Here is a 57671-nt window from a genome sequence, read left to right on the forward strand (position 1 = left end):
TTCACCTTCGCCCTCGCCCTCGCCCTCGCCTTCGCCTTCACCTTCACCTTCACCTTCACCCTCGCCTTCGCCTTCGCCTTCGCCTTCACCCTCGCCCTCGCCCTCGCCTTCGCCTTCACCTTCACCTTCGGCGGGAGCATTTACATGAACCAGGCGAACAACTCGGACTGCCGGGTTGCCCGCATCGTCCGACGCGTCATAGGTCACTTCGTAATCTCCCACAACGGCGGTGTTCACCGATGCGTTGTCCGTGGTTACGGGGACGCTTGCGTCCAGATTATCCGAAGCTGTTGCTCCCTCTTCTGAGTACGAGTCGACCCCGACTGTCAGACTTAACTCCGCCGCACCATTCAGCGTAATGACGGGCGCGGTTAAATCGATGGTCAATTCGTCGGTGGAGGTGTCCACGCCCGTGTTGCCAGCCGGGTCCTCGGCGGATGCGGCAATGTCGTGTGTACCCTCGGGAATTGCGGCAAGCGCTCCGGCGTCGAGGCTCCAGCTTCCATCCCCGTGGTTCAGAGCCGTAAGCGGCCCCTGACCCGACACGTTAATCGCCACCGATGCCTGCGGATCGTCCACCGTGCCGGACAGTGCAGGGGTCGGGTTATTGGTTATGTTTGTGCCGGTCGTAATCTCCGGGGATGTATTGTCAATCACAATCTGAGCCGGGCTTACTCCCGTGTCGAGGTCATTGCCGACGAGGTCGGCGAGATCCGTTGTGGTGAGCACCTCAATGTTGACGGTGCCGTCACCCGATACGCCGGAGAGGGTGATGGTGTATTCCGATCCGGCGCCTGAGAGGTCGATCTGTGTGACCGCGGCGGTATCCGTGGTCGTTATTTCCAAATCAGTCGTATCGAAGTTCGTCACGGCCTCAGCAAAGATCACATTGAGGTTGAGGGCGTCCGAGTTCGTCGGCCCAGCGTCTTCCGGTGTGATCGAGGAGAGACCGGGGTTCTCCCGGTCGATGGTGTAGCTTTCGTCACCGGCATGGGTAGCGCTCATGGTGTTCCCGGCGGCGTCCGAAATAGAGCCCAGGCTCTGGTCGAGCGACAAGCCCAGGGCTCCATTTCCCGCGACTGTTGTCACCGCTATGTCCCAAGAAGTGCCGCTTCCGGTTACGGATTCGATGGTCGCACCGCTCTGATCGTCTGAGCCGGTGAGGGAAAAATTGCCCGTGGCAACACCACTGACGGCCTCATCGAATTCGGCGGTAAACAATACCTGCGTTGCATTCGTCAATTCGTCGGAGGGCGTCTTGCGGCGCAGAGACGAGCAGCGGGGAGCCAGCCGGTCCACACTGTAACTCTCGTCTCCCGCGCGACCGTTTGGCAGACTGTTGCCCGCCACATCGACAACGTCGGTGAGATGGGTGTCAAGATTGACCTGAATCGTTCCCACCCCGATGCTCGTGCTCATTGTCACCGTCCAGCTATCGCCGGAACCGCCTACGGCCGTTACGGTGGTGCCCACCTGTTCCTCCGCGCCATTCGGGGTGAAATTATCCGTATCCAGACCGGTCACCGATTCGCTGAAGCCCACGGCGAACGTGACTTGTTCCGCGTTGGTCAGCGCCTCGGCCGGTGTGAGTCGAGTGATCGAAATTACCTCGGGGGCCTGACGGTCCACCGTGTACGATTCGTCTCCGCTTCGTCCCGTGGAGAGGGTATTCCCCGCGACGTCGGCAATATCCGAGAGGCTTTGGTCGAGTGCAACGGAGAGGTCACCCGTGCCGGATACCGTGGTGACCGTGACCGTCCACGTGTCGTCGGATCCGGTCACACGATCTATCGTCGCGGACGCCTGGTCATCCGTGCCGGAGACCGTGAAATTCGCGCTGCTCACGCCCGTGACCGGCTCGCTCAGGGCGATGGTAAAGTCCACCTCTTCGTCATTGGACAGGGCGTCCGCCGAGTTTGCTCGGTTTATGCTCTGCACGGTCGGCGCCACCCGATCAATCGTATAACTCTCGTCCCCCGTGCGCCCGGCAGTCAGCGTGTTGCCGCTCCCGTCTTCCACACTGCTGAGATTCTGACTCAAGTTCAGTCCCAGCGTGCCCGCGCCGGCCGCCGTGTTCACCGCCACGCTCCAGCTTTGGCCTGATCCCGACACACTGTCGATAGTTGCGCCGCTCTGGTCCTCGGTCGTGCTCAGGGAGAAGTTCCCAGTGGCCACGCCCGTCACGTCCTCACTGAACGTCACGGTAAAGGTCACCTGCGTGGCATTGGTCAGTTCCGAAGAGGGGGTTAGTCGTGAAATTTCCGTAACCTCGGGTGCCTCCGTATCAGACTGAACGGCGGCCAGCGCGTTGATAAGGCCGTAGCCGGCATTATTGTCCGGCGAGGCGCTGTTGGCTGCGGTAGCAAACAACGCATTCTTGACATCGGCCGGCGTGAAAGTTGGATTCGCCTCCAGGATGAGCGCTCCGACCCCTGCGGCGAAAGGGCAGGCCATGCTGGTGCCTGTCTTGACGTAGTAATTCGCAGGGCCGCTGCCGTTGAGGTTCAGGCCGTCGTTGTCCACGATGAGCGAGTCCACCGCGGCAAGTCCCGCAACCGAGTCGCGTGCGGATATCATCGCTGCCCCCGGCGAAGCAATGTCGGGTTTCATGGCGCCGTCAATTCGGGGTCCAAGACTGCTGAAGGGGGCCAGGGTGTTCACCGTCAGGTTGGAGAATTGGAACCCGGAATTCTGATAGTTGGTCCAGCTCTTGCGCTGGGTCCACGCACCAACCGCGATGGCGGTGTCGGCCAGCGCGGGAATCGTGATGGTGGAGGCGGTATCCGGGCTATCAAAGGCGCCCTTGCCCGACGTACGGTAGAGGTGCGCCGTAACGTCGCCACCGGAAGCCGCGCTGTTCGTGACTGAGAAGGTGTAGGTCTTGGAGGTGCCCCCGGCCACATTGGGCACGAGCACGAAGCGCTTGCCTTCCGTGCCCCGAATGCTGAAGCCGTTAAAGGCCTGGGTCAGTGACTCGCCACCGCCCAGATTGGTGCAATTCAGGGTCATGTTTCCATCGCCCGTAGTACCATCGATCCAGATAATGCGAATATGCTCCTGCGCGGTATAGGCGCTGCCGCTCGCGGTATTGTTGATAGTGAAGGAAAAGGTGCCCGAGGTGGTCGAGGCCGGCACCGTAACGGAATCGTGGTCTTTGTCATCCTGGGAATTGCCTGCGGAAATGAAGCAGGTCATGCCCGCCGCCGTGGCCGCGTCGATCGCCTGGCTCATGGCGTCGGAGCCGTCCTGGAAAACACCGAAGCCGCCGTAGCTCATGGAAAAAATGTCACAACCAACGGTGAGTGCCCGATCCAGCGCCTCGATTTCATCCGCCTCCGTGGCGTCGGCGCTCACATCGTTGCCAATCTTGTAAAAGTAAAAGTCCGCACCGGGCGCCGAACCCGCATATTTGCCCCCAGACAGCGCGCCGCTGCCCACGATGGATCCAGACACATGGGTGCCGTGGTCGGAAACGGTATTCGACACATCTGTGCCCCAGTTGGCCAAGCCGTCGCCATCGGTCAGGTCAAAGGCCTCCACAGGCGTGGGAATGTCGCCATGGGTGAGGTCCACGCCCGAGTCGGCCACGGCGATTTTGACGCCCGCACCGGTGCGCGCGGTGACACCTGTGCCCGAATGCACGTCATCCACACCGGTGAAGTTCGCCGCCTCATCATTGAGCGGTTCGGATCGAAGTTCGGCTGTTTCGAGGCGTACGATGCGCAAATCCGCCTCGACCACTTGCAGACTGGCGTAGGCTACCGTGGCGAGGTAGAAGCCATGGGGGTGGCGACCGGGCACCGGCGGAACGTAGACCTCGTGCACATCGATACCCCGGGTCGCAAGGTCATTGATTTCGACGGTTGAAAGGGGGCGCGTCACGTAGAGCGCGCACACTTCCGCGTCAAAGCCGACGGCGGGTGGCCCCACCGACTCCAAGGCCCTCGCCTGGGCCGGACCGGAGAGCGTGCGTGCCAATTCCTTTTCCATCTGTCGCGCGAGAATTTCGCCCGATATTTTTGGCAGGCCGGGAGGGAGGGGCTGGGCTACGCCCGAGCCCGGTGTCATTGACAGCGCGGCCAGCAAGAACAACGGCAAACGAATGCGACGAAAAGCGAACATCGAAACTTCCCCGATTGGATTTGCAACGGGCGGTAGGCACTGCACCAGTCTCGCCCTGCCGCTTCATAGCATAGCCCAAAGGGGGCAATAGCGCAATCGTGATATGCTGTCCGTTGTCCTCCAGAAAGAAGGCGGCCCCCCGCGGTAATCGCGCGGAGGGCCGAAATCGGACGGCGTCTCTGGATCAGGGGGCTTCGATATGTCCCACATAACGGCCAAGCCAGTAGGGAAGCAGCCAGAACACGCCGCTGCTCTCCATCAAACCCTCTTCATGGGGGAAGTCGCCGGAAATATACTCCCAGGGATTCTTGTCCCAGCGCATCACGCCCCGTTCGCTCGGCGGGAGCATACGGCTGGTCTGGAGGCTGTCCTGCATGGGTTTGCGCACCAGGTCGATATCCTCGCGCACGCTGTTGTCCACGATCCACTGGCGCAGGTCCAGCGGCTGATCGCGCAGAAAGGCGACGCTCTCATCCAGTCGCGTGTCGGCCCCGCCAACCTGGGCCATGGAAAAATTGAACAGGGGGCTCTGGTCATCCGCCACCGTGCTGTAAACCCACGTGAGCCCTTCGAGCAACAGCGTCTTCAGCTCGGGGTCGGTTTCGAGTTCATAAAGCACCGGCCCCAGTTCATAGATCATGCTGTCATCGATCCGACTCTGCTCCGAGATCCGGTGGGCTTTCGGGCGGCGCAGGAATTCCTTGTACCCGTGCTCCTTGATGAAGCGGTCATGCTCATTGAGGTACTTCTTGTCGCCCGACATGTAGTACGCGATGCGCAAATACGCAAGCACTTCAAAGCGGTTGATGAAGCTTTCCACCCACCAGTCATCGTTGTTCCGGAGCCGGTCTTCGTTCCACATGCCCCAGCGGGTGTAAACGCCCGTTTCGGGGTCCACCAGCGTGTAGTCATTCGCGATGATATAGTCGGTCAGTGTCGTGATGCGCTTCGCCGCCTTCGCTTTCTGCGCGTCATCCGCGACCAGTTTGTGGTAATAATAAAAGCCCATGTAGTGGCCGTTCACTTCGTCCGAGCTGGTATCCCCTTTCCAAAGCCACTTGCCGTCGGCGGAGGGCCTCCAGCGACGCTCCACATAGCGCCAGCGGGGATCGCGCACGCGTTGCGCCGCCACTTCTTCCGGCGTAAACGCCTGATTCTTGTCGTGGACTTCCGTCCATGTCGATGGCACCACCGTGCGGGCGAAGAAGCCTTTCCCGCCCGTCACCTCATGCAGATAGGAAAGGGCCTCAAACCCGCGTGTGGCATTGGCGCGGGCTTCCTCGCTGCCGGTTACGGCATAGCGAATCGATTCCATGGTCGTGTACAGGGAGGTGTACTCGCCGTCGTTGTCGTCGTCCACACCGTCCCATTCCGTCAGGTCATTCGGCCGTTTGAATTTGCACTTTTCAACAAAGCCCGGCGGGCGCACGTGACGCTCTTCCAAAATCGCCTGATAGTAGTCGGCCTTCTCCGCCAGCGTCATCATGCGCCGCTTGATTGCGCTGACGCCCTTCGCCGTGGCGATCCAGGCGGTGCCTTCGGCGTCAAAGTCGATATCCCGCACTTCGTCGTCCAGCAGCCAGCGCTTGCTGTGGCGAAGGGACCAGGGGCTGCCGTTGTTCTGCGCCACCCAGTCCGGTCGCTCGCTGTAGCGCGCCACACCCTCCGCCGTCCCGGCCCAGAGGGTGCCGTCGGGCGCAAAGGCCATGGAGCGCACGTCCCACCAGGGCAGTCCATCCGCCGTAGTGATCTTGCGGACGCAGGCGCCATTTTCCAGCACCGTGATGCCGCCCCAGCACCCGACCCAGAGCTGGCCGTTGGGGGCAAACGCGATACCGTTCACCGCGCCGGAGGTAATCTCCCAGGGCTCGAAATAGCGTCGTACGCCCGTCGGTCCATTGTGGTAGAGGCCGAGCCAGGTTGCGATCCAAAGGGAACCATCGGGGGCGGTGGTCAGGTCGCGCAGGTTGAGCGACCAGTCGGTGCTCAAGGGCGTCCAAGCGCTGCCGTCATAAGTCCAGGCCCCGTCCGGCCCCATGGCCGTAAGGCCCGAAGGGGAATCTGAAATCACGCTGATCGGGTGGCTGAGATCGCCGACTTTGGTGGCGCTGCCCTCGGCAATGCGGTAAACGCCATCCCAGGCGGCAATCCAGACGGCCCCGTCGGCCGTAAGCAGATCGAAGGTTTCCCCCGCGGCGGCACCCGCCTGTTTCACCCAGTTCCGCCCATCCAGGCGATAGGTCCCCTTGGGGGTGGCGGCGAAGACCGTTCCTTCGGGGCTCACGGCAACGGCCCGCACATCGTTCTCGGGTCCGTCGGCGACGATGGGGAAGGCTTCGTGATATTCCTGGACGAAGGGCGTGTCTTTCATGGGTTCAACGGCCGAAGCCTGGGGTAGTAAAACCCCGCCCGCCAAAGAGAAGCCTACGAGGGCCCAACCCGCGGCCAAAGAACGAAAACAGTTAAACATGCGCTTAAACTCCGGTTGTCCCCGACGACATTGACAGCGCGGGAACAGTAGCACAGGGCGGTACCGGATTTCGAAGGCGGGAGCAGAAGCGCAGACAAAAAAAGGGCGCCGGGCCCGAGGGCCCGGCGCGTCTCAACTTCAGTTATTCAGGAGGGATTACTCACCAATCGGTTCGCTGGAGGCGTCGGCGTCGGCACCGTCGGCGTAGCGAATCACGCCGCTGGAGTCCGTGAAGAAGCCCTTGCCGCCCGTCGTGCCATACACGGCCGCGTTTGCGTTGGCCGTAAAGTTATTGGCGTCGCCGCCGAGCACGTAGTTATATCCGCTCTTCGTGCCGGCCCAGTTACCGTCCAGGAACGAGGGGGTAGCGCCGGTGAGATCCGCGAAGTCTGCCGTATACTCATAGTTCGCGGCATGGTAGGCCACTTCAGCGCCCACGATGGTGCGCAGGTTGCCGATGGCGCTCGATTCGTTGGACTGCATGCGCGAGCGGAGCAGGTTTGGAATAGCGATAGCGGCAATGATGGCGATAATGGCGACCACGATCATCAATTCAATCAGCGTGAAACCTTTGTTCGAGTTTTTCATGGGCATTTCCTCCTGTTGTGTAACGTTGGCTCTTACATTCTCTTGTGGTTAGAACCTTCTCGGGTCCTTCTCCACGTTGTTTTCAACTGTTGTCCTTCATAAAGCAATGGCGATGCCAAGTTGGCAGTTTCAGGCCATTGAGATTGTAAGCTGCTCATGATAAACATGTTGCACCTCGTGTGGACGCGCGGGGAAAACCCGTAACGGGGTATATGGGCCACATTTTTTTGCTCCATGTGACAAAATTTGTCAAGAATCGTCCGTTTGCCGTCGATACCTTGGGTTGAACCCCGGCGCGGTCCCATGGGATGATCCCGAGCAGCCACTCGCCCACCGTTAAAACTGGGACTCAACGCCCCGCCTTGGAAACTTTGTGAAAATCGAAATCCCCTACGGTGACATCACGATGGCGGCCGAGGCCGACTGGATTCGCCCGCTGGGTACGTTGGATGTGGCCGACGCCATCAACCTGGATGATGTTCCCGCCGCAGTGCTGGACGGGCTCGCCCATCCCCTGGGCGGTCCGCCACTTCACGAGCGGCTGCGCGTTGGCGGCTCCGTTGTTATCGTGGTGTCCGATAGCTTTCGCAAGACCTGCGTCGACCAAATACTTCCGACCCTTCTGATCTGGCTTGGGGAGCGCGGCGTGGGGGACGAGCACATTACGTTTCTCGTCGCAACCGGTTCCCATCGGGGGCCGACGGGTGGCGAGCTTGACACGATCCTCGGGCGGGAGATTCACCATCGCTTCGCCGGGCGCATCCACGCCCACGATCCCGTGGATCGGGAGAATCTGGTGTATCTGGGCACGACCTCCCGGGGGACGCCGGTATCCCTGAACAAAATTGCCGCGAAGGCCGACACGTTGATAGTCACCGGCACCGTGGTGCTCCACTACTTTGGCGGCTTCGGCGGTGGCCGCAAGTCCATCGTGCCGGGGCTCGCGGGCCTGGAAACCATCGCGGCGAATCACGCGCTGAATCTGGATCCGCTGGAGGACGCGCTGAATCCGGCCGTGGCTATCGGCCGCATGGCCGGCAATCCGGTGGCGGAGGACATGCTCGAAGGCGCGCTGCTTGGACCGGACGCTTTTCTCATCAATACGGTTCTGGATCGAAAGGGCAAGATTGCGCGGATCTTCCTGGGAGACCTCGTGGCGGCCCATGCGGCGGCCTGCGACTTCTCCGCATCGCTCTATGCCGTCCCCATTCGGGAGCAGGCGGATCTCGTCATTGCCTCGGCGGGATCGGCGAAGAATTTCATCCAGAGCCACAAGTCGCTCTACAACGCCTGCCAGGCGGCCAAGCCCGGCGGCCTGATCCTCCTGGCCACCCCGGCGGAAGAGGGCTACGGGGGAAATAAATTCGCCGAGTGGCTCGCCCTGGGAAGTCGGGAAGCGATCATCACCGCGCTCCGCCGTAATGCCGAAATCAACGGTCAGACGGCCCTTTCAACCCTGGAAAAGGCGCGCAGAACCGTCTTCCTGACGCGGATGGCGCCGGAGCTCGTCACGGCCATGGGGGGGAGGCGGGTGGAGCGTCTGGCGGATGGGCTCGAAATGCTACGCCGGGACTTCGTCAGGTTTGGGATCGAGCGCCCCACCGGTCTGGTCATGCCCTCCGCATCGGTCACCGTGCCCATGTTCCAGCCCCGCTGAGCAACCCGCTCGGCATCGGAAGGCGGCGTAAGTGTTTGACTGGACAGGCGCTTGTTTGGTAGACTTCGTCGTTTCTGCGCCTTAGGGAAGGTAGTTGCGTCGTGTCGAGTCTTGAAATCCAGTTAATTTTCGTCACGGAACGCGGTTTTCGCCTCGACGTCACGTTGGACGTGAACAGTCTGCGGCCCGAAGGTGTGGAAGCCCTCCCCATGGGCGAGGTCACCGTTCGCGGGACTTTGACGCCCATGATAGGGCAGTATCTCTTTCAAGGTACGGTGGAAGGCGTCTTTTCCCAGCCCTGTGCGCGTTGCCTTGAGCCTGCGGAAGTCCCCGTGTCGCTGCCGGTGGTGTGGACCTTTGAAGAGGGTCCCGCCGAGAACCGCAGGCGGGATGACGACGATGACGAGGTGGTGGATGAGGTGGAGGATGAAGCCTACGGATTGTATGCCTACCAGGGTACGTCCCTCAGTCTGGCGTGGCCGGTGTGGACGGAAGTAGCGCTGGCTTTGCCTGTGAAGTTTGTTTGCCGCGAGGATTGTCGCGGTTTGTGCCCAGTGTGCGGGGGCAACCGGAATTCGGCGCCCTGCACGTGCCCGGAAGAAGTTATCGAAGAAACGCCTGTGCAAAACAGCGGATTCGCGGGACTGAAAGATCTGTTCCCCGATCTCCCCAAGTAGGCAGGTAAAGGAGTTTAGACAGTGCCAGTACCTAAGAGAAAAACCGGTAAAGCCAAAAAAGGCATGCGCCGCTCGCACCACGCCCTCACGCCCCGCCAGCTTATTGCCTGCCCGAGCTGCGGCGAGCGCATCCCTTCGCACCGGGTGTGCCCCAAGTGCGGACACTACAAAGAACGCCTTATCGTCAACGTAGATCAGGACTAACCGATTTCACGATTGCCTGGAGATAGCCGGATGCGAATCGTTGTGGATGCCATGGGCGCGGACAATGCGCCCGATGTCGAGATCGAAGGTGCGGTTTCCGCCAGCCTCGACAGCGATGTCCAGATCATTCTCGTCGGCGATGAAGCAATTCTGAAGCCGAAACTGGCGGCCTATCCGAAGCGTGGCGACATCAAGATCGTCCATGCGGCGGAAGCTATATCGATGCACGAGACGCCCGGCACGGCCATCCGCCAGAAGAAGGACTCGTCCCTTCTGGTCGGCATGCGCCTGGTCAAGAATGGCGAGGCGGATGCCATCGTCAGCGCGGGCAATACCGGTGCGGTCCACGTGGGCGCGCGCACGGTGCTCGGTCCCATGCGCGGCGTGGCCCGTTCGGCCATTTGCGGCACCTTCCCCACCACGAAGGGCCGCGTGCTGCTGCTGGACATCGGCGCCAACGTGGATTGTACGGCCCGCCATCTATGCGAATTCGCCGAGATGGGCATCGCCTACTCCCAGTATGCCCTGGGGGTGCAGAGGCCCCGTGTCGGCCTCCTGAATATTGGTGAGGAAGACGCCAAGGGCGGTTCCGTTGCCAAGGAAGTGCACTGCAAACTCCGCGTAGCGCCCCATGTGAATTTTGTGGGGAATGTAGAGCCCAAAGCCATGTTTGCGGGCGAGGCCGATGTGATTGTTTGTGATGGTTTCCATGGAAACCTGCTGCTGAAAACCGCCGAGGCCGTGGCGCGCCTTACTGGTGGATTGCTGCGGGAGGAATTCGAACGTTCCTTCTTCAACAAGCTCGCCGCCCTTTTTGCCATGCGCTCGCTCAAAGCGATCAAAGCCAAGGTCGATCCGAACGAATCACCGGGGGCGCCCTTGCTCGGCGTGAACGGGATCGTCATCATCATCCATGGGTCGTCCAACGGAACCGGTGTCGCCAATGCCATCAAAGGCGCCCAGGTCGCCTTCAAGAATGGATTGAACCAGCATATCGCCGAAAATATCGAAGAGCTGCGCAGCGTCGACCGCAAGGTAAGCTGAAGCGCACACGTCGGGGAGAGCCGTCCATGAGTTTCTTTCTTTTTCCAGGGCAGGGAAGCCAGAAGCCAGCCATGGCTCAGGACTTCTATGAAGGCTCCCACACCGCCAAGGCCGTCCTCGATGAGGCGAATGCCCTCTTCGGAGAAGAAGACCTCCTCCATATACTCTTCAGCGGAACGCAAGATGAGTTGAACCAGACCCGGATCGCCCAGCCTGGACTCCTGGCGGTGGAAGTGGCCATCGCCCGTCACTTGGCGGAGTCCGGGATCCACCCTTCCGGCTGCGCCGGTCATTCACTGGGCGAGATTCCCGCACTCGTCGTAGCCGGTGTGGTGTCCTTCGAGGACGCTTTCCGATTCACGATGGTCCGGGCCCGTCTCATGAGCGAGAACGTTCCCGAAGGCGGTATGGCCGCCGTCATGGGACTCGACGCCGACCTCATCACCGCGAGCCTGCCCAAGTCCGTGCAGGTGGCCAACTACAACGGTCCATCCCAGACCATCATCAGTGGCACAAAGGACGGCCTCGCCGCCGCCGAGGGTATCCTGAAGGACGCGGGCGCCAAGCGTGTCATGCCCCTCGCGGTCTCCGGACCCTTCCATTCTCAGTACATGCGTCCCGCAGCCGAAGAATTTGCCTCGGTGCTTGCGGGCGTGACGTTCCATGCACCCAGCATACCGTTCATTTCCTCCGTTACGGGCGGCCCCGTCGAATCGCCGAACACCATTCGCGCGCTCCTCGCGGAACAGCTCTACTCTCCCGTGCGCTGGACGGATGTCATGGCCCGGATTGGCCACCAGTCCGCGCTGGAAGTAGGGCCGGGCAATGTGTTGAAGGGGTTGGCCAAGCGGATGGAAGGGGCACCCACCGTGCACGCCGCAGGCATGCTGACCGACCTCACTGAACTGGTGGACGCGGGACATCATCACCATCATCACCGCCACCCCCACCTCGAATTGTAGTTTGAACGAAGTCTCCGGTTCGTGACAGAACGCAGAGAGCACAAAGAGAATCCAACTCTTTGCGCTCTCTGCGTTCTTTTGCGGTACGTAAGAAAATTTTCACGAAAGCACCCATGGCAACCCCGAGCGGGGTATTGAAGAAGGAATCATAATCCATGAGCGATTTTAACAACGCGGTAGTACTTATCACCGGCGGCACGCGGGGTATTGGCCGCGCCTGCGCCGAACTCTTCGCCAGCCTGGGCGCCAAGGTCGCCATCTGCGGCCGCGGCAAGGAAGCCGCCGAAAAGGCGGCCGCCGAGATTGGGGACAACGTCAAGGGTTATGGCTGCGACATCAGTTCTCCCGCTTCCGTGGACGCTCTGATCGAGCAGGTCACGGAGGATCTTGGCACCATCCAAGTGCTGGTAAACAACGCCGGCATTACCCGTGACGGCCTGCTCATGCGCATGAAGGACGAGCAGTGGGCCGAAGTCATCCAGACCAATCTCACCGGTGCCTTCTACACCTGTCGCGCCGCCGCCAAGACCATGCTCAAGGCGCGCTATGGCCGCATCATCAACGTCGGCTCCGTCGTCGGTCTCCGCGGCCAGGCCGGCCAGTCCAACTACGCCGCCGCCAAGGCGGGCATCATCGGCTTTACCAAGGCCTACGCCCAGGAAGTCGCCAGTCGCAACATCACGGTGAATGTGATCGCCCCCGGCTACATCGCCACCGACATGACCGCCGAGCTCGGCGAAAAAGCCACCGCCGCCATCGTGGATCACATCCCCATGAAGCGCGTCGGCCAGCCGGAAGACATCGCCCACGCCGTCGCCTTCCTGGCTTCCCCCCAGGCGGGCTACATCACCGGCGCGACGTTGAGCGTCGATGGCGGGATTGGGATGTAGGGTCTCGCGGTCAAAGGACCTAAAGGCCTCGAAAGACTTAAGGGACGCGATCCGACTCGGGCGAAGAGTTGGGTCGCGTCCCTTCGTCATTTAGGTCCTTTCCGTCCCTTGGGTCCCTGGTCCCGGGTACTCACACCTTGACAAATCCGCCGCTCCGGTGTACATTACGTCTAAATAGTTGTTCTTAACAACCAATAAGGAGCCGCCCATGACCACCCATTCCGACCACAACCTGCTTTCCCCCTACGACCTTGCGGGACTCCCCCTTAGCAATCGCGTTGTGATGGCGCCCATGACCCGTGCCCGTGCTGGTAAATCGCGTGTCCCCAATGCTTTGATGGCCGAGTACTACGCGCAGCGCTCCAGCGCTGGCCTCATCATCACCGAGGCTACCACGATCTCGCCCCAGGCAAATGGCTGGGTGGACTCGCCGGGGATCTACACCGACGAGCAGCAGGCGGGCTGGGTTCCTGTGGTGGAGGCGATCCACAACGCGGGGAGCAAGGTCTTCCTCCAGCTCTGGCACATGGGCCGCGCTTCCCACAGCAGCTTCCACGATGGCGCGCCCGCCGTGGCTCCTTCGGCCATCATGATCAATGGGGACTACATTCACACGCCCCTGGGCAAGCTGCCCTATGAAACGCCCCGTGCGCTGGAACTCAGCGAGATACCCGGCGTGGTGGAGGAGTACCGCCGCGCGGCGGAGCGCGCCAGAGCGGCGGGTTTCGACGGTGTGGAAATCCACGGCGCGAACGGTTACCTCATCGACCAGTTTCTCCAATCGAAGACCAACCACCGCACCGACGAGTATGGCGGGACCATCGAAAAACGATATCGCTTTCTGAAAGAAGTGACCGAGGCCGTATTGACCGTCTTTCCCGCGAACCGGGTCGGTGTCCGGCTGTCGCCCAACGGAATCTTTAATGACATGGGCTCACCGGACTACCGCGAGACCTTCCTGTACGCCGCGACGCAATTGGACCGTCACGGCCTTGCCTATCTGCACGTGATGGATGGCCTCGCCTTCGGCTTTCACGAGCAGGGCACACCCATGACCCTGGCGGAATTTCGCGAGGTATTTCACGGTACGCTCATGGCCAACTGCGGTTACACTCAGGAAGACGGCGATAAGGCGATTTGCGAAGGGCATGCGGATCTCGTGGCCTACGGACGCCCCTGGATCACCAATCCCGACCTCGTGGCCCGATTTTCGAACGGCTGGCCCCTCAGCCCGCCCGCCGACCCGACGGTATGGTCCGGTCCCGGCGCGGAAGGCTACACCGACTTTCCGGCTTACAGCGCGGCATGAGCGGGAGCGCGGGCTTTCCTGCCCGCGTATCGTGCGACGGAGTCGAACGAAATATACAGACGGGAGCGTCCGAGCTCTTGTTTGGCAAAAGGGTCATAATTCCACTACAAAAACATCAGGATCAGGATCTGCGCGATGATCACGCGCAGGATCATTGTAAGCGGATAGACCGTCGCGTAGGCGACCGTGGGCCCTTCGGAGCCCGCGAAATTGCCGGCGAAGGCCAGGGCGGGCGGATCCGTCATGCTGCCCGCCAAAAGGCCGCAGATGGAAAGGAAGTTCAGTTTAACCACAAGTCGGGCAATGATGCCGACAATGGCCAGGGGAATCACGGTGATCATCGCGCCTATGAACATCCAGGTCATGCCTTCGCCGTGCAGCAAGGTTTCCATGAGATGATTGCCCGCTTTCAGGCCCACGCAGGACAGGAAAAGCACGATACCCAGTTCACGGATGATGAGGCTGGCGCTGTTGGGCAGATACCAGACTACATTGCCGACGTTGCCCAGCCGGCTGAGGACGATGGCCACCAGGAGCGGACCGCCCGCAAGGCCAAGCTTCACCGGCGCGGGAACGCCGGGCACGTCAAAGGGGATGCTGCCCACCAGTACGCCCAGTGCGATGCCGATGAAGACCGGGAGCATCTCGGGGTGGTTGAGGGCGTTTCGTGAATTGCCCAGGAGGCGCGCCGCCTGCTGCAACTGCTCCGCATCGCCCACGGCCACGATCGTGTCGCCATACTGAAGGCGAAGCGAAGGGACGACGGGCATTTCCACGCCCGCGCGGAGAAGGCGGGTGACGCGGACGTTGTACCGCGTGGGAAGGGCCAGGTCGCGGAGGGCCTTGCCCACCACGTTCTTCTGCGTCACGATTAGCCGCTTGGATTCGAGGGTGCTGGGCGCGCTGGAAAGGTCCGTATCCGCGACCTTGCCGATCATCAGCTTGAGGGCGTGCAGCTTTTTCGGCGGACCAACCGCCAGTACCACGTCCCCCGCGTGGAGCACGGTCTCCGGCGTGGCAATCGCTTGAACGCCCTCGTGTTGCACGCGGGAAATGATTACGCCCGACTCCTCGAAGAGGGAGATCTCGCCGAGCGCCATGCCCTCAAGGCTGGGATTCTCCACCACATAGTTGGAGCGGCTCAGCGACTCGATCTGGTCGGCCCGGGCCTGGGAGAGTGCCTGTGACTCCTTCGAAACGTTGATCCGGAAGATGAAGCGAATAAAGAGCATGGTGAGCAATATGCCCACGATACCAAATGGGTAGGCAACGGCATAGCCCAGACCGGGTAGTGCAAAGATCTCCGCCGAGCCGCCCGCATCGGAGATGGCCGCCTGGGCCGCGCCGAGGCTGGGCGTGTTGGTCGTCGCGCCGCAGAGCAGACCCACGATGACCGCCGGCTCGATACCGAAAACCCGCCCGAGGACCATGGCGGTGACGGCGCCGAGGACAACAATGCCCGCGGCCAGCAGGTTCATCGGCAGCCCTTCGCGGCGGAGAGAGTCAACGATACCGGGACCGACCTGCATGCCGATGGAATAGACAAACAGAATCAGCCCGAATTCCCGGGCGAACTCCATCATTTCATGGTTTACCGAGAACTTGAAGTGACCGAAAATCAAGCCGGTAAACAAGACACCGGCGATTCCCAGGCCCACGCCGCGCAATTTGAAACTGCCGAGTACCAAGCCGCTGACGGCGACGAGGGCGAGTATGACGACCGTTCCGGCAATGGACTCCCCTTTGAATAATTCCTGTATCCAAATCATAGCGGTGCGAAAGCCTTTCACGGGTCGATGCAACTGTGACGGGCCGCGACTTCATGCGGCCACGGCGAAATGGTATCACAGCCGCCAAATCGCCCGCCTCTTTTTGGGAATTTCTATATATAGATAAGGTGTATACGACTTGACGATTATTGAATATACAGGCGCTGTCGCGTCTTGATTTCCTCCCGCCGAAGGCGAATCTTGCCCCGCCGCACCTCCGTGCACTATGGTAAAGCCCTTGCCGCGACGGCGGGTGTCGCGCGGCATCCCACAGTACGAACAGACAGGAAGTACGCAGTATGTCTGACCAGTGGTTTTTCCTTCGCGATGGGGTCCGCCTCGGGCCCGTTACGGCCGCCGAACTTCGGGGATTGGCGGCGCGGGGCGAATTGGGGGATTCGGATGCGATATGGACCCGGAACCTGCCGGGCTGGACGCCTTTCGGAAAAATTCGTCATCACTTCGCTCCCCCTGCGGCATCCGAGACGCTGACCGCGCTTGGTATCGATACTGTGGACCTTGGCCTCGATCCGCCCCGTCCGTCCGCCGGCCCCAAAGCCGCTCCGAGTTACCCAATGGAGCCGAAAGACCGGATAGCCCGTGCCCTTTTTGTCGCGCTCGCCGTTGGCCTGGCCTGGGGCATCCGCGGGGACTTCGGGCACCTCCTCGGGGCCATGTATCCCGGCGCCATTCTGCTGCTCGCGCTGGCCTATGTCTCCGGCCAGGAGTCTCTGTTGCGCTCCATGCCAGTCCTGGCCGCCGCCTGTGCACTCGGCATTGGCTACGGCGGGAACATGAGCTACGGTATTCTCCATGGCTACGCCCAGGCGGACACGTTCAGAAATTACGCCTACGGGCTCCTGGCGCTCTTCCTTCAGGGCGGCTCCTGGGGTTTCTATGGCGGCGCGCTGGTAGGCATGGCGTTGGAGCGTGACCGCGCGAAGTGGGTCGACTGGGTCGGGGGGCTCGGCGTCATGATAGCCAGTTCATTCCTTATGTACTGGCTGGTCTACGAAGCCATCGGCTTTGACATCAACCCGCCCCGCTCCAACAGCGCGCTGGCCCACCTCGGCGGCGCCCTCGGCCTCTTCGGGTGGTTCCTATTTCGCAAGCTGCCGGTGGCCACCCGAGCGTCGATGCTCGGCTTTGTGGGCTTCGGCCTCGGCATGGCGGGGGGGAGGCTCGTCGGCAATGTCTTCCACAATCTGGAGGGCAGCTTCGAGATCAATCACTGGAACACGATGGAGGTGAGTTGTGGACTCATCGGCGGGTTCGTATTCGCCTACGGCATGCTCGGTATGTGCTTTCGTGATCGTGCGACGGATAAACCGCTTACCCTATGGGATGGGATCGCCGCCGTCTTCGTTCTCGGCCTTATCCCCCTTTTCCATCTCTTGACGCGCGTTGAGGATCAGGATCGGGCGGGCTGGGGGACGAAACTCGCGGAGTACGGTTCCTCCTGGACAGCCAGCGGCATCGGCCTGTCGCTTCAGTTCGTCGTGTTGCTCGGCTTTGTCGGCGCGGCCCTGTGGCTCTATGGCCAGGCGACCGGGAAAGAGCGCTGGGGGGCTCTTCCGGTTCTGTGGCTTTCCTTTGTAATGCTGCTCTTTCAAAACTTCCGCGCGCTTTACTTCTTCACACCCGCCAAACAAAACTATATCAATATGCACAGCGTATTCTGGCTGCTTTTTCTCGCGATGGTCGCCTACGTTGCCTGGCGCGAGTACCAGGAGGGCCACACGGACGAGTGTGATTCAGATGAGGAAAGCGACACGGTGCCCTGGAAGCTCTGGAGCACCGTGGCCCTGGTGGGCTTCGTGATTATCGTCCTCGGTGCGGGCCTCGTGAATGGACCTACAACCATGAAGACCGCCAATACCCGTTGGCCCGTCTGGTCGTGGAGTCAGGGACCCTTTCCGGGAACTTCGCCATCGGAGTAGTCAACTTGGGATTGCTCACCACCCAGCAATTCACCAGAAAAGCTCATAATCCAACATAGTATCCCGGCCAGGAGGCCCGCCCCATGAATACCCTCATCGCTCTCACCTTCATCCTCGCCGCAGCGCCGCAGACCGTCCACACCTGGAATTTTGACAGTGACACCGATCTCGCCGCTTGGCGCCCCAACGCGCACCTGACCGATGTGGCCCTTCGCGATGGCGCGCTCCATGCCCGTGCAATCGAGTGGGACCCCTTCTTCTCCTGCGACGGCATCGAGATCCCCACCACGGCGTGGCAGGCGGTGGTTATTCGCATGCGCGCGACCGCCGCGGGCCAGGGTGACCTTTTCTGGACCGGCGACACCTCCGGACCTTATGAGGGCCTTTCGGAAGATCGCAAAGGGCGCTTTCAGGTGCCCGGTGATGGAGAATGGCACGACATCGTCATTCAACCCTTCTGGCAGAGCGCCGGAGTGATACGCAAGATGCGTCTCGACGTCTATGGCGATGCGGAATTCGACATCGACGCCATCACCATCGTGGACTGGTCCGAAGGGAAGGCTCCGTCAACACAAGCCCGGTGGAGCGATGAAGAACTCGCCGACTGGTTCGCGCCGGGTGAAGGTCAATCCCGTTGGTCGTCGCCGCTGAAGCTGGACACCGAAGAGCTTGGCTGGGCCAGCGTCGATTTGAAGTCCGAGGCCGAAGGCACCGGCGCGCTGCTCTGGGGCACTGCGACCCGCCCCGGTTTGTTCCGCCAGGAATTTCCCGTTCAATCCGGCGCGCGCACCGTTAATCTGGAGTTGCATGGCGTACCCGGCTGGCGTGACGTGGTCGCCCTGGGTCTGGAATTGCCCGACGGCGCTATCGCGTCCAACCTGCAACTCGGCGACACGCCATCGGGACCCGCCGATCTGAACTTCATCTACTTCGGCGCCCAGGAAGGCGCGAACCGCGTCGGCAAGCCCGCGCGGGTCATTGCCCAGTTCAGCAACCGCGGCGGCGCGGCGCTGGCGCGCGTCACAGGCCGTCTCGAAGGCCCCGACGGCCTCGCCATCACGCCCGTCGTTCCCGAAGCGACCGACATCGACTTCGAGGGGCTGGGCCGCCTCGCGTGGGACGTCGTTTCGGATGTGCCCGGCGACGTTTCGCTGAAGCTGTCCCTCGAAGGCGCGCCCGAACCCCTTCAGGCGGAGGCCACCATCGAATTCACCAACCCACTTGATGTGCCGAAGGCCGATTACGTGCCCGAGCCGAAGCCGGTGAAGACCACCGTGCCCATCGCGGCTTATTACTTTCCCGGATGGGACAGTCCCGCAAAGTGGGACCCCATTCAGCGCGTGGCGCCTGTGCGCAAGCCCCTCCTCGGCTGGTACGACGAGGCCAATCCCGAAATCGTGGACTGGCAGATCAAATGGGCCGTGGAGAATGGCATTTCAGTGTTTCTCGTGGATTGGTATTGGGTCCAGGGCAGCCAGCACCTGCGCCACTGGCTGGAGGCCTACAACAAATCGCGCTACCGCGACCAGTTGAAGATAGCCCTCATGTGGGCGAATCACAACGGGCCCGGCACCCACTCCGCGGAGGACTGGGCCGCCGTGACCGACCACTGGATCGCCGAATATTTCCCCATGGACAGCTACTACCGCATGAACGGCAAGCCGGCCGTGTTCATCTGGGACAACCGCGCGATCCGCGAAGATCTCGGCGGCAGCGATGCCGTCGCGGCGGCCTTCGCAAAGTCGCAGGAAGCCGCAAAAGCCGCGGGCTTTGAAGGGATTCACATTGCCGCGCTCCACGGCGACGGCAACGAGGCCACGCTCGGTACGGAGGGCTACCACGGCATCACCACCTACCACGAGTGGGGCAATGCGCCGGGCCTCGCGGAGAATCCGAAGCGCATGACCTATGAGGATCTCGTGGCCACCGCCCCCGAAGCCTGGCGCAAGAAAAACGACGCGCGCGGCCCGCTGGAATTCTACCCTGTGGTGGACACGGGCTGGGATGCGCGCCCCTGGCACGGCAACGAAGCCCAGGTCATCTCCGGGCGCGCGCCCGCGCTCTTCAAGCAGCTCCTGCAGGAGGCGAAGACCTTCGCCGCCTCCGCCCAGACGCCCCTGATCGTTCTGGGGCCCGTGAACGAATGGGGTGAGGGCAGCTACATCGAGCCCGCAACGGAATACGGCTTCAAAATGCTGGAGGCCATCCGCGAAGTCTTCGGCGAGGGTGATCCCGCAAGCTGGCCGGCAAATATTGGCCCGGCGGATATCGGCCTCGGGCCGTACGACTTTCCCGAGCAGGCGATCCGAAGCCAATGGACCTTCGACGAAGGCGCCGAGGGCTGGGAACGCATGATGGGCCTGGGCGATCTGAGCGTCGCCAACGGCGCGCTCCAGGCCACCAGCACCAGCCGCGATCCGGCCTTTGTCATTCCCCTGCAGGACATCCCCGCGCGCGATTTCAGCGCGATCCGTATCCGCATGGAGGTGAAAGGCGAGGACGCGGCGCAGGGCGCGGCCCAGCTCTTCTGGTCGCGCGGCGGCCAGGCCATGGGCGAGGCCGCTGCGGTGCGTTGGCCCTTGAAGGCGGGCATGAACGAATACATCGTCAATCTCTCCGAACACCCGCGCTGGCGTGGCGAGATTACCAGTTTCCGCTTTGACCCGTGCAATGCGACGGGTGCCACCATCACCGTGGAGGAGTTTGCGCTGATTCCGACGGTCACCGAAGCCGAAAAGGCCGTTGCACGCCAGATCCTCGAGGACCAGCGCCTGGACCAGGTCTTGGAAAAGGCCCGGGCCCTGCTGAAGACCGGCCTCACGGCGGGCGAGGGCTACGGCGAAGTGTGGATCCGCGATCTGAACACTTTCATCGAACTCGCCACGGAAGTGGTGCCCCACACCGAGCTGCGCGACGCCCTCCTGCGTTTCTTCCACTTCCAGGGCGAAGACGGCAATATCATCGATGGCTACATCGCCGCGCAGAAAGCCAGCGTGGGCTACGACTTTATTAAGTCGCCCAGCCAGCCCGACTACCTCGGCCACAAAAATACCGTAGAGACCGATCAGGAGTCCTCGCTGATCCTGGCAGTCTGTCGTTATGTCCGCCTAACCGGCGACCGGAGCCTGCTGGCGGAAGTGGTCAATGGCCAGACCGTGACGGAGCGCCTCCTGCGCGCCGTCGATTTTCTCCACACGAAGCGATTCGCGCCGGACTACGGCCTGCTCTGGGGCGGCACCACCGCCGACTGGGGCGACGTGCAACCGGAGCACGAATGGGGCGTCGTGCTCGATGAAAACAGCCATCCCGCCCTCGATATTTACGACAACGCCCTGCTCATTTCCGCGTTGAACGACCTGCTGACCACCGCCGAACTCGACGGTGCCACGAAGCAGAAATACAGCGCCTTCCGCGATGAACTGAAGGCGAACACCATGAAACACCTGTGGGACGGCGACCGCAAGCAGTTCCGTCCCCATGTGTATCTGAAGGGATCGCCCTTCCCGGCGGACTTCGACGAGGCCGCGATTTATTACCACGGCGGCACGTCCGTCGCCATTGAGGCGGGCCTGCTCACCCGCGCGCAAGTCGGTGAGGCCCTGGCGCGCATGCGGGCCAATGTGAAAGCGGCGGGCGCGGCGAGCATCGGCCTCACGCTCTACCCATCCTATCCCGAGGGCTTCTTCAAGAATCCCGTCATGGCCAAGACCTACTCCTACCAGAACGGTGGCGACTGGACCTGGTTCGGCGGCCGCACACTCTCCGGCCTGATCGCCAACGGCTATCCAGTCGAAGCCTACGAAGAAATGCTCCCCATGGTCGAGCGAGTCCTGGCCAACAATGACTTTCACGAGTGGTACACCCTCGACAACAAAGCCGCGGGCTCGGGAACTTACCGGGGTGCGGCGGGCGCGCTGGGGAAAGCGATCCTCGAGCTGCGCGCCTGGGCGGCGGGGGCGGAAACCATGGCGGCGTCCACAGGGACTGACGCGCCCCAGTAAACCACGATGTGTCAGTTCACGCTGTGTTCTCAAGTATCTTGTTGCCGAACAGTAATCCAGGAGGGGCGTGGCTGTCCCGTCGTAAGGGAGGTGAATTGTGCTTGCAAACGCTGACGTATTCCGCAAGGTGACCGAGGTGGGCGACTCGCAGAAAAGAGTTCGACAAGAGATCTATTCTTCACGTAGAGTGTGGTGGTAAGTTGACTCCAGCAGCGTGGGGTGCGGTCCGAACACCTGTTTCGTGAAGATAGTGAGAAGCTATGGTAGCGGCGCGTAGAGTCTTATTGGAAACGGAGTTCACCGCAAGTGAAATCCGTCGGCAAGACGCTGACTGGGCCTACGGTGGAATCGTAGTTGAAACGATGCCGCCGGGTTGGTTTGTCGGCTTGTCACCGGCGGTGAAGAAAGTAGATTTGAGTCATTTTGTGTCCTCGCTTACTCTGCTGTGTTTTCGGGATAAATCCGAGCCCGAACGCCATGACTTCGACCTCCTGCGTCAGAAAGAGAATGGGCATCTCGAACTATTCTTTGAAGAAAAGAACTTCTGGAATCTGAAGTTGGGCGATTCAGTGCGATTCGCAGCGGCTCAAGCGAACCAGCCAAGTGCCAACGACATGGAAGTGATTGATGAGATTTGAGCGCGCCAAAGACAGCGAGAAATGGGTAAAAAGCAGCGGCAATGTGTTCGCGGACCTCGGGGTTCCGAATCCAGAACTGGCGCTGCTCAAGGCCGATATCTCCATTGCCATCGAGCAGGCCATTGAGCGGAAGGGTATCTCCCAGCGCGAAGCTGGGGCGCTGATGGGGATTCCCGCCGTGAAGGTCAGCAACATCGTATGTGGTCGTCTGAAGGGCTACACGCTGGACCGACTTTTTACTTACCTGAATCGGCTGGATGTGGACGTGCAAGTGAAGATGAAGGCCAAACCCAAAGGGAGGGCGGTCGCCGAGATAACCGGTGTGCGTGCGTGAGGGTGAATCATGGAAAGTGGCGAAGGTCTCATACGGTTGCGGCTGGGCGACAATGAAAGATGAGGCGACACCTTGCTTCGTTTCGCAATAGAGCACGACGAGCACGGATACTTCGCTCATTGTCCCGATCTGCCGGGCTGCCACACCCAGGGGGATACGTATGCGGAGGCGTTGGAGCACATCCACGAGGCGGCCGAGTTGTACCTTGAATCGCTGGAGGATTAACCACAGAGAACGCAAAGGGCACAAAGGGGAAACTTCTCTTTGTGCCCTTTGTGTTCTTTGTGGTTAAACATTTCTGATCACGTCGTCAGGGAGGTGCATTTGGCTTGCCGACGTCAACGTATTCCGCGACGCGTTCCCCGGAAGCGGGCCCGTGTAGATTTCAGTTCATCCCACGAACGACGGGACAGCCACGGACGCCACAGAAACCTTGCTCGTTGTGAATCGCTGTGAATAATCAGAGAAAATCTCCCGAACGTCATCGCGGGTCCGCGTCAGTCCCTGCGGGACTATCCCACCTGGATCGTCGTGGTGTCGTAGCGGTTGCGGAAGGTGATTGTCTTGCCGTTGGTGAAGGCGAGGGAGACTGCGGACCCCGGTTGGATGGCGTCGCCATTGCACCCGGTCAGCGATTGCCCCGCCAGAGCGTGCTTTTCGCCGAGATCGTTCAAGGGAAAGGCCTGGCCGTCCGCGCCATTGGGCGAAGGGCCTTCCTTGGCCGTGCGCCAGAAGATGATATCGTCGTCGAAGTAGAGTTTGTGCCAGGCACCATCGACGCAAAGCCACACCACATTGGCCTCGTCGTCCAGCTCCCCCGCGAACCAGGCCTCCTGCGCGATGAGGCGCTCCAAGGTCTTGCCCGCGAAATCGGGCCATGCCCCGTCAATGTACAACTCTGCAGATACCATGGGATGCGCTCTCTAGTGGGTTAAACACCGTAACCCTAGCACACGGGGGTAGTGTGGGGCGAATTCAAGGAGCGCTGCGGTCGCTGATTCAGCCTGTCAGTGGTCCCGCGCTTTCCCCGCGTTGCCCACGGTGAAGCGGAAGGCGTAGAGGCTGGCCTGGTCCATTTCGATCCGCAGCCGCGTGGGCTTTCCCGCTCGCGCGGTCACATCGCCGCCATCCTTCCACAGCACCAGCGCGTCGATCTGGTCGCCCGCAATCGCCTCGCAATCCGCCGTGGTGCGTCCGGGTATCGCCTCGTCCTTCTCGTCGAGAAGGCCCACACGGAGGTACCCGCCCTCGCGGACGTGGACGTTCAGCTTCAGCAGGTTGCCCTGAAAGAGCAGGGGAGGCGTGGTGAAGGCGCCACCGCCCGTCTCCGCCTCAACGGAGACGAAGCCGTCCAGTCGTGTGGTGACGCGGCTCATGACGCGGCTGTTGCCGGGCAACACGAGGGCTTCCAGTTCGCCCTCTTCATGGTTCAGGGGGGAGCCGCCATAGTACTGGTAGAGGGTATCTCCAACGCGAAGGAGTCCCTGCCCCATATAGAGTGAGCCGGCGTCGAAGCTGCCTTCCGGCCCCAGCGGAATATAGGACTTCGACTGTTCCGGCCAGGTCCAGGCGATGCCATCCCGGCTCGTGGCCATGCGGATGTCGAGGGTCTGCGTCTGGTGGTTGAAGAGACTGGGGAACATGAACCAGGCCCGGGCCGCATGGGGATATTTAAGTGTCGCCGGATTGTAGAGGTCGCTTTCCGGCGGATCCTTCTCGTCGGTCTGAAGCACCAGTTGGAGCGGTTCAAAGAAAGACAGATCCTTGCTGGTGGATCGTCCCAGGGCCCGTCCCCGCCCGCTGACGCGGCCAAAGAGCACATACTCGGTTGCTCCCTCATCCCACACGGCGGAATACTGGCTGTCGCCGAAGATATCGCAAATGGGATCGGGGTAACGGGTCCATGTGAACCCATCGGCCGAATACATGGCGGCCACGCGATAGGGCGGGGTGCCCAGCACCTCGAAGATACCTTGCGACACCGCCTTGTAGCGCTGTTCCGGTGGTGCGGCGGGGTCTTTGAAAACGTGGCTGCCGTGGACGCGCGACCGGGCGCCCTCGGGGCCGATCTGGCGAAAGAGGATGTTGTTCTTCGTACTGCCCTGATAGCTGAAGAGGTCCAGCGCCGGCTTGGTCCAGTGAATGCCATCCGTCGACTCGGCGTAGCAAAAGGAAGTATCGTCCAGATTGGGCCAGCCTTCGATGTCATAGGCCTCATACCACATGCGATAACGCGCCCGGGGCTGGTCCGGAGTCGAGAGTGTGCCGCCCCGGTCTTCCATCACGGAGAACCAGTTCAACGTGGCGCTCTCCCAGGGCTGATCGCGCACCACATTCTGCTCCCCAGTCTTCGTGGCGGGGTTCACCTGAAGGCGGACGCCCGAGGCGCTCTCGAAGAAAAGTGTGTCTATAAAAAGCTGCTTCTCGCTGCCGACGTGAATGGGCGAAGGACCGGTCTCCTCGGCGATAACCGGGAAAGACAGCATCAAAGCTGACACCACGGCCAGCGGGATCAGTGTGGATCTTGGGTACATGCGATTCTCCTTGCCACGGAGTATAGCGCCGCGTCGCGCGGGATGGGAAGGCCGACCCCGCCGCGCGGACGTTGCATCCCCCATGTGCCCCTGATAGACTCCCGGGAAGAGAGAAGGAGACGTCGTTTTGCGAGCAGTGGTTCAGCGTGTGCGCCATGCGTCGGTGCGTGTGGATGAAGAAATTGTCGGCGCCATTGGCCATGGCCTGCTGGTGCTGCTGGGGGTGGACGTGAGCGACGGGAACAGCGACGCCGACTACCTCGCCGACAAGATTTTCGGTCTGCGTATCTTCAACGACGACGACGGCAAGTTCAATCGATCCCTGGAGGATGTGGGCGGCGCCGTGCTCCTCGTGTCCCAGTTCACGCTCCACGGCGACTGTCGTAAGGGGCGCCGGCCCTCCTTCATCGCGGCGGCCCGACCCGAGCAGGCCATTCCGCTCTACGAGCGCGTCGGAAGCCTGCTGCGAGAAAAAGGCGTGGAGGTGGCCAACGGCATCTTTGGCGCCCACATGGCGGTGGAGTTGCTCAACGACGGCCCGGTGACCCTGCTCCTCGATTCGGGAAAGGCTTTCTGATGCGTATCGCTATCGTCGGCAGCGGAAGCTTGAGTGTGAAGATGCTCCTGCCCCTGCTCGATTCGAAGCACGAGGTGGTCGCGGTTATTCTTGATGGTCGCCACACCAAGGGAATCAAGCGCTGGCTGGAGCCCCGGCTTGCCCGCTGGTTTCGCGGCGAATACAGCCTCGGCGGTCAGGCCATCAAGTATGATCTTCCCATCTACTACATCGACAAGATGACCGAGGAAGAAGTCGCGCCGCTCAAAGCGCTCAAGTTGGACCTCATCCTCGTGGGCGGATTCAGCATCATCCTCAAGAAGCCCCTTCTGGATGTGCCCCGGCTCGGATGTGTAAATACCCACTCCTCTCTGCTGCCCCGGCACCGTGGACCGAATCCCTTCTCCGCCGCCATTCTCGCGGGTGACGCGGAAACGGGCGTAACTTTTCACTGGATGGACGAAGACATCGACACGGGCGACATCATTGCCCAGCACAAGATCGCCTTAAACGAGGAATCGACCATGCTGGGTCTCTATCGCGATGCCTGTGAGCTTGCTGGAAAGAAAGTGGAAGGACTCGTCAACAGCCTCGAAGTGGGGGATGGCCTGCGCCGTCCCCAGTCCACCGAAGCGGCTACTTACGAGAAACGCGCTCAAGTCGCCGATTCCTGGATTGACTGGTCCGACACGGCCGAAAACATCGAGCGACTCGTGCGCGGCATGTCCCCCCAGCCTTATGTGCGCTTCCGGTGGCGAAAACACGTCATCCTGGTGCACAAAGTGACCTTCGATCCGCGGCCGGTGAATGCCGCGCCCGGCACGGTGCTGGTCAACCATCCTCTGGTCAAGATCGCCACGGGGAGCGGTGTCATTATCCTGCGGGTGACCTTCCGCCAGAAGCCCATACCCTGGATCTGGCCCGCCTTCGGCAGCCGGCCCGACGTGGAAGAGATGCTACCCTCCGGCGCGCCGGGCGCGCCATAATGCGCGCAGGAACCGCCCCACCATGATCTCCATCATCATTCCCGCGTTCAACCAGCTTGGCTACACACGCCAGTGCATCGCCAGTATTCTGGAAAATACCGAGGGAGAATATCGACTGATTCTGGTCGACAATGGCTCCACCGAAGCGGTCTACGAATTCTTCTGCGCGGTTCCCGGCGCCGTGCCCATTCGCTCCGAAACGAACCTCGGTTTCGCCGCCGGTGTCAACCTGGGCCTCCGCGTGGCCGAGGGCCATGTCCTACTGTTGAACAACGACACCCTCGTCCCCAGGGGCTGGCTCACCGGCCTCTGCGCCGCGCTGGAGAGCGCCCCGGACATCGGCGTGGTCGGGCCCATGAGCAATTACGTCTCCGGGAGCCAACTGATTCCCGAGTTGCGCTTCGAAAGCCTTGACGACATCAACGCCTATGCCGAGGAGCGGCGCGCACAGCATGGGGGCCGTCTTCGCGACGTGGCACGCCTCGTGGGATTCTGCATGCTCATCCGCGATCGGGTTGTGGCGGAAGTCGGGCTCATGGACGAAGCCTTCGGCCTGGGCAATTTCGAAGACGATGACTACTGTGTCCGCGTCCTGCGCGCGGGCTACCGCCTCTGCGTGGACGAGGCCAGTTTCGTCTTTCACTATGGCAACCGGACTTTTCACGCCCTGGGCCTGGTCGAAGGACGATGGGATGCCCTGCTGGAAGAAAACGCCGCGCGCTTCGGCGCCAAATGGAACCTGAAGCCCGAAGACCGGCTCGATGAATACCGCGAAGCACTCCAGCTCAACCGCAAGGCGGGCGAGGCCCTGGCGCAGGGCGATCTGGTCGGGGCCATCCGGGGTTACCGCGACGCGCTCCTGCTCGCGCCCCAACTGGCCCGAAGCCACAACGATCTCGCCGTGGCCCTGTGGCAGGCCGGCGCGGGCGAAGATGCCTTCGAACGCCTCAAGGCGGCCCTGCGCCTCGATCCGGAATTTTCCGAAGCGAGGGAAAATCTCCTGGACGTTGGCCGGGCCCTCGGCAGGGAAGAGGAGGCCCGCGATGTTCTCGGGTCGACGAAAGCGGAGGATGATCCATGAGTATTACGGTGCGGGAATACCTGCCGGAAGACGAAAGCGAATGGTTGAAGGTTCACGCCATCATCATGAGCATCTCCCACGCGTGGAACTACTGCATTCAGGAGCGTCCGGATTACACGGGCTACGTGTCCACCCGCCTCGTTGCCGTGGACGGCGACCGCATCATTGGGTTGATCGATGTGCAGTACGAGAACGAGCCCGGCGAACTCTGCTTTCAGAAAGATTCGCGCGGCGGTTATGTGCTGGAGTTTGGACGTCTTCCCGAATACGGTGGCGCGGGACTCGGCAAGCAGTTGATGGACGCCGCCGCGGCGGACGCCAGGCGGCTCGGTTTCAATCGCCTGGAGTACTGGAGTCAGGATCGGCGCGCGCAACGCTACTACAGGCGGCTTGGACTGAAGGAAATCAGCAGGCACTATCGCTTCCGCTTCAAACCGCCCCAGGCGATTCAGGACGAGTTGATGAAAGACTGCGTCGGTGTGGAATATCTATACGGCGCCTGTGTGCCCGAAGAGTGGCCCCTTGTGCGGGAGAAGTACGACGTCATCACCAAGCCCCCCCTGGAGCCCCATCTCTGCGTGGGGTTCGACGTGCGTTTCTGAGGCGCGACTGCGGCACGAATAGAAAACAATCTAACCCCGGAGTACGCAGAGGCGCGGAGTATGTACCAGCTACCTGAGCCTCGAAAAAAAAAGCATCCACCTCAGTTGCTCGTCCTCCGAAACACTTTCTTCTCCGTGCCTCCGTGAGCTCCGTGGTCAATCTTTCCTCGTATTCGTGCAGATTCGTGTCTATTCGTGGTTTAAATTCCTTGATTGCGAAGCACCCCATGTTCACCCACATCTACGCACGTCGCTATCGCGCCACACGAAAAAAGTTCGTCCCTAAGTTGACATCGCCCCCGTCCATTTGCTATTTTATTGTCACCACTTCGGGCGGGAGTAGCTCAGTTGGTAGAGTGCAACCTTGCCAAGGTTGATGTCGCGGGTTCGAATCCCGTCTCCCGCTCCATTTTTATTTTTCGGGCCGTTAGCTCAGTTGGTAGAGCAGGTGACTCTTAATCACAAGGTCGGGGGTTCGATCCCCTCACGGCCCACCATTTTAACGAATCTTTAGTACACACATCTGAGCCGGCAAATAAAACATGTTTTGCCAGCTTTTTTTTTGGTACTATGGTAGCCCTGCCCCCGGACGGGCGAGTGGCGGAATTGGCAGACGCGCCAGATTTAGGTTCTGGTACCTCGCGGTGTGCGGGTTCAAGTCCCGCCTCGCCCACCAACCACTCCAATGCATGGTAGATAATCACGATGAGCGAAAAAGAATACGAAGATTCAGCAGTGGCCACTCAGGAACCCGGCGAATTTGAATTCGTTGAGGATCCCACCTTTGACATCGCCTACAAGGGCGATTGCGCCTACGAAGTCAAAGTGGTCATTCCCGCGGCCAACACCCTCAAGCAGTCTCAGGAAATGTTTGAAGAGCTCCAGGGCGAAGCGGAGCTGCCCGGTTTCCGGCGCGGCAAAGCCCCCCGCAAGCTGCTTGAGCGCAAGTACGGCAAGGCCGTCCGCGGCGAAGCCACGGAAAAGCTTGTCAGCGCCGCTTTCCGCAAGCTGATCAAGGGCGAAGAGCTCCGTCCCATCGATTATCCCGATGTGGAAGGTCTCGAAAACCTGGCCGAGCTTGCCGCCGACGCCCCCCTCGACTTCACCCTGAAGTTTGAGGTAGCGCCGCGCGTCACGCTGGGCAACTACAAGGGTATCGCCGTTGAACGTCCCGTACTCGCCATCGGCGACGCGGAAGTGGACGAGGCCATCACGAGCATGCGCCAGCGCTACGCCGCCTATGAGACCATCGCCGACGGCGTTGCCGCCGATGAAGATCAGGTCATTATCGATTTCACCGGCACCATCAACGGCGAAGCCTTCGCCGGTGGTTCCGCCGAGAATTATCCCTACATCCTCGGCTCCGGTCGCTTCTTCAAGGAATTCGAAGAGGCCATCCGCGGCGCCAAGAGCGACTCGGAAGTTTCCTGCGACGTGGCCTTCCCCGACACCTACCATGGCGCCGATGTGGCGGGCAAGACGGCCCAGTTCACCATCAAGATCAACGAGATCAAGCGCCGCACGATGCCCGAGCTCGACGAGAAGTTCGCCGAGACCGCCGGCTTTGATTCCGTTGACGCCATGCGCGAAGCCGTGAAGAAAGACCTTCAGGCCGGCGCGGACAATCAAGGCCGCGAGATTGCCGAGCAGCGCGCCATCCAGGCCGTGGTCGAGTCCAGCACCTTCGAAATCCCCAAGTCGCTCGTCGATTCCACGGCGGATGTCTACTACAAGCAGGAGGTCCGTCGCCTCATCTCCCTTCGCGTCCCCACGACCGAACTGGATGAAAAGGACGCCGAACTCCGCAAGCAGGCTGAAGAGCATGCCCTGCGCGAGATCAAAGGTTACGTCGTAGTCGGCGAAATCGGCCGCGCGGAAAGCATCACCGTGTTGGACGAAGACTTCGAGAAAGAAGCCGAAGCCATCGTGAGCCGCACCGGCATGGAGCTCGACATCGCCAAGCGCTTCCTGGACCAGGAAGACAAGCGCAGCGACTATGAAGAGCGCATCTACCGCAAGAAAGCCGTCGCCGTCGTCATGGACAGTGCGAAGGTGACCGAGAAGAAGGTCACCCGGGAAGAACTGGAGAAGGATAGCGCCGATGCCTGATCCGATGCAGGTCCTCGCCGGTCTCGGTGGTATGAACCCGGTAAATCCCCAAAACGTCACGATTTATCAGCAGACGAGCCGGGGGGAGCGCGCCTATGATATCTATTCGCGCCTGCTGGAGGATCGCATCATTTTCCTGGGCTACCCGATTGACGATCACGTCGCCAATTACGTCATCGCCCAGCTCCTTTTTCTGGAATCGGAAGATCCGGACAAGGACATCAGCATCTATGTGAATTCCCCCGGTGGCAGTGTCACCGCCGGTCTCGCGATCTACGACACCATGCAATTCGTGAAGCCCGACATCAGCACCATTTGTCTCGGGCAAGCCTCCAGCATGGCGGCCGTGCTTATGGCGGCGGGCACCAAGGGCAAACGCTTTGCGCTGCCCTATTCCCGCTTCCTACTGCATCAGGTCATGGGCGGCGTACAGGGACAGGCTTCGGACATCGAAATCCAAGCCAAGGAAATCGTGCGGCTCTGCGAAATGCTCGATGAGATTTTGGTCAAGCATACAGGGCAGTCTTCAGATCGAATCCACGAGGACAGCGACCGCGATTTCTTCATGGGCGCGGAAGAGGCCAAGGCCTACGGCCTGATCGACGAGATCCTGGCGCGCTAGGGCGAAGCCCCACCAAAATTTAATCAACACTGAACTATCACGCCCCCTGATCGCCTCGCGAGACGATTAGGGGGCCTTTTCTTCCCGAGGTCCGGGGCGCGCTCTGACAAAATGACAAAAATCAGACTTGACCTCTGCCCCCGGCAATTGGCACAATACCTTTGAGTCTGTGTATGACTTCGGGTGATACCCGCCAGTAATCTCTTGACAGACACAAAACAAAATGATAATTTTACCCCTGTGGAAGTAATGATGGCAGGAGAGTCGAATGGCACCGCAACGTACACGAAGTGATGTCCCCACTTGCTCCTTCTGTGGCAAACGCCATGACGAGGTCAACAAGCTCATCGCAGGACCCGATGTAAACATCTGCGACGAGTGCGTGAACCTCTGTGGCGAGATTGTCGCCGAAGAGCGGGCGCGCAAAGGGACTTCGCGCAGCATGAAAGTGCCGGCGCCAAAGGAAATCAAGTCCTTCCTCGACCAGTATGTCATCGGCCAGGACCACGCGAAGCGCGTGCTCTCCGTAGCCGTGCACAACCACTATAAACGCATCTCTTCCGGCGGCGAAATAGACGGTGTAGAGATCCAGAAATCGAACGTCCTGCTCATCGGCCCTTCCGGTTGCGGCAAGACCCTCCTCGCAGAGTCCCTCGCGCGTCTCCTTGATGTGCCTTTTGCCGTCGTGGACGCCACGACCCTCACCGAAGCGGGCTACGTGGGCGACGACGTCGAGAATGTCATCCTCAAGCTGCTCCAGGCGGCCGATTTCGATGCGGCGCGGGCCGAGACCGGTATCGTTTACATCGACGAAATAGACAAGGTGGCGCGCAAGGGGGACAGCCCCTCCATCACCCGCGATGTGTCCGGGGAAGGCGTGCAGCAGGCCCTCCTGAAGCTTCTGGAAGGCACCGTGGCCAACGTGCCGCCTCAGGGTGGACGCAAGCATCCCCAGCAGGAGTGCATCCAGGTTCATACGAAAAACATTCTTTTCCTCTGTGGCGGCGCCTTTAACGGTCTCGAAACGATCATCCAGAAGCGCATCGGCCAGAAAGTCATCGGTTTCAATGCCGAGGTCCGCTCCAAGAAGGAGTTGGGCCTGGGGGCCCTGTTGGCCCAGGTGAAGCCGGAAGATCTCATCAAGTACGGCATGATCCCCGAGTTCAGCGGGCGCCTGCCCATCACGGCCTCCCTCAACGAGCTGACCCGTGAGGATTTGGTGCGCATTCTGACAGAGCCCAACAATGCCCTGGTCCGCCAGTACCAGAAGCTCTTCGAAATGGAGAATGTGGCCCTCCGCTTTCCGGACGAGACCATCGACACCATCGCCGCCTCCGCCATCAAGCGGGACACGGGCGCGCGCGGGCTGCGCAGCATCCTCGAAGAGGCCATGCTCAACGTTATGTTCGAGCTTCCCTCCCGGGAAGACGTGCGCGAGTGTGTGATAACGCCCGGCGTCATCACCAAGGCCGAAGAGCCTCTCCTGGTGTATAAGCACGAGAAGCCCGTCGTAAAGGATAAAGACACCGATACCAATTCCGCGTCGGCCTGAGGCCGTCGCTCCCCAAGGACTTCGATCAGGGGCCGGATGCCCGCCCGGGCATCCGGCCTTTTTGCCTGTGCGGCGGGTGCCGCGCTATACTGTCCCCAAATCACCGGAACCAGGCGCAGCACCTTTCTTGCCCGCCGGGGGCGTGCCGTTGCCGGCCCCGCCCGTACACGATTTCCCATCTCCCGCAGGAGTACCTCATAGATGCCACCCCGTAAACAAACCGCCCGACACGAGACCATGCGATTGCCCCTCCTGCCCCTGAAGGATGTGGTCATCTTCCCGCGCATGGTCGTGCCCCTCCTGGTGGGCCGTCCCGCCTCGCTGGCGGCCGTGGAAGGCAGCCTTTCGAGAAATCAGCCCCTCTTTCTTTGCACCCAGCAAGACCCGAGCGAGGAGAATCCCCGCGCGGAAAGTCTGTATTCCATCGGCGTTGCCGCCACGGTCCTCCAGTCCCTGCGCATGCCCGACGGGACGATGAAAGTGGTCGTTGAGGGCCTGGGGCGCGGCAAGGTAAGTACCTTCTACTTTTGTAAAGACGAAGCCGCCGAGGTGGACGTTCATAGCTTCGAATCCCGTAGTGAGCGCTCCGACAAAGTCGACGCCCTCGTGCGTACCGTCGTGGGCCAGTTCGAAGACTACGTCCAGCTCTCCCAGCGCATCGCCCCGGAAGTCTTCATGTCGATCCAGGGCATGGACGACCCCGAGCTCACCGCCGACACCATTTGCGCCTATCTCCCCGTGCGGGTAGAGGAGCGCCAGGGCCTCCTCGAACTCGTCGATCTGGAGGCGCGCCTCGAAAAAATGACGTCACTCCTCATGCGGGAGAATGAAATGATCCGCATGGAGCACAGCGTCCGCGAGCGCGTCCGCGACCAGATGGAGCGCGGCCAGCGCGAGCACTACCTCCACGAGCAGCTCAAGCTCATCCATCAGGAGCTGGGCAATCGCGAAGACGGCGGCGACGACTTCACCGAGATTCGCGGCATGATCGCCAAGGCGAAAATGCCCAAGGACGTGAAGGCGAAGGCCGAACGCGAGTTCGCACGCTACGAGCGCATGCCCATGATGAGTCCCGAAGGCGCCGTGATCCGAAGCTACCTCGAATGGCTCTGCGACATGCCCTGGGCGAAGCGATCCCGCGATTCGCTGAACCTCGCGCGCGCCCAGGAGGTGCTCGACGAAGATCACTACGGCCTGGAGAAGGTGAAAGACCTTATCCTCGAATACCTCGCCGTGCGCAAACTCAGCAACTCCACCAAAGGCCCAATCCTCTGCCTCGTGGGGCCTCCCGGCGTGGGTAAGACCTCCCTCGGCGCATCCATCGCCCGCGCCATGAAGCGCAAATTTGTCCGCGCTTCCCTGGGCGGCATTCGCGACGAGGCCGAAATCCGGGGCCACCGCCGCACCTACATCGGCGCCATGCCCGGCCGCATTATCCAGAGCGTCAAGAAGGCCGGCGTGAAGAACCCGCTGTTCCTGCTGGACGAGATTGACAAGCTCAACACGGATTTTCGCGGCGACCCCGCGTCCGCCCTTCTCGAGGTCCTCGATCCCGTGCAGAACAAGGACTTCAGCGACCACTATCTGGAGGTGAGCTTTGACCTGTCCGAGGTATTTTTTATTGCCACGGCCAACAGCGAGTTCGATATTCCCCACGCCCTCCACGACCGCATGGAAATCGTGAACCTCTCGGGCTACACCCTCCGGGAAAAGGAGGAGATCGCGCGACTTTTTCTCGTCCCGCGGATGATGACCGACTGCGGACTGAACCCGAAAAAGGTGCGTTTCGACGAGAGCGGCATCACCACCGTAATCCAGCGTTACACCCGCGAGGCCGGCGTACGCGAACTGGAGCGGCAGATCGCCCGCGCCCTCCGCAAAGTCGCACGCCGCGTGGTGGACAAGTCCGCCAAGGGTGATTTTCTGCTCAACGCGGAGACGGTGATGGAGTTGCTTGGCCCGCCCGTCTACAGCGGTCTGCGCGCCGTGGAAGAGCCCGCGGCGGGCATTGCCATCGGCATGGCCTGGACCCAGGTGGGGGGCGACATCCTTTACATCGAAACCAGCACCATGGAAGGCAAGGGCAAACTGACCCTTACCGGTCAACTGGGCAGTGTAATGAAGGAATCCGCCGAAGCGGCCTACACCTACATCCGCGCCCACGCCAAGGCCCTGAAAGTGCCCGCCGACTTCTACAAGAAACTGGACCTCCACGTGCATGTGGCCGAAGGCGCCGTGCCCAAAGACGGCCCCTCCGCCGGTACCGCCCTCATCGTGTCCATGGTTTCCGCCCTCACCGGGCAGAAGCCCAAAGCGGCCCTATCCATGACGGGTGAGATCACGCTGCTCGGCCGTGTGCTGCCCGTGGGCGGCATCAAGGAGAAAGTGCTCGCCGCGCATCGTTCGGGTGTTCGTACGATTATCCTGCCCCGCGAAAACGAGAAGGATCTTCCCGATGTGCCCAAAGAGGTGCGGGACGAGATCAAGTTTGTCATGGTGGAGTCGGTGGACGAAGTGATCGCCACGGTGTTTGGAGACTGACGCGGATCCGCGATGGTACCAACCTAATTAGAACGGACTTAGGTTATCGAGGACCACGCCGGGTGCCACCTCAATCGAGCAACGCTCGTTTGGGCGTCATGTGGGAGGGAAAACTACTTGTGGACAAGTGAACTTAGATCCGGCTCGCGATCTAAGGGCGTTTTTTCATGGGGTTCACCGACGTAAACCAGCCCCCCGCCAGTTAAATTTAAAGCACCAGGGGTACCGCCGCACAAGGCACCCAAACGAGCGTTGCTCGATTGAGGTGGCACCCGAGGTTCCCTTACGGTACCGTTGCTTCGCATTTAACCCGGATTCTATCATTCAATCGCGGCGCCCCGCGTAACAAAGGTATGTCCAAGTGCAGGTAAATTCATCACGATTCGTGCTCAGCGCTCTCGACCCCGCCCACTACCCCAAAGACCGTCTTCCCGAGATCGCTTTCGTGGGACGTTCCAACGTCGGTAAGTCGAGCCTGCTCAATACCCTGCTCAACCGCAAGGGCCTGGCCAAGACCAGCGGTACCCCCGGCAAGACCCAGACCCTGAACTTCTTCAACATCAACGAAAAGTTCTACTTCGTCGATCTGCCCGGCTATGGCTTCGCCAAAGTACCCAAGTCCATGAAGGATACCTGGAACAAAGTCATGGTGGAGTATCTCCAGACCCGCTCCAATCTCCGCATGGTGATTTCCCTCGTGGACGCGCGCCATGAGCCGAGCCCCCTGGACATCCAGATGCTCAACATCCTTGACGAGGCTTCGGTGCCCACCCTGGTCGTGGCCACCAAAGTGGACAAGCTCAAGCGCTCCCAGCGCAACAAGTCCCTGAACCTCATCCGGGAAACCCTGGGCCTGCCGGAGGACTACCACGTGCTCCCTTTCAGTTCCGTAGATCGCGAAGGGGTAAAGGATCTCTGGGAGGTCATCGAAGATCAGCTTCAGACCCCGGAACGCGTCATCGAAAATGAAGAGGCGTAGTGGGGCAGGGGGCGTGGACGGCGCACGGTCGATCCGACCCAACGGCGCCACGGCCCCGGGTCCAGTCGGTCACATCCCTGTCACGCCACGACCCCGGGCATCGGCGCCAGACGCGACAATTCCTCCCGCTTCTTCCGGGCGATCAACTCCTCTTCATAGGCCAGCGTCGTCAACAGATAGCTGAAAGGAATGGTCGCCAGCAGGCCTATCCCGAAGCACAGGGCTCCCGCCATGTTCACCGCGATGATGACCAGGCCCAGCACAACCCAACGCTTGAAATTGGCCCAAACCAGGAGGCGGCTCTTTTCCATCGCCCCCCAGAAGCCGAGATTCTCGTCCAGGATAAAGAGATAGGTCACGGAATAGGTCATAAAGATGAGCAGCGGTGGAATAACCAGGGGAACTACGATCAGCGCCATGAGATTGATCAGAATATTGGCGAGGAAGGCGGGCAGAAAGTGCTCGAATCCCGAAAGGATGTCCGCCAGTTCCGTATTTTCGTTGCGCACGATCCGCTGGGATATCTTGAAGGCGCCAAGGATGAAGGGCCCGAGGAGGACGTTGCCGCTGATCGTCAGCAGGTAGTTGCCGGCAATCATGATCAACAGCAGAATGATGTGGGCACTCACCAACAGCAGGGCGTGGTCCCAGAGCAGCCCGAAGGCCCGGCGGACCAGTGGGCGGATGCACAGATCGCTCATGCCGCAATGCTCGACCTCATTCGCGTGTTGGGAAGGCGCTTCGATGCGCATACGTTGACCTTTCCAGCGTGCGCACATCGCACGACACCCCATTATACCGCGCCTGTGCCCGGTCGCGCCTCCCCAGGGGGAGGGTTGGTCAAAAAGTGATTGATCGGGGCAAACCATGCTACCGTAAGCGGCAACGCAGGAGTATACACATGGCACGAGGGGATCACATCAAGGTGCGTCGTTACGGCGGGCTTTACAGCCACCACGGAATCGACATGGGCGACGGCACCGTCATCCATTTCTCCGGCGAACCCTGTCGGCGGGGCGACGCCCGGGTCTGCCGTGCGGATCTTGAATCCTTCCTGGCGGGCGGGCGGCTCACGGTGGTGCGCCATCGCGGGCCGGTGCGCCCCCCGGATGACGTGGCCGCCGCCGCCGAAGACGGCCTCCATCGGCAGGACTATTCCCTCCTGCACAATAATTGCGAACACTTCGCCACCTGGTGCAAGACGGGCCGCCGACACAGCGGGCAGGTGCGCCGCGCACTGCGGCTCGCAGGGGCCACCGCCGGCGCCTCGCTTGCGCTCCTGTGGCCCGTGCTCGCCGCGCGCAGGGCGACCTCGCGATAATTTCCTGGACGCGCCCACGCCACTGGACACCGACCGACTGACCCAAGGGAGATATTGAACTCTATGATCGAACTACTGAACACCGACGAGCAACGCGTGATGCTGGAACTGCTCCTTCACATTGCAAAGTCGGACGGCACCGTGAAGGATGTCGAACAGGAGATTCTGGAGAACTATGCCACCCTGGTCGACCTTGATTTCTCCACCATCAACAGCAACCTCACGCCCGCCGAGCTCATCCCCCAGATTCCGAGCCCCGTCAGCCGGGCCATCGTCCTTCAGGAATTGCTTCGCATGTCCCATCTGGACGGCATCATCAGCCAGGGCGAGCACGCCGCCATCCTCGCCATCGCCGGCCAGATGGGCTTCCCCGATTCGGTCGTGCACCGCCTTGATGCCTGGGTGGTGGAGGGACTTCGCTGGGTATGGGAGGGCGAAGACATTCTCGACGAAATAGAGGCTGAATTCGGGGCGTAGGGGGGGGCGCGCACCGCCGCACGGCCCCCTCAAAATGGGGGGGCAAGAAACACGTTTGTCTCGGATGCCCGCTCCGGCAAAGCCGGCGCCAATACGGCGGCATGTTCCGAGCGTCTTGTAAAGCTCTGCAATTCCCCAAGGCAGTTCTGAGGTACCCCCGCTTCATTTCAGGCTGTCACCCCGCCCTGAAGCGCCGTTGCGCCCTGGGCCCAAACCCTCATTAAGTCCTTTAAAATCAACTCCTTCGCACGTGAATCTCCAATTTGGCACGGACTATGCAATGCGCAAGGCAAACCGCCCTGTGGCGGATGCTGATGAGAGCAACTGTGTTGTAGATAAGGAGCACTGTGATGAATAAAATTAAATTTACCAAATCAACCCTCGGCCTCGCCGGCGCCGCCGTGGCCACCGCCGGTCTGTTTTCACTCTACGATGCCCCCGTGGCCCTGGGAAACGATGCGACCCCCGGTATCGCCGCGCTGCAAAACCTCAGCGACACCTACGTGCAGGTCGCGGAGCAAACCTCCAATGGCGTCGTGTTCATCGAGATCAGCAAGACGATGGCGTCGCCCGCCGCGTTCGGCGAGGGCTTCGACGGCCCTGGCAGTCCCTTCCGCCACTTCTTCGGCCCCGGCGGTATCCCTGGATTTCGCCAGGGGCCCCAGGGCGACCAAATGCCCATGCCCGTGGGCACCGGATCGGGTTTCATAATTACCTCGGATGGTTACATCGTCACGAACAATCACGTGGCTGCGGAAGCGGATGGACTGAAAGTCACCCTGCAGGACGGTCGTGTCTTTGACGCCACCGTCGTGGGCACCGATCCCCAGACTGAAGTGGCCCTTCTGAAAGTGGACGCCACCGGTCTTCCGACCGTTACCCTCGGCGACTCCGACAAGGTGCGCGTGGGCGAGTGGGTGCTGGCCGTGGGCAGCCCCTTCGGCCTCGACCACACCGTGACCTCTGGTATCGTCAGCGCCCAGGGCCGGAGTGAAGTCGGCATCGTGGACTATGCGAACTTTATCCAGACGGACGCCGCCATCAACCCCGGCAACTCCGGCGGCCCGCTGATTAACCTTCATGGCGAAGTCATCGGCATGAACACCGCCATCCTCAGCAGCAGCGGCGGCAGCAACGGTATCGGATTTGCCATTCCGGTGAATATGGTCAAGAGCGTCGTGGACGATCTGAAAGACGACGGCAAGGTCCAGCGCGGTTACCTGGGCGTGCACATTCAGAATATCTCGCCCGAAATGTCCAAGTGGTTTGATATCGAAGCGGGCCAGGGCGCCCTCGTAGCCGAAGTCGCCGAGGGGTCACCCGCGGAACAGGCCGGCCTGCAGAAGGACGACGTCGTCGTCAGTATCGACGGCCAGGTCGTGAAGGATGCCGGTGCGCTTCGCAGCCGCGTGGCCACCTCCGCCCCGAACAAGGAACTGAAACTGGAAGTTCTTCGAAATGGCGAACGGATGGAGAAGAGCGTGACGCTCGGACAACTGGATTCTGATGGCGTGGCCAGCAGCGGAAATGCCCCGGCGGGCAGCCCGTCCCGCCTTGGCATACAACTCCAGAACCTGGACGAGAACATTGCGAACCAACTGGGCTTCACCGGTGACGGCGGTGTGGTGATTTCCGCCGTCGAGCCGGGTTCTCAGGCCGCCCGCGAAGGCCTCGCCCGAGGCATGGTCATCACGGAGGTAAATCGAATCCCCGTAAAAAACGTCCAAGAGTTCAAGGAAGCCCTGGAGAAGGGAAAGAAGGACGGATCGGTACTGCTCAACATCCAGCAGGAAGGCCATTCCCGCTACGTTGCGATGAAGCTCTCGTAAGTAGCGCGCAAGATTGCAGGCTTCAGGTAAGGAAACCGGCCCGATCCTCAGGGATCGGGCCGGTTTATCGTCTGTAGTTTCGAGTGAAAAGGTATGGGTGCAGATCTGCTATTACCGATAATAATGATAGATAAATACAGTTGTGGGCTCCAGGTTGGAATTGGCTATACTTAATTTGCACAAAAAGTTAGCGCAACCCAACGAGGAACCCACAATGCTTGTAGAGAAGATGTTAGTAGCTGCCATGGCCGAATACAAGAAATTTTTGCTCGAATATTGCTCGGGTGCCGCGGAGCTGGAATTGTCACCGGCTTCGTCCGCTTTGATTGTATCGGGGCTTCACCAGGCTGCCAATGCGGCTTCAAAGGCGGCACTCCGCCTTTTCCTCGAGGCCAAGGACGAGACCGACGATCTGATTCGGGTCGGCCAGGATTCGTACCGTTTCAAGTTTTTGAGCGAGCGCGAGGCGCTGTCTCCCTGGGGTAAGATGCGGTTCGCGCGCAGGCTTTATCAGAATGCCAAGGACCAGTCCCACGTCCCATTGGATTCGGCTTGGGGCATGTCTGGCGAATTCATGATGGCTGAAGTACGCGAGGCGGTGGCTTTTGCCAGCGCCCACGTCACGCCCCAGGAGGTGGCCGAGCTGATGGAGAAGAGTGCTCAGTTCCACCCGCACCGCACCCAGATCCTGGAGGCGTTGGAGCGTATTGACGCACGGGTGTCGGATATGCGCGATTCCGTCGACGAACGCATACGCGAACAAGAGTCGGCGCCTGAGAATGTGCGCGTGCTCGTGGCCAGCATGGACGGCGCGAACGTGTTGCTCAACGAGCCTGGCAAAAAGCGAGGTCGCCCCGCAGAGCGCCCCAAAGGCGGTTCGGAGGAAGAGTCCAAGACCTCGTACAAGAACGCCATGGCCGGCTGCGTAATCCGACGCAAAGCGGCCACCGATTCCGAGCGAAAGCGGCCACTCGTTCCGACGCAAAGCGGCCATCCATTCCGAGCGAAGGCGGCCAGCGATTCCGACGGAAGGCGGCCACTTTTCTAAGGGGGAGCGCAGGCGGCGCGGGATAACGTTGATCGGGCACAATCGTGCTCCTTTTCGGCTTTTTAGAGCGAGGAGGTTGCGATGCCCGCGGAGCGGATATCCATGCGCAAGATTCGAGAAGTGTTGCGGTTGAGTTTGGGCGGGCGGCTGAGCGCCCGCGCGGTAGCGGTTAGTTGCGGGATGGGCCGGACGGCCGTGCTGGAGTATGTGCGGCGGGCGGCCCGCGCCGGGCTGTCGTGGCCGCTGCCGGAGGGGTTGGCGGACGATACGCTGGAGGCCTTGCTGTTTCCGCCCGCCGCACCGGCCGAGGGCGACCGCCCGCTGCCGGTGTGGCAGGAGGTGTATGACTCGCTCACGGGCAAGGGGGTGAGGCTGTACCTGTTGTGGGAGGGGTACCGGGCGCTGCATCCGGCGGGCTACGGGTACAGCCGCTTCTGCGAACTATACCGGGACTGGGCGGGCAAGCTGCCGGTGTGGATGCGGCAGGAGCACAAGGCGGGGGAAAAGCTGTTCGTGGATTATGCGGGCATGACGATGCCGGTCACGGACCGCGAGACGGGCGAGGTCCGTCAGGCCCAGATCTTCGTGGCGGCGCTGGAGGTCAGCGGCTACACTTTCGCGGAGGCGACCTGGACCCAGACCCTGCCCGACTTCATCGCCTCCCACGTCCGCGCCCTTGAATTCTTCGGCGGCTGCCCGGCGCTGGTGGTGCCGGACAACCTGCGCAGCGCCGTGTCGCGCCCGTACCGCTACGGCCCCGAGATCACCCCGGTCTACACGGAACTGGCGGTCCACTACGGCGTGGCGATCCTGCCTGCGCTGGTGCGCAAGCCTCGGGACAAGGCCAAGGCGGAGTCGAGCGTCCTAGGCGTGGAGCGACGCGTCCTGGCCGCGCTGCGGGAGCGGACCTTCATCAGCCTGGCGGAACTCAACGCGGCTATCGCCCCGTTACTGTTGGTGTATAACATCCGCGCGTTCCAGCAGCGGGAGGATTCGCGCCGGAGCCAGTTCGAGGCCTTCGACGCGCCCGCGCTAGAGCCCCTTCCCCGGACCCGCCACGAGTACGCGGAGTGGCTCAAGGCCCGCGTCAGCCTCGACTACCACATCCGCGCCGACGGCCACTGTTACAGTGTGCCGTACTGGCTCGTGAAGGGGGAGGTTCAGGTGCGTATGACCGCCACCCATGTGGAGATATTCCTCAACAATACCAGGGTCGCCAGCCACCTCCGCTCCCACCAGAAGGATCGCCACAGCACATGCCGCGAGCACATGCCCAAGGGCCACCAGGCCCACGCCGAATGGCCCCCCGAACGCATCAAACACTGGGTCGGGCAGGCTGGCCCCGCCACCGCCGAGGTGGCCCAGGCCATCATGGACGCGCGCCCCCATCCCGAGCAGGGATTCCGCGCCAGCATGGGCCTCAAGCGCCTGGGCGACACACTGGGCGCGGAGCCCCTCGAAGCCGCGTGCGCCCGCGCCCCGGCCCTGCAATCACCGTCCTACCAGAGCGTCAAGCCCATCCCTGCGAAGGGACTCGACCGCGAGCCCCCGCCCCAACTCGAGCCACCCATGCCGCTCATCGAGCACGAGGCGGCTTATTACCAATAACACAACACCCATGCACCAAGAAAGGAAACACACACCCATGCTCCTTCACCCGACCCTGGACAAGCTCGCCGCCAAACTGCGCCAGAGCGCAACCATCGAGGACATCGACCTGCGCACGCCGCGCGGCATCGACAAAGTCGCCCTGCTCGCCCTCGCCGGCTGCGCTTGGCTGCGCAAGCATCACAACCTCATCATTACCGGGCCCACCGGAACCGGCAAAAGCTACATCGCCTGCGCTCTGGGAGACCGCGCCTGCCGCGAGGGCTACCGCGTCCTCTACTACCGCGCCCCCCGGGCTCTTCCAGGAGCTCGCCATAGCCCGGGGCGACGGCTGCTACGACCGCCTCCTGCGCGCCCTCGCCCGCACCGACCTCCTCATTCTCGACGACTGGGGCACCGCCCCCTGACCGACGAACAGCGAAAAGACCTCTTCGAAGTCGTCGAAGACCCCTACGACCGCAAGAGTACCCTCATCGCAGCACAACTACCCACCCAGCACTGGCACCAGCTCATCGGAGACCCAACACTCGCCGACTCCCTGCTTGACAGACTCATCCACAACGCCTACGCCATCACTCTAAAGGGGGAGTCCATGCGAAAGAAAAGAGCCCAAAACTTGATTCCCGAAGCGCCATCGGGTACGAACTCATAGACAATTGAAACGCCCGCGTCGCTGCGCTCCGAAGCCTGGCCGCCTTCGCTCGGAATCGGTGGCCGTAATCGTCGGTATATGCAGAGGGGAAGCGCGTTCGACGCGACTTCCCCTCGCTCCAGTACGACGCCCGCGCCACGCCGAAATCAGCGGCCGCGATCCGCCGTTTCCGATGGACTACTCGTGCCGAAATATGTATGGCACTGCTAAAATTCCGGGTTTTTAGGCAATCGCTTCGCCTTCAACCGGGTAAACGCGCGCGCCTGATGGATAGGGGGATTTTCTCCCGTGGCTCCATATACGCTCAGGTCGCCGGGCCTTCCTCATTCGGCACCGTGGAGTTTGAGTGATATGACTTCCACGTAGTAATACCCCGGCCGTGAAGATATTGTGCCCTCCACATCAACGATCCTGCCCGCCACGGTTTCATCGATTTCGAGGGTAGAGCCCGCCGGACCTGCGAGAAGTATTATACGCCCTTCCATGTTTGAGCCGGTGAGGACACCGAGAGGAACACCACCCTTTAGGCTGGCGATGGCGCAGCGACGACGCGATTGTCCCGAAGATGACCAGTGTGCACCGAGATAGCACTTCGTTGACAGAAGCTCTCCACTGAAGTTGACCGTCCCTCCAATCGCCTGCGGGGCGGTCACGGCGACGGTGGTTGTGTCCCCGATAGGAAGTGGCGGGGTACTTACCTCCATCTCAAGCATCGCAGTCGTACCACGATATCTAATCCTACCTTCAACGCTGACATGAAGGTCGTCAAACTGCCGCCAATTCGACGGAACCCCCTGATGCCCGGTGCCACAGAGTAATACGTACTGGCCCAGACTAGGGTTTTCGTTCCAATCGGGGGATAGGTATATGGAAGGAAAAGGCCGAGAAGTGTAGATTCCGCGAAGCACCGTCCGGGAGTATACATCCGAAAAAGCCGTTTTAACCATTGGCGGCGCACTTGCCAGCGCGCCCGTGATTGCAACGAATACGATCATGGTCGCTGCGGTTCCCGCCGGTACAGCGGGCAGGCCATCTCTTCGTATCGACGCCCAACACGAATTTCTATTGTTGAGAGCGCTCGGTATTGCACTCGTTGGTGGCACGCTGTCTGCCTTTTGGGAAAATGCTTGTGCAACGATAAGCGTGATTGCGAACGATACCGGGCCAGCAATCAACAGAGTTTCGTAGACAGGATTTGAGTCGTACTGATAAGCACCCAGTGCGAACCAGATCCAGGCGGAGGCATAAGCAGGGTAGACGAGCGCCTGCACGCCCCGCCAAACTCCGGATGTCCTTTGTATGCGCCAATAGCGGTATCCCGTACTCGCGATCAACCCTGAAGTAAATAGTGCCAATAGGCCAAAAGCCTCAGAGGGTAATTCGCTGACACTAGTTCGTTGTTCGGATAGTTCTACAACAAATCTTGTGTAATCCGCCAGTAGACCGGTGAGATCAACCCCACGCTCACCAGTGTCTACAATCGCCAGATGAAGCATGCCCATCATGAAAGCAGCAAGAACTATAGCCGGACGGTGCTTGTAAAGCGGGTAGAATGAATTGTGTAATCGCGAAAGGGCCGCTGAACTCGCCGCCATTTGAAAGTAAAGCAGTGTGAGCAAACTCGTCACACGGCCAAGTTCCGCCATGACAGGGATTGTATGTTGCAGTATTTCGGACACAGTAAAGTACGCGACGGCGCTCGCCATAGTACAAATAAGCAACAGCAGTGCAAAAATAAGGGCTTGGGCCTTGTCCTCGGGCGTCTCGTCGTATGGCATCACTTGAAGTTCGCCTCTGGACTCTTGCTCAACGAGTAGGTTTCCGTGCGATTCTCAAGACTGAGGTATAGCGTCAAATGGCCCCGCGAACGCATATGAGACTCAGGCAGAGGAATCCAGATACTACCCGTGCCCCCGAGTAATCCCAACACAACCGCTTCTTCCGGTGGATTGCCGTCAGCATCTAAGTGTCCAGACCAGATCAAGACAGCGGGGGGGCACACGTGACCCTCAAGTGGGTCAAATCGGAGACCGTAGTGACCTAGTGCCTTGATCAGAGCAACCTCCATGGGATATGACGGAAACGACTGTCCAAAGTGTGCTCTCGCTCGCGCCCAAGGGGCTTCATTTACCAACCCGCTGGGAACCGGAAACTGCCTGCGTGATGAGCTCGAAAACGGATCAACTATCAGTGTTAAGACTAGGAGCAAGAGAGCGGTAGTTACTCCGACTGCTACATTCCACGTATGGAATCCAATTCGGCGGGAGAGCGTTCGATCTTCGATGGGCTTCTCACAGTGACTGTTGTGGTGCCGCCGCACAGACCAGCCCATGAGAGCGAATATTTTCAAGGCTTGGGTGGAGCGCGGAGGAAGATTCGATATATCGTTCGACATTGTCTATCACTCCATAGTTCCTGTGAAGATGTATTCCACCCAAAGCTTAATCTTGGTAAACACTCACTGGATACACCGGTGCTAAGAAGATCAGACTTAGCAGGTGACGACTTCACTCGTGGCGATTCGACCGGAACGAGGTGAATCTGATTCACCAGCCCCTCCGGACCCGGCGAACCAATGGCCAGTTAGCATACAGGTCGATAGGTTCACATTTCCGCTTCCACGGGACGAAACCACGCCCTTGATAAAAAAAGGCCGAGGGCTGGAAAGTTAAGCCCTCGGCCTCGTGGTATCCCTCATTCTGCTCCGCGAGATGACTCTCATCACCAGCGGTCAGAAGGTCTTACCGATCAATAATACGTGCAGACCAATTGCGACAGCATGTAGTCGGAACGGGACTTGGGGTCAGCGCCGTACTTGATGAAGCGCACACTGCCATCCATGAAGAGCACGTTGGAGCCACCGGGAACGTGGTTGAACTCGATATCGCCAGGTTCTTCCATCAACTGCATGTCGTACCAGACGGGAACCATGGACTGAGCTTTGGCGCTGCCTGCGGCATTGTTGATATCGGTGATCAGGAAACGTTCAATGCCTTCCCGTACGCGATACATAGAGATGTTGGTATTGATGGAGTTCGGCGGATATTCGCCAGCGACGCCAGCACCCAGCGCGGTCAGGGTATCAAACATCGTGTTGACCTTGTGGGTATAATCCGCAGTGCCCATGATGTTGCCCCAGTCGTGAACCGTCCAATTGTAAGGATCAGCCTGGTTCACAAAGTGACTGTTGTCGAAGGTCCAAGGCCAGTATCCATAGCTGGACTCAGTGCGGATGTAGCAACCGGGAACGGAGAAACCGCCCTTGGTGCCAGCAAACGCGTTGCGCGCACGGCACGCGTCTTCGGAAGGATTCGGGGTCACAGCCGCACCACCGCGAATGGCGGCAGGCACCCAGCTCGGACCACCAGTAGCCCACGCATCATTGATTACGCGGAAGTTGTTGGCATCCGAGCCAGTACCGCCATCCTTAGCCGACGGGCAAATAAGTACCTGCAAGTCGGTCAAGTATTCGGGGTAGATGGCATAGGTGTCAATCGTGTCGGACCACGTGCCGCTCGTTACCGTGTCGGAGCTGCTGTAGTTGGTGTAGTTCTGGGGGAACACACCACCTGCCGACTCATTGGAAAACATTTTGAAGACAAGGCCCATCTGCTTCAGGTTGTTCTGGCAGCTGGCGCGACGCGCGGCTTCACGGGCGCGGGCCAGAGCGGGGAGCAGGATGGCGGCAAGAATACCGATGATGGCAATAACTACCAGCAATTCAATGAGGGTGAAGCCACGCTTCGATTTCGGACGTCTAAGGGTTGTCATAACTCTCTTTCCTTTAAAGATTAGATGAATTGAAGACCAGTGCAGGTATGACTCAAATAGCTACTGTGAGAGCGAAATACCTCCTTTCAAAGGTTATGAGTAATGTTCTTCAACTGAGTGTATTACAGGGCCACACCCCACGCACTGATTCGACCTTGCGCGTGGTACGACCATATAATCGACTGGACGGAAGACGGTAGCTCCCCAGTTGTCACTGCGGTCTGGCGGTACCCAACCGGCCAGAGGAAACCACACATGTCATTCCGTGTTTCTCTTGCGGAGAATGGCTTAGTATAGCATCTTTTTTTCAAAAGTAAAGCAAAATATTAGTTGCCCCGTCATACCACCCCAAGTGCTTGTGCGACAAGGCTCTGGACGCGTTCATACCTCCGAAAAAAGCCTGATCGGCAACGCAATTCAGCGCGTGGGGAACCCGCTGTGAAAAAAATATGCAATACTCCGCATAGGCAACGTCAATGGTGAATTGAACGGCGGGATCGCGCGGATCAGACCCCTTTATTTGTGGTCGCACTTCTGATATGATAGGCCGTGATACTACATATGGTGTATTGGAAGGCGAGCATGACCGGTCAGAAGAGAAGTGTGCACTTTGTCGGGGTAGGCGGGATCGGTATGAGCGGACTCGCCGAGATTCTCCTGAACCTCGGCTATGAGGTTTCTGGCTCCGATCTCGCCCCTTCACCCATCACCACACGACTCGAATCGCTCGGACTCGTCTTCCATCAGGGCCACAGCGCCCAGCACATCGGAAATGCCGGAATTCTTGTCGTATCCGCCGCCGTTGCCGCGGACAACGCCGAAATCTGCGCCGCGCGTTCGCGCAATATCCCCGTCATGCACCGTAGCGACCTGCTGGCCGATCTCATGCGGCTCAAACCCAATGCGGTTGCCGTCGGCGGCACCCATGGCAAAACCACCACCACCTCCATGATCAGCGCGATTCTGGACGTGGCCAACATCGGGGCCACCAGCATTGTCGGCGGTATTCTTCACCGAAGCGGCACGAACGCGCGCTGGGGTACCGGCGCCTATCTCGTGGCCGAGGCCGATGAGCACGATGGTTCCTTCCTGCGGCTCCACCCGACGATCGCCGTGGTGACCAATATTGACGCGGAACATCTGGAATATTATGGCACCCTCGATCAGATCAAACGCGCCTTCACCGAATTCTGCAATGGCGTGCCCTTCTATGGCTACGCCATCCTCTGCGGGGACGATCCGGCCTGCGCCTCGATCGTCAAGGACCTGGACAGTATCACGCTGACCTACGGCCTCGGCGAGGGCCACTCTCTCCAGGCGGCCAACGTGCGCCTGGCCGATCCCGATCCCGAAGCCTCCATCGCGGATCGCCTGAAGAGCGCGGCCACCGTTTTCGATGTGATCAGCTATGACGAGCGCTTGCCCGAGACCGGCCGCCTCGGCACGATCACCGTGCACGCGCTGGGCGAAAACAATGTGCGCAACGCCCTCGCCGCCTGCGCCGTCGGGCTCTGTCTCGGCATGCGCTTTCCCGCCATCGCCGCCGGCATTCGACACTTCGATGGCGTGGGGCGCCGCCTCCAGTATTGCGGTGAAGTGCGTGGCGTAACCGTGGTTGAAGACTACGCCCACCATCCCACCGAAATCGCAAGCACGCTCGAAGCCGTGCGCTGGCTTAAGCCCCGCCGCGTGCTCGCCGTTTTTCAGCCCCACCTCTACAGCCGGACCAAGTATTTCTGCGATGATTTCGCGCGGGTACTTTCCGCGCTGGATCGCGCCATCGTCACCGAGATCTATCCGTCCCGCGAAGCCCCACTTCCGGGCGTCGACGCCGGTATGATCGTGGATGCGGCCCACCGCCTCGGCGCACCCCACGTGGAACTTATAAAGGACATGAACACCGTGCCGGGCGCGCTCGCGCCCGCCCTGGAAACAGGGGATCTCGTGCTCATCCTGGGCGCGGGCGACATTAACCGAATTGCAAAGCCGCTCCTCGCGGCCCTGGGAGATCGATGATGCCATTGGTCGCCGCCCACATGACGGGAAGGCGCCGCTCCGGCGGGTTTCGCCGGCGATTGCGCCAGTCCGTATTCTTTGTCGAGGCCGGGTTCTGCGTCTTCGCCGTCGCCCTCTTCGTCTACGCCTTCTATCACTTCGCCATCAACTCGCCCCGTTACCGCGTCCAGGACATCATTGTTTTCGGCAACACCGCCGTCAGCTCGGAGGAGGTCGTGGCCGCCACCCAGATCACCACGGCGGACAGCCTCCTTTTTCTGGACAAGGCCGCCGTGGCCAAGCGCGTGGCCTCCATCCCTTATGTGGCGTCGGCCGAAGTGCAGCGGGAACTGCCCAGCACCCTCATTATCCACCTCACCGAGCGCCAGGCCGCGGCCACGCTCCTGGCGGGCCGCCGCGCCTTCCTGATTGATCGCGACGGCGTCGTGCTCAAGGAAAGCGATCCGGGCGCGCCGGTGCTCGAGCCCCTCATCACCAACGCGCCCGGACTCGGCGTCATCAGCGCCGGTATCCGCCTCGAAGAGCCCGCGGTCCAGGAGGCGCTCAAGCTCTGGGAGGCCTATTCGCAGGCGCCCATCGCCTCCGAGGTCAACCTCTCGGAAATTTCCGCCGAAGGCCCCATGAACCTCACCATGATTTGGGACGAAGCCCCCTACGAAGTGCGCTGGGGCCGCAGCGACTATAAGAAGCAGGCCGAACGCCTCAGTATTCTCTGGAAGGAAAAGGGCGGCCTGTTGCCCTGCCAGGAGTACCTCGATTTGCGTTTCGATCAGGACTTGGTATGCCGATGATTGCCCGCATGGGCCTAGTTGAGCCGGACTTTAACGGGGTGCTACCATGGCGCCCTGAGCACGGGGAGTTCTCTACATGACCGTATCCATATCGGATGAATTTCAATCCTTCGACCAGCGCGCCGTCATCAAGGTGTGCGGCATCGGCGGCGGCGGCGGCAATGCCGTCACCCGCATGATCGAGGCCGGCCTGTCGGACGTCGATTTCATCGCCATCAACACCGACGCCCAGGCCCTCAAGAATTCGCCCGCCGGTACCCGCCTCCAGGTGGGCGTGGAACTCACCGGTGGTCTCGGATCCGGCGCCCAGCCCGGCGTGGGCGCACGCGCCGCGGAAGAAGACCGCGAGCGCATCAAAGAAGTCCTCGGCGGCGCCGATATGGTCTTCTTGACCGCCGGTCTCGGCGGCGGCACCGGCACCGGCGCCTCGCCCATCGTCGCCCAGGAGGCCACCTCGAACGGAGCGCTCACCGTCGCCATCGTGACCCTGCCCTTCAGCTTCGAAGGCAAAGAGCGCATGAATCTGGCCCTCCGCGGCCTGGCCGAGCTGGAGAAACACGTGGATACGCTCATTGTCGTGCCCAATGATCGCGTCGCCACCCTCTGCCAGAACAATATGTCCCTCTTGAACGCCTTCAAGAACGCGGACGAAGTGCTCCACAACGGCGTCCGCGCCATCTCCGAACTGATCACCATCCCCGGCCTGATCAACCTCGACTTTGCCGACGTTCGCACGATCATGCAGGCCCGGGGACGCGCCCTCATGGGCATCGGCACCGCGGAGGGCGAAGATCGCGCCATTCGCGCCGCCCAGGAAGCGATCGTCTGCCCCCTCCTCGAACAGTCCAACATCAATGGGGCCATGGGCGTTATCGTGAACATAAAAGGCGGCTGCGACATCGGCATGCGCGAAGTCCAGGAGGCCGTTACCGCCGTGAAGGATTCCGCGCACCCCGACGCCAACATCATCTTTGGCGCCGTAGTCGACGAGCAGGAGCGCCCCGAACTGCAGGTGACCGTCATCGCCGCCGGATTCCCCAAAGGCGTCTCCGAGGAGTTTCTCTCCTCCGATGGCAAGAAGACCTACCTGGCCTCGGTGCCGCCGCCCCTCCCCGACCGGGAGCGCCGCAAGACCGTTCGCAAGGAGGAAAAGCCCGCCGCCGCACTGGCCGCGGAGGAAAAGTCCGCCCCCATGCCCGCGCCGCCGGAGGAGCAATTCCTGTTTCCCGACGAATCGACCCGAAGCAAGCCAGCCGCGCCTGAACCCGACGAGGATCTTGGCATTCCCGCGTTTCTTCGGAACCGCATGAAGAAGAAAAACAAATGATGGATCGTGCCACCTTCGTGAAGTTGCTGCAGCGCGCCGTGCAGAAAGACGCTTCGGATATCCATCTCAAGTCCGGAAGCCCCGTCTATTTCCGCGTCGACGGCCTCATGGGCGCCCAGGAGGGCGACACCCTGCAGAACGAGGACATTGACAGCATCCTCAATGTGCTGCTCAGTCCCGAGCAAAAAGATTACTTCATGAAGCGTGGCGACCTGGACATGGCCTTCACCGAGAAGGGTGTGGGGCGTTTCCGTGTCAACATCTTCCGTCAGCGCGGCACGATTTCGCTGGTCATGCGCCGCATCAAGAACCGCATCCTCACCTTCGAGCAATTGAACCTGCCCCCGTCGGTCATGCGCTTCGCCACCATGCAGCGCGGCCTCGTCCTCATCACCGGCACCACCGGCAGCGGCAAGTCCACCGCACTGGCCGCGATTATCGACCATATCAATTCCAATCGACGCTGCCACGTCGTCACCATCGAAGACCCCATCGAATACGTGCACAGCGATCGCGTCGCCGTGATCAACCAACGCGAAGTCACCATCGACACCAAGGATTTCTCCTCCGCGCTGAAGGCCGTGATGCGCCAGGACCCCGATGTGATTCTCGTGGGCGAAATGCGCGACCTCGAAACTTTCCAGGCCGCCATCAGCGCCTCGGAAACCGGTCACCTCGTCTTCAGCACGCTCCACACCACCAACGTGATGCAGACCATCGACCGCATCATCGATCTATTCCCCTCCAACCAGCACGATCAGGTCCGGGCCCAGCTCGCCATGAACCTGCGCGCCATCATGTGCCTGCGCCTTCTCCCCAGGGCGAGCGGCGGCGGTCGCGTGCCCAATTGCGAGATCATGTTCACCAACCCCGGCATCAAGGCCCTCATCAAGGAAAACCGTATCACGCAGATGGACACCGCCATCAGCAACGGCCGCGATTCCGGCATGATCAGCTTCAATGAGAGTCTCCACGAGCTTATCAAGAAAGACCTCATCACCATCGACACCGCCGTCGAGATATCCGACAACCCCGAAGAGCTCAAGATGATCGTTCAGGGGATCCGCCTCAGTTCGGGACGCGGTGGCTTGTTGAAGTAGGTATTGGACGCAACAGCATCTTCCACCACGAAGGCCGCGAAGAGCACGAAGAAAAAAGAGGGAAGAACGCGTTCTTCAACGTTGATTACCCCTGCAGTCCAAGCAAGATCAAATTGAGTTCACTTATCAATTGTCTTTGCGCCCTCGCGCCTTTGCGTGCAATTTATCAGGAAGAAATTTCGCCAACAGTGACTGAAAGACCTCCGAATCCCCGCAAAGCCGTTGCCTCTGTTCTCTTCGTGTGCTTCGTGCCTTCGTGGAGAAGATCTTTTTTCAGCCATTCGAGCGATACAAAGACTATACTCTCCTTGCGCTCTCTGCGATATTTTGTGGCTGACTCTCTTTCAAGAATCACGGGTATCCATGCCTGAACGCCTATGGCGCGGCCGGCGCCGCCGGATCGTCTTCCGGCTTTTTCATCATGTCCGAAAACATCCGGATACTCGCCTGCTGTTGCTCGATGAAGCGTCGCACCCGCGCCGCGTCTTCCGGGGCCAGCGCCTCGTCCAGTTGCACCAGCGCATTCTCAAAGCCCTCCTCCATGCGGTTCATGCCCTCCGCACTTCCCGGCATCCCATTGTCGCCATCGGGCGGCAGAAGATTCTCCACCAGAATGTCCACCGTCACCGCACGCGCCTCCTCTGAGAGGCCACCCGCAAACATGCCCACCTGCATTTCCATCTGCTGGCGCAGCATCTTTTCCGGCAGCGCCTCCTGATAGGCGTTGAACTTTTCAAGTTCATCCGCATCCAGCACCTCCGCAACGCTCGCCATCAGATCTTCTTCGGAGGGCATCGTCAAATCCTCCGCCTTCTGCTCGCCCCGCATCATCGCCATGCCCCCCTCCATGGCCGCACGCTGGTGATTCGAAATGACCTCCCGCAGGGCCGCCTCCTTCTCGGGGTCAAGACCCAGCTCGGTGAAGAGCTGCCCATACTGCATGTCCACCGCCATGTTGAGACTTGCGTCCATCATGGCCTGGCCCCGCTCGCCCTCGTACATCGCCGCGAAGGGATTGGCCGACTTGTCGCCTTCCGCCGGCGCCGCGCCATCGCCTGCCGAGGCGTCTTTACCCGCATTGAAGAGTCCCTTGAGCAAGGCGGTCGGATCGATCTCCGGGCTCGCGCTCTCCGGCTCGACACTTCCGGCAAGCGTGCCTTTCTCCAATGTCGCAATCTTCTCCTGCAGCGTCGTCTGCTGTTGCTCCAGTGCGGCTACCTTCGCGGATGACTCCGCCAGTGAAGCCGTTAGCCGATCATTTTCGGCTACTTGGCTAACCAGCGACGACAGCTTTTGCTGCTGCAATACGAGCAGCGCCACCAGCACCATCGCCACAATCCAACCGCCAGCCATTATCAAGTTCTTCATGAGTTACGCCCTCCTGCGGCGAAGCGCCGCGTTCATACCCCAGCCAGCCCCTTACCGGTCCGATGTCCGCAAGTGGCATAATGGCGTCAAATTTCTTCCGTGTCTATAGTACTCCCTCGCCGCAAACATATTCATCGTGGAACCGGAGCCTTCGGAGAACGAATCCCAGCATGCTGAACGCGACCCTCCTCGGTCTACTCCAACTCTTCGGGGCCGTCACCGATATTGACGCGGCCCTTCGCGGCACGCTCAAGGGGGAGGGACCCTCCGTCGCCGCCGCCCAGGCGGCCTGGGCGGACACCCTCGGCCTGCGCGCCACCACGACTTCGGGACTAATCGGCTCCGGGAAAGGCATCGCGCTCGCCAATATCGATCCCGCCTCTCTCCAAGGTGAGATTCCAGAGGGAGCGCGTATTGCGCACTATGTTGAAGTCTCCGGACAGGGCCCCGATCCCCTCCACCTCTTTGTTCCACTGCCCCAGGATGGCAACGAGGTCGTCGTCTACCGCCGCGTGGAAAAGGGCCTCTTCGTTGAGCCCGCCGAGGCCTCCCAGCGCGTGGGGGACTACTTGAAGGTTGCCGTCCGCGCACCCGGTCGCTTCGTCGTCCACCAGCCCGCAGCGCCCGGCGAAGGCAAACTTCTTTTTCCCGAGACGCCCGAGCCCGTGGACGATCCCGCCCTGAAATGGTACTGGCGCGTCGTCCGCGAAGCCCCCGCCGAGGCCAACGGCCCCATTCCTCTCCTCCTGATTCACGGCACCGGCATCGACCGCTGGCACGAGTTCATCCACTGGGTACGCTTCAGCCCGGAAGCGGCCGATTTTCGAAGCCACTACCAGGTCTGGAACTACATCCAGCACACCGACGGTATCGACGCGCCCATCGGCTTTGATCCCGCCTGTCCCCGCTTCGAGGAAAGTATCATCGCCTACCTCTATCGCCTCCTCGAAAAGGCCGCCGTGGATGGTGTCGAAACCGAAGGCCAGCGCTACTGGTTTCCGGCAGAGGGTCCCATCGCCCTTATGTCCCACAGCCACGGTGCCCTCAAAGCCCGGGCCTTCATGGTGAACTATCCCGAATACGGCGACCGCGTCCTGGCGGCCATCCTCATCGGCGGCCCCAACATGGGCACCCCCTGGGCCACGCCCGAATGGATGCGCCACACGGCCTCACGCATCGGTTTGGTGAATCCCGGCATCGACGAGCGCCTCGTTGAAAACATCATGTCCACCACCTTCTTCTCCAGCGGGTCCCAGTGCGATCTCGATATGGGCTGGGGCAACTACGACGCCGGTGGCGCGGGCGGCCTCCCCTATGCGCGATTCACCACCTGGACCCGCGACAGCGGCCGAAGCCAGCGCGTTCTTTCCGCCCGCGACGCCAACGTCACCGGGGCGCGGAACCTGCCGGGCATTGAAGATACCACCTTCGAGCCCCAGAAACCCCTGGGCACCTGGTGCGGCGGCCTGGAGCATATCACTCCGCGCGCCCGGGGCGACCGCTATGCGGACAAGTGCTTCCTCTACGGCAGTTACCTCGACAGAAACCGGGGCTGGTTCGATATGCTTCGGCGCGCCGACGACGGCGTCACACCTACCGGGGAGAGCCTCATCAACAACACGGGCCTCCGCATCGCAAACGTGCTCATGGGAATTGTGGCGTCTGAAGGGGGCGACTGGCCCCTCAGCCCCTACCGCGTGGGCGACGGCTTCATTCCCCTTCAGAGCCAGCTCATGCTCGACGGCCGTGAGGACCGCTTCATCTATCAGACCCGCGAAGTCGCCGGGTGGACCCTGCCCCGCGCGCCGATCCAGCTCGATCACGACCTCATCAACGCCCACACCCTCGCCGACCCCGCGAAAATTCGCGTCTGGCCCGGCTGGAGTCATTTCGACACCGTCACCGGCCGCTACAACCAGGCAACCGGTCATAGCGAATTCTTTGCAAGCATCGGCAGAGACCTCATGGGTGTACTGCCCGAATCCTGATCGCGCCCCCGCTGGTCATTGTATTGGGGCGTGCCAATATGTCACGTTATGCCCGGTGCAATCCGATGAAAGGCCCTGTCATGTCCGAAAAACCGTCTGCCAGCCCGAACCGCATCACCGCTGTTGACCAACTCCGCGGCTACGCCATCTTCGGCATGCTTGTCGTCAACGCCAGCGGCTACTTCAACTTCAAGACCGAGCAGATCAGCCACCACCGCGACTGGTTCTCCTACGCCGACACCATCGCGCCCCTCTTCCTCTTCGTCGTCGGCATGGGCATGCGCCTTTCCTGGCTGAATCGCGCCGAAAAAGTCGGTAGTTCCGAAGCGCGCTGGGCCATGGCCAAGCGATTCACCGTCCTCGTTCTCATCGGCTTCACCATCTACGGCGGATGGCTCTGGGACGCCCTCACCGATATTGGCCTCTGCGGACTGCTGGCCCTTTTTCTCATCGACAAAGCTCCCGCCATCCGCATCGGCGCCGCCTTCGTCTACCTTGGCATCTATCAGGCCATGTTCTCCTGGACTATCTACGGCGACTGGGTCACTCGCGCCATCAGCTTCACCGGCGACAACGCCGCGCCCGTGCCCCTGTTGATCCGGGCCATTCCCCAGTGGGAAGAACTCTTCGAGGTCTCCCTCAATGGCGGTCCGCTTGGACCTCTGAGCTGGGTGATGATGCTTCTCTTCGGCTCCCTCGCCTATGATCTCCTCGCCGCGCGCGATGAAAAGAAATTCATCAGCGGCTGCCTGGCGTGGGGGATTGGCCTGTGCGTGGCGGGCTACCTCATCCACATCCCCTGGGGCGAGGCCAAACCCGAATGGCCCACCACGGCCTACCTCATGACCGCACCCTTCCCCCTATGGTCCACCGGCCTCTGCTTCCTCACCCTGCTGATCTTCTATCTGATCTGCGATAAAGTCGGCTTCGAAATCCCCACCTTCACCGCCCTCGGCATGAACCCCCTCTTCATCTACATCCTCCAGTCCCTCGTGCTCAATACCCTCGAAGATTTCGAAATCGAAGGCCTCACCCGCGCCACCGGCATCCCCCTCTTCATCGCCTTCTACGGAGCCATCGCCGGACTCGCCTGGTGGATGAAACAACGCAAGATCTTCGTGAAGATATAAACCCCATAGGGACAGGGTCGCCCCACGACGCCGAATCGGCAAAGCCAACTTCGCGTCACACTAGGCGCAAAAATACGAGTCATGCACCCTAACCGGCGGGCCTGCTCTGGAAATAAACAGGCAGGCCGCGAAGAGAGATGCGATGACTACCGTCAACACTGGAACGTACCCCCCGTACCACCCCGCAAGCGGGGGGACCAGGAGGTTCGTTCTTGTGAGTAAGGTCTCCCTGCTCGCGGGGGGGGGGGGAGGGGGGTAAAGCTCGGACCTGATTTTCTTGATCTATGGGTGACCCGAAGCGTCATGGGTGACGGTCTTCTCTAAACTTCGGGGTACAAAAGTCGCCAGGAGATAGCGCTTGCCGCCTTCCAGCGTTTTTCTTGCCAAAGCGGGATCGCTGATCGTGCGTGCCATGGTCAAGGTGCCGACGAGGGCCGAATATAAGTTAATGGCCTTCGCCAGGTTTTCCTCCGGTGGATCATCGGGGAACTGATCCTTAAGCGCGGCGGCGAACATCCCATAGATCCGGATCATGTGCTGCTCATACAGCGCGCGATGTCCCGCCTTACACCGCTGCATGTCCGTGCTCAGGGACGTAAATGCACAACTCGACCCAACATCGGTCAGACTGCGTTCGGAAAGATGATCTTCTATCATCCCTTTGAGTGCGACGGAGCCCTCCACTTCAAATCGCATTGCCAGGTTCGCTTCCAGGCGGGCCAGATCGTGGCAAACCGCCTGGGCAAAAAGATCGTCCTTGGATTTGAAGTGGCTGTAAAGCGCGCCGCGCGATAGACCCGCGTATTTCATGATTTGATCCGTGCCCGCCTCGCCGCGACCGTGCTTCTTCAGATAGGCGATGGCCCGGTCCAGAATCACCGTCTTCAGTTTCTCTTTCTCGCCCTTGCGGGTCTTCATGCGCGCCTCCAATCGAAATTCTGCGGGCAAAACTCGATGATTACGATGCAGAACGACATCGTAATGCGAGTCCTTAGTGAAATTATAGCAGGAACTTACGTGGTGCGTAAAGTTATTATTGCATTTTAAAACAGTTCTGTATTAAAATTAAGTCGCACTG

General features: G+C 60.8%; 43 protein-coding genes, 3 tRNA genes and 1 pseudogene. 36 read left to right on the forward strand and 11 right to left on the reverse strand.

Going from position 1 to position 57671, the window contains the following annotated elements; genetic code table 11:
• From JNK74_07165 to JNK74_07175, 3 genes are all read right to left on the reverse strand, one after another.
• On the reverse strand, window positions 1–4122 hold a 4122-nt coding region (locus JNK74_07165), incomplete at its 3' end, for a S8 family serine peptidase (GenBank protein MBL7645957.1).
• Between the two features lie 184 nt (window positions 4123–4306).
• Window positions 4307–6592 (reverse strand): regulator, encoded by a 2286-nt coding sequence (locus JNK74_07170; GenBank protein MBL7645958.1) that lies wholly within the window; start codon window positions 6590–6592, stop codon window positions 4307–4309.
• A 156-nt stretch (window positions 6593–6748) separates the two neighbouring features.
• Entirely contained in the window at window positions 6749–7180 is a 432-nt protein-coding gene (locus JNK74_07175) for a prepilin-type N-terminal cleavage/methylation domain-containing protein (protein ID MBL7645959.1), read from the reverse strand.
• A 373-nt stretch (window positions 7181–7553) separates the two neighbouring features.
• Between JNK74_07175 and larA the strand changes: the two genes are divergently transcribed.
• The 7 genes from larA (at window position 7554) to JNK74_07210 (ending at window position 13923) form a co-directional block, all read left to right on the forward strand.
• Entirely contained in the window at window positions 7554–8837 is a 1284-nt protein-coding gene (larA, locus tag JNK74_07180; GenBank protein ID MBL7645960.1) for a nickel-dependent lactate racemase, read from the forward strand.
• A 101-nt stretch (window positions 8838–8938) separates the two neighbouring features.
• The gene (locus JNK74_07185) at window positions 8939–9514 is read left to right on the forward strand and encodes a DUF177 domain-containing protein (GenBank protein MBL7645961.1); all 576 of its coding nucleotides are present in this window, start codon (window positions 8939–8941) and stop codon (window positions 9512–9514) included.
• A gap of 21 nt (window positions 9515–9535) precedes the next feature.
• Entirely contained in the window at window positions 9536–9718 is a 183-nt protein-coding gene (rpmF, locus tag JNK74_07190; protein MBL7645962.1) for a 50S ribosomal protein L32, read from the forward strand.
• Window positions 9719–9748: 30 nt separating this feature from the next.
• Complete coding sequence (gene plsX / locus JNK74_07195) at window positions 9749–10762, forward strand: phosphate acyltransferase PlsX (protein MBL7645963.1); 1014 nt, start codon at window positions 9749–9751, stop codon at window positions 10760–10762.
• A 26-nt stretch (window positions 10763–10788) separates the two neighbouring features.
• Window positions 10789–11724, forward strand: a complete 936-nt coding sequence (fabD, locus tag JNK74_07200) for an ACP S-malonyltransferase (GenBank protein MBL7645964.1) — start codon at window positions 10789–10791, stop codon at window positions 11722–11724.
• A 155-nt stretch (window positions 11725–11879) separates the two neighbouring features.
• Window positions 11880–12614: a 3-oxoacyl-[acyl-carrier-protein] reductase gene (fabG, locus tag JNK74_07205; GenBank protein MBL7645965.1), complete on the forward strand. Its 735-nt coding sequence runs from the start codon at window positions 11880–11882 to the stop codon at window positions 12612–12614.
• Window positions 12615–12822: 208 nt separating this feature from the next.
• Window positions 12823–13923, forward strand: a complete 1101-nt coding sequence (locus JNK74_07210) for an alkene reductase (protein MBL7645966.1) — start codon at window positions 12823–12825, stop codon at window positions 13921–13923.
• A 104-nt stretch (window positions 13924–14027) separates the two neighbouring features.
• Here the strand turns inward: JNK74_07210 and JNK74_07215 are convergent, their stop codons facing one another.
• A complete protein-coding gene (locus JNK74_07215; GenBank protein MBL7645967.1) occupies window positions 14028–15692 on the reverse strand; it encodes a putative transporter in 1665 nt (554 codons plus the stop codon).
• Between the two features lie 299 nt (window positions 15693–15991).
• Between JNK74_07215 and JNK74_07220 the strand changes: the two genes are divergently transcribed.
• The 5 genes from JNK74_07220 (at window position 15992) to JNK74_07240 (ending at window position 22830) form a co-directional block, all read left to right on the forward strand.
• A complete protein-coding gene (locus tag JNK74_07220) occupies window positions 15992–17632 on the forward strand; it encodes a DUF4339 domain-containing protein (protein MBL7645968.1) in 1641 nt (546 codons plus the stop codon).
• An 83-nt stretch (window positions 17633–17715) separates the two neighbouring features.
• Window positions 17716–21633, forward strand: coding sequence for a glycoside hydrolase family 99-like domain-containing protein (locus JNK74_07225; protein ID MBL7645969.1), 3918 nt, complete (start codon window positions 17716–17718; stop codon window positions 21631–21633).
• A 284-nt stretch (window positions 21634–21917) separates the two neighbouring features.
• Complete coding sequence (locus tag JNK74_07230) at window positions 21918–22271, forward strand: hypothetical protein (GenBank protein ID MBL7645970.1); 354 nt, start codon at window positions 21918–21920, stop codon at window positions 22269–22271.
• Window positions 22261–22605, forward strand: a complete 345-nt coding sequence (locus JNK74_07235) for an XRE family transcriptional regulator (protein ID MBL7645971.1) — start codon at window positions 22261–22263, stop codon at window positions 22603–22605. The genes JNK74_07230 and JNK74_07235 overlap by 11 nt, the downstream gene beginning before the upstream one ends.
• A 72-nt stretch (window positions 22606–22677) precedes the next feature.
• The gene (locus tag JNK74_07240; protein MBL7645972.1) at window positions 22678–22830 is read left to right on the forward strand and encodes a type II toxin-antitoxin system HicB family antitoxin; all 153 of its coding nucleotides are present in this window, start codon (window positions 22678–22680) and stop codon (window positions 22828–22830) included.
• Between the two features lie 287 nt (window positions 22831–23117).
• Here JNK74_07240 and JNK74_07245 read toward each other — a convergent pair whose 3' ends face one another.
• A complete protein-coding gene (locus tag JNK74_07245; protein MBL7645973.1) occupies window positions 23118–23516 on the reverse strand; it encodes a hypothetical protein in 399 nt (132 codons plus the stop codon).
• Between the two features lie 96 nt (window positions 23517–23612).
• Complete coding sequence (locus JNK74_07250; protein MBL7645974.1) at window positions 23613–25139, reverse strand: hypothetical protein; 1527 nt, start codon at window positions 25137–25139, stop codon at window positions 23613–23615.
• 127 nt (window positions 25140–25266) lie between these two features.
• On the opposite strand from JNK74_07250, the gene JNK74_07255 reads away from it, so the two are divergent.
• From JNK74_07255 to JNK74_07310, 12 genes are all read left to right on the forward strand, one after another.
• Complete coding sequence (locus tag JNK74_07255; GenBank protein MBL7645975.1) at window positions 25267–25716, forward strand: D-tyrosyl-tRNA(Tyr) deacylase; 450 nt, start codon at window positions 25267–25269, stop codon at window positions 25714–25716.
• The gene (locus tag JNK74_07260) at window positions 25716–26681 is read left to right on the forward strand and encodes a methionyl-tRNA formyltransferase (GenBank protein MBL7645976.1); all 966 of its coding nucleotides are present in this window, start codon (window positions 25716–25718) and stop codon (window positions 26679–26681) included. Before JNK74_07255 ends, JNK74_07260 begins: the two co-directional genes overlap by 1 nt.
• A gap of 22 nt (window positions 26682–26703) precedes the next feature.
• Window positions 26704–27762 (forward strand): glycosyltransferase, encoded by a 1059-nt coding sequence (locus JNK74_07265; GenBank protein ID MBL7645977.1) that lies wholly within the window; start codon window positions 26704–26706, stop codon window positions 27760–27762.
• Complete coding sequence (locus tag JNK74_07270; protein ID MBL7645978.1) at window positions 27759–28364, forward strand: GNAT family N-acetyltransferase; 606 nt, start codon at window positions 27759–27761, stop codon at window positions 28362–28364. Before JNK74_07265 ends, JNK74_07270 begins: the two co-directional genes overlap by 4 nt.
• 333 nt (window positions 28365–28697) lie before the next feature.
• A tRNA-Gly gene (locus tag JNK74_07275) sits at window positions 28698–28773 on the forward strand.
• Window positions 28774–28785: 12 nt separating this feature from the next.
• Window positions 28786–28861: transfer RNA gene (locus JNK74_07280), tRNA-Lys, on the forward strand.
• A gap of 94 nt (window positions 28862–28955) precedes the next feature.
• Window positions 28956–29040: transfer RNA gene (locus tag JNK74_07285), tRNA-Leu, on the forward strand.
• Window positions 29041–29069: 29 nt separating this feature from the next.
• Entirely contained in the window at window positions 29070–30473 is a 1404-nt protein-coding gene (gene tig, locus JNK74_07290) for a trigger factor (protein ID MBL7645979.1), read from the forward strand.
• A 31-nt stretch (window positions 30474–30504) separates the two neighbouring features.
• Complete coding sequence (locus tag JNK74_07295) at window positions 30505–31095, forward strand: ATP-dependent Clp protease proteolytic subunit (protein MBL7645980.1); 591 nt, start codon at window positions 30505–30507, stop codon at window positions 31093–31095.
• Window positions 31096–31363: 268 nt separating this feature from the next.
• Complete coding sequence (gene clpX, locus JNK74_07300; GenBank protein ID MBL7645981.1) at window positions 31364–32647, forward strand: ATP-dependent Clp protease ATP-binding subunit ClpX; 1284 nt, start codon at window positions 31364–31366, stop codon at window positions 32645–32647.
• Window positions 32648–32884: 237 nt separating this feature from the next.
• Window positions 32885–35188, forward strand: a complete 2304-nt coding sequence (gene lon, locus JNK74_07305) for an endopeptidase La (GenBank protein MBL7645982.1) — start codon at window positions 32885–32887, stop codon at window positions 35186–35188.
• Between the two features lie 361 nt (window positions 35189–35549).
• Window positions 35550–36167, forward strand: coding sequence for a YihA family ribosome biogenesis GTP-binding protein (locus JNK74_07310; protein ID MBL7645983.1), 618 nt, complete (start codon window positions 35550–35552; stop codon window positions 36165–36167).
• Between the two features lie 80 nt (window positions 36168–36247).
• On the opposite strand, the gene JNK74_07315 is transcribed toward JNK74_07310, so the two are convergent.
• Window positions 36248–36919, reverse strand: coding sequence for a hypothetical protein (locus tag JNK74_07315; GenBank protein ID MBL7645984.1), 672 nt, complete (start codon window positions 36917–36919; stop codon window positions 36248–36250).
• A 149-nt stretch (window positions 36920–37068) separates the two neighbouring features.
• Between JNK74_07315 and JNK74_07320 the strand changes: the two genes are divergently transcribed.
• The 6 genes from JNK74_07320 (at window position 37069) to JNK74_07345 (ending at window position 43102) form a co-directional block, all read left to right on the forward strand.
• Window positions 37069–37488 (forward strand): lecithin retinol acyltransferase family protein, encoded by a 420-nt coding sequence (locus tag JNK74_07320; GenBank protein ID MBL7645985.1) that lies wholly within the window; start codon window positions 37069–37071, stop codon window positions 37486–37488.
• Window positions 37489–37551: 63 nt separating this feature from the next.
• Window positions 37552–37965, forward strand: coding sequence for a hypothetical protein (locus JNK74_07325; protein MBL7645986.1), 414 nt, complete (start codon window positions 37552–37554; stop codon window positions 37963–37965).
• Between the two features lie 350 nt (window positions 37966–38315).
• Window positions 38316–39794, forward strand: a complete 1479-nt coding sequence (locus JNK74_07330; GenBank protein MBL7645987.1) for a Do family serine endopeptidase — start codon at window positions 38316–38318, stop codon at window positions 39792–39794.
• A 214-nt stretch (window positions 39795–40008) separates the two neighbouring features.
• On the forward strand, window positions 40009–40842 hold the full coding sequence (locus JNK74_07335) for a hypothetical protein (GenBank protein ID MBL7645988.1): 834 nt from the start codon (window positions 40009–40011) through the stop codon (window positions 40840–40842).
• 102 nt (window positions 40843–40944) lie between these two features.
• Window positions 40945–42450: an IS21 family transposase gene (gene istA / locus JNK74_07340; protein MBL7645989.1), complete on the forward strand. Its 1506-nt coding sequence runs from the start codon at window positions 40945–40947 to the stop codon at window positions 42448–42450.
• Between the two features lie 10 nt (window positions 42451–42460).
• On the forward strand, window positions 42461–43102 hold the full coding sequence (locus JNK74_07345) for an ATP-binding protein (GenBank protein MBL7645990.1): 642 nt from the start codon (window positions 42461–42463) through the stop codon (window positions 43100–43102).
• 323 nt (window positions 43103–43425) lie between these two features.
• Here JNK74_07345 and JNK74_07350 read toward each other — a convergent pair whose 3' ends face one another.
• Together JNK74_07350 and JNK74_07355 are read right to left on the reverse strand one after the other, a co-directional pair.
• Window positions 43426–44883 (reverse strand): hypothetical protein, encoded by a 1458-nt coding sequence (locus tag JNK74_07350; GenBank protein ID MBL7645991.1) that lies wholly within the window; start codon window positions 44881–44883, stop codon window positions 43426–43428.
• Between the two features lie 1654 nt (window positions 44884–46537).
• Window positions 46538–46873, reverse strand: a pseudogene (locus JNK74_07355) (DUF1559 domain-containing protein).
• Between the two features lie 582 nt (window positions 46874–47455).
• Here JNK74_07355 and JNK74_07360 point away from each other — a divergent pair.
• The 4 genes from JNK74_07360 to JNK74_07375 all read left to right on the forward strand — a co-directional run bounded on the left by JNK74_07360 (window position 47456) and on the right by JNK74_07375 (window position 52107).
• Window positions 47456–48889: a UDP-N-acetylmuramate--L-alanine ligase gene (locus tag JNK74_07360; GenBank protein MBL7645992.1), complete on the forward strand. Its 1434-nt coding sequence runs from the start codon at window positions 47456–47458 to the stop codon at window positions 48887–48889.
• Window positions 48886–49680: an FtsQ-type POTRA domain-containing protein gene (locus JNK74_07365; GenBank protein MBL7645993.1), complete on the forward strand. Its 795-nt coding sequence runs from the start codon at window positions 48886–48888 to the stop codon at window positions 49678–49680. The genes JNK74_07360 and JNK74_07365 overlap by 4 nt, the downstream gene beginning before the upstream one ends.
• Window positions 49681–49756: 76 nt before the next feature.
• A complete protein-coding gene (ftsZ, locus tag JNK74_07370; protein ID MBL7645994.1) occupies window positions 49757–51007 on the forward strand; it encodes a cell division protein FtsZ in 1251 nt (416 codons plus the stop codon).
• Window positions 51004–52107 carry a PilT/PilU family type 4a pilus ATPase gene (locus JNK74_07375; GenBank protein MBL7645995.1) on the forward strand — a complete coding sequence of 368 codons (1104 nt, stop codon included), beginning with the start codon at window positions 51004–51006 and terminating at the stop codon, window positions 52105–52107. Before ftsZ ends, JNK74_07375 begins: the two co-directional genes overlap by 4 nt.
• Before the next feature lie 375 nt (window positions 52108–52482).
• Here JNK74_07375 and JNK74_07380 read toward each other — a convergent pair whose 3' ends face one another.
• Window positions 52483–53475 carry a hypothetical protein gene (locus JNK74_07380; GenBank protein MBL7645996.1) on the reverse strand — a complete coding sequence of 331 codons (993 nt, stop codon included), beginning with the start codon at window positions 53473–53475 and terminating at the stop codon, window positions 52483–52485.
• Window positions 53476–53645: 170 nt separating this feature from the next.
• Here JNK74_07380 and JNK74_07385 point away from each other — a divergent pair, with 170 nt between their 5' ends.
• Both JNK74_07385 and JNK74_07390 read left to right on the forward strand, forming a co-directional pair.
• Window positions 53646–55463, forward strand: a complete 1818-nt coding sequence (locus JNK74_07385; GenBank protein ID MBL7645997.1) for a hypothetical protein — start codon at window positions 53646–53648, stop codon at window positions 55461–55463.
• Window positions 55464–55543: 80 nt separating this feature from the next.
• Window positions 55544–56593, forward strand: a complete 1050-nt coding sequence (locus JNK74_07390) for a DUF1624 domain-containing protein (protein MBL7645998.1) — start codon at window positions 55544–55546, stop codon at window positions 56591–56593.
• Between the two features lie 282 nt (window positions 56594–56875).
• Here JNK74_07390 and JNK74_07395 read toward each other — a convergent pair whose 3' ends face one another.
• On the reverse strand, window positions 56876–57511 hold the full coding sequence (locus JNK74_07395) for a TetR/AcrR family transcriptional regulator (protein ID MBL7645999.1): 636 nt from the start codon (window positions 57509–57511) through the stop codon (window positions 56876–56878).
• Between the last annotated feature and the right edge of the window lie 160 nt (window positions 57512–57671).

It is taken from the genome of Candidatus Hydrogenedentota bacterium, assembly GCA_016791475.1.
GTDB lineage: Bacteria > Hydrogenedentota > Hydrogenedentia > Hydrogenedentales > JAEUWI01 > JAEUWI01.

Bases quoted from the DNA above. Each gene is read 5' to 3' on its own strand.
- JNK74_07170 (MBL7645958.1), bottom strand. From the start codon at position 6,592: ATGTTTAACTGTTTTCGTTCTTTGGCCGCGGGTTGGGCCCTCGTAGGC.
- JNK74_07175 (MBL7645959.1), bottom strand. From the start codon at position 7,180: ATGAAAAACTCGAACAAAGGTTTCACGCTGATTGAATTGATGATCGTG.
- plsX (MBL7645963.1), top strand. From the start codon at position 9,749: ATGCGAATCGTTGTGGATGCCATGGGCGCGGACAATGCGCCCGATGTC.
- fabD (MBL7645964.1), top strand. From the start codon at position 10,789: ATGAGTTTCTTTCTTTTTCCAGGGCAGGGAAGCCAGAAGCCAGCCATG.
- fabG (MBL7645965.1), top strand. From the start codon at position 11,880: ATGAGCGATTTTAACAACGCGGTAGTACTTATCACCGGCGGCACGCGG.
- JNK74_07210 (MBL7645966.1), top strand. From the start codon at position 12,823: ATGACCACCCATTCCGACCACAACCTGCTTTCCCCCTACGACCTTGCG.
- JNK74_07215 (MBL7645967.1), bottom strand. From the start codon at position 15,692: ATGATTTGGATACAGGAATTATTCAAAGGGGAGTCCATTGCCGGAACG.
- JNK74_07220 (MBL7645968.1), top strand. From the start codon at position 15,992: ATGTCTGACCAGTGGTTTTTCCTTCGCGATGGGGTCCGCCTCGGGCCC.
- JNK74_07225 (MBL7645969.1), top strand. From the start codon at position 17,716: ATGAATACCCTCATCGCTCTCACCTTCATCCTCGCCGCAGCGCCGCAG.
- JNK74_07235 (MBL7645971.1), top strand. From the start codon at position 22,261: ATGAGATTTGAGCGCGCCAAAGACAGCGAGAAATGGGTAAAAAGCAGC.
- JNK74_07245 (MBL7645973.1), bottom strand. From the start codon at position 23,516: ATGGTATCTGCAGAGTTGTACATTGACGGGGCATGGCCCGATTTCGCG.
- JNK74_07250 (MBL7645974.1), bottom strand. From the start codon at position 25,139: ATGTACCCAAGATCCACACTGATCCCGCTGGCCGTGGTGTCAGCTTTG.
- JNK74_07260 (MBL7645976.1), top strand. From the start codon at position 25,716: ATGCGTATCGCTATCGTCGGCAGCGGAAGCTTGAGTGTGAAGATGCTC.
- JNK74_07265 (MBL7645977.1), top strand. From the start codon at position 26,704: ATGATCTCCATCATCATTCCCGCGTTCAACCAGCTTGGCTACACACGC.
- JNK74_07270 (MBL7645978.1), top strand. From the start codon at position 27,759: ATGAGTATTACGGTGCGGGAATACCTGCCGGAAGACGAAAGCGAATGG.
- tig (MBL7645979.1), top strand. From the start codon at position 29,070: ATGAGCGAAAAAGAATACGAAGATTCAGCAGTGGCCACTCAGGAACCC.
- JNK74_07295 (MBL7645980.1), top strand. From the start codon at position 30,505: ATGAACCCGGTAAATCCCCAAAACGTCACGATTTATCAGCAGACGAGC.
- clpX (MBL7645981.1), top strand. From the start codon at position 31,364: ATGGCACCGCAACGTACACGAAGTGATGTCCCCACTTGCTCCTTCTGT.
- lon (MBL7645982.1), top strand. From the start codon at position 32,885: ATGCGATTGCCCCTCCTGCCCCTGAAGGATGTGGTCATCTTCCCGCGC.
- JNK74_07315 (MBL7645984.1), bottom strand. From the start codon at position 36,919: ATGCGCATCGAAGCGCCTTCCCAACACGCGAATGAGGTCGAGCATTGC.
- JNK74_07320 (MBL7645985.1), top strand. From the start codon at position 37,069: ATGGCACGAGGGGATCACATCAAGGTGCGTCGTTACGGCGGGCTTTAC.
- JNK74_07325 (MBL7645986.1), top strand. From the start codon at position 37,552: ATGATCGAACTACTGAACACCGACGAGCAACGCGTGATGCTGGAACTG.
- JNK74_07330 (MBL7645987.1), top strand. From the start codon at position 38,316: ATGAATAAAATTAAATTTACCAAATCAACCCTCGGCCTCGCCGGCGCC.
- JNK74_07335 (MBL7645988.1), top strand. From the start codon at position 40,009: ATGCTTGTAGAGAAGATGTTAGTAGCTGCCATGGCCGAATACAAGAAA.
- istA (MBL7645989.1), top strand. From the start codon at position 40,945: ATGCGCAAGATTCGAGAAGTGTTGCGGTTGAGTTTGGGCGGGCGGCTG.
- JNK74_07345 (MBL7645990.1), top strand. From the start codon at position 42,461: ATGCACCAAGAAAGGAAACACACACCCATGCTCCTTCACCCGACCCTG.
- JNK74_07360 (MBL7645992.1), top strand. From the start codon at position 47,456: ATGACCGGTCAGAAGAGAAGTGTGCACTTTGTCGGGGTAGGCGGGATC.
- JNK74_07365 (MBL7645993.1), top strand. From the start codon at position 48,886: ATGATGCCATTGGTCGCCGCCCACATGACGGGAAGGCGCCGCTCCGGC.
- ftsZ (MBL7645994.1), top strand. From the start codon at position 49,757: ATGACCGTATCCATATCGGATGAATTTCAATCCTTCGACCAGCGCGCC.
- JNK74_07375 (MBL7645995.1), top strand. From the start codon at position 51,004: ATGATGGATCGTGCCACCTTCGTGAAGTTGCTGCAGCGCGCCGTGCAG.
- JNK74_07380 (MBL7645996.1), bottom strand. From the start codon at position 53,475: ATGAAGAACTTGATAATGGCTGGCGGTTGGATTGTGGCGATGGTGCTG.
- JNK74_07385 (MBL7645997.1), top strand. From the start codon at position 53,646: ATGCTGAACGCGACCCTCCTCGGTCTACTCCAACTCTTCGGGGCCGTC.
- JNK74_07390 (MBL7645998.1), top strand. From the start codon at position 55,544: ATGTCCGAAAAACCGTCTGCCAGCCCGAACCGCATCACCGCTGTTGAC.
- JNK74_07395 (MBL7645999.1), bottom strand. From the start codon at position 57,511: ATGAAGACCCGCAAGGGCGAGAAAGAGAAACTGAAGACGGTGATTCTG.